The 56,332-nt window shown below is 65.6% G+C and carries 49 protein-coding genes and 4 tRNA genes (2 of these 53 running past the window's edge); 32 read left to right on the top strand and 21 right to left on the bottom strand.

Going from position 1 to position 56,332, the window contains the following annotated elements; genetic code table 11:
• The 4 genes in view from V9L20_RS18650 to V9L20_RS18635 are tightly spaced (each overlapping or abutting the next) and all read right to left on the bottom strand, a layout consistent with a single transcriptional unit that may run on beyond the window.
• Nucleotides 1–1,732: the 5' portion of an efflux RND transporter permease subunit gene (locus V9L20_RS18650; protein WP_337297701.1), read on the bottom strand. 1,379 nt of this gene lie to the left of the window's left edge; only the first 1,732 of its 3,111 coding nucleotides appear in the window; it begins with the start codon at nt 1,730–1,732; the stop codon falls past the left edge of the window.
• Nucleotides 1,729–2,964 (bottom strand): efflux RND transporter periplasmic adaptor subunit, encoded by a 1,236-nt coding sequence (locus V9L20_RS18645; RefSeq protein WP_337297700.1) that lies wholly within the window; start codon nt 2,962–2,964, stop codon nt 1,729–1,731. Before V9L20_RS18645 ends, V9L20_RS18650 begins: the two co-directional genes overlap by 4 nt.
• The gene (locus V9L20_RS18640) at nt 2,961–4,454 is read right to left on the bottom strand and encodes an efflux transporter outer membrane subunit (protein ID WP_337297699.1); all 1,494 of its coding nucleotides are present in this window, start codon (nt 4,452–4,454) and stop codon (nt 2,961–2,963) included. Before V9L20_RS18640 ends, V9L20_RS18645 begins: the two co-directional genes overlap by 4 nt.
• Complete coding sequence (locus tag V9L20_RS18635) at nt 4,451–5,173, bottom strand: CerR family C-terminal domain-containing protein (RefSeq protein ID WP_337297698.1); 723 nt, start codon at nt 5,171–5,173, stop codon at nt 4,451–4,453. Before V9L20_RS18635 ends, V9L20_RS18640 begins: the two co-directional genes overlap by 4 nt.
• 157 nt (nt 5,174–5,330) lie before the next feature.
• On the opposite strand from V9L20_RS18635, the gene V9L20_RS18630 reads away from it, so the two are divergent.
• From V9L20_RS18630 to V9L20_RS18590, 9 genes are all read left to right on the top strand, one after another.
• A complete protein-coding gene (locus V9L20_RS18630; RefSeq protein ID WP_337297697.1) occupies nt 5,331–6,875 on the top strand; it encodes a sigma-54 interaction domain-containing protein in 1,545 nt (514 codons plus the stop codon).
• 192 nt (nt 6,876–7,067) lie between these two features.
• Nucleotides 7,068–8,255, top strand: a complete 1,188-nt coding sequence (locus tag V9L20_RS18625; protein ID WP_337297696.1) for a substrate-binding domain-containing protein — start codon at nt 7,068–7,070, stop codon at nt 8,253–8,255.
• Between the two features lie 257 nt (nt 8,256–8,512).
• On the top strand, nt 8,513–9,970 hold the full coding sequence (locus V9L20_RS18620; protein ID WP_337297695.1) for an extracellular catalytic domain type 2 short-chain-length polyhydroxyalkanoate depolymerase: 1,458 nt from the start codon (nt 8,513–8,515) through the stop codon (nt 9,968–9,970).
• 40 nt (nt 9,971–10,010) lie between these two features.
• The gene (locus V9L20_RS18615; RefSeq protein WP_337297694.1) at nt 10,011–10,778 is read left to right on the top strand and encodes an ABC transporter ATP-binding protein; all 768 of its coding nucleotides are present in this window, start codon (nt 10,011–10,013) and stop codon (nt 10,776–10,778) included.
• A 136-nt stretch (nt 10,779–10,914) separates the two neighbouring features.
• Nucleotides 10,915–11,643: an ABC transporter ATP-binding protein gene (locus tag V9L20_RS18610; protein ID WP_337297693.1), complete on the top strand. Its 729-nt coding sequence runs from the start codon at nt 10,915–10,917 to the stop codon at nt 11,641–11,643.
• A 145-nt stretch (nt 11,644–11,788) separates the two neighbouring features.
• The gene (locus V9L20_RS18605; RefSeq protein WP_258506899.1) at nt 11,789–12,772 is read left to right on the top strand and encodes a branched-chain amino acid ABC transporter permease; all 984 of its coding nucleotides are present in this window, start codon (nt 11,789–11,791) and stop codon (nt 12,770–12,772) included.
• A 12-nt stretch (nt 12,773–12,784) separates the two neighbouring features.
• Nucleotides 12,785–13,852 carry a branched-chain amino acid ABC transporter permease gene (locus V9L20_RS18600; protein ID WP_337297692.1) on the top strand — a complete coding sequence of 356 codons (1,068 nt, stop codon included), beginning with the start codon at nt 12,785–12,787 and terminating at the stop codon, nt 13,850–13,852.
• Entirely contained in the window at nt 13,849–14,739 is an 891-nt protein-coding gene (locus V9L20_RS18595) for an alpha/beta fold hydrolase (RefSeq protein ID WP_337297691.1), read from the top strand. The genes V9L20_RS18600 and V9L20_RS18595 overlap by 4 nt, the downstream gene beginning before the upstream one ends.
• Nucleotides 14,740–14,791: 52 nt before the next feature.
• A complete protein-coding gene (locus V9L20_RS18590; RefSeq protein ID WP_258506893.1) occupies nt 14,792–15,298 on the top strand; it encodes a DUF1993 domain-containing protein in 507 nt (168 codons plus the stop codon).
• 28 nt (nt 15,299–15,326) lie between these two features.
• Here V9L20_RS18590 and hemH read toward each other — a convergent pair whose 3' ends face one another.
• Nucleotides 15,327–16,361, bottom strand: coding sequence for a ferrochelatase (gene hemH / locus V9L20_RS18585; protein ID WP_337297690.1), 1,035 nt, complete (start codon nt 16,359–16,361; stop codon nt 15,327–15,329).
• Between the two features lie 15 nt (nt 16,362–16,376).
• On the opposite strand from hemH, the gene V9L20_RS18580 reads away from it, so the two are divergent.
• Nucleotides 16,377–17,108 (top strand): HAD family hydrolase, encoded by a 732-nt coding sequence (locus V9L20_RS18580; protein WP_258506880.1) that lies wholly within the window; start codon nt 16,377–16,379, stop codon nt 17,106–17,108.
• A gap of 9 nt (nt 17,109–17,117) precedes the next feature.
• Here V9L20_RS18580 and V9L20_RS18575 read toward each other — a convergent pair whose 3' ends face one another.
• The 6 genes from V9L20_RS18575 to hpnC are packed head-to-tail and all read right to left on the bottom strand — an operon-like array spanning nt 17,118 to nt 21,599.
• On the bottom strand, nt 17,118–17,423 hold the full coding sequence (locus V9L20_RS18575) for an NIPSNAP family protein (RefSeq protein WP_337297689.1): 306 nt from the start codon (nt 17,421–17,423) through the stop codon (nt 17,118–17,120).
• A gap of 41 nt (nt 17,424–17,464) precedes the next feature.
• Nucleotides 17,465–17,767 (bottom strand): hypothetical protein, encoded by a 303-nt coding sequence (locus tag V9L20_RS18570; RefSeq protein WP_337297688.1) that lies wholly within the window; start codon nt 17,765–17,767, stop codon nt 17,465–17,467.
• Nucleotides 17,764–19,026, bottom strand: a complete 1,263-nt coding sequence (gene hpnE, locus V9L20_RS18565) for a hydroxysqualene dehydroxylase HpnE (RefSeq protein WP_337297687.1) — start codon at nt 19,024–19,026, stop codon at nt 17,764–17,766. Before hpnE ends, V9L20_RS18570 begins: the two co-directional genes overlap by 4 nt.
• Entirely contained in the window at nt 19,023–19,838 is an 816-nt protein-coding gene (locus tag V9L20_RS18560; RefSeq protein WP_337297686.1) for a hypothetical protein, read from the bottom strand. Before V9L20_RS18560 ends, hpnE begins: the two co-directional genes overlap by 4 nt.
• Before the next feature lie 13 nt (nt 19,839–19,851).
• Nucleotides 19,852–20,691: a presqualene diphosphate synthase HpnD gene (hpnD, locus tag V9L20_RS18555; protein WP_337297685.1), complete on the bottom strand. Its 840-nt coding sequence runs from the start codon at nt 20,689–20,691 to the stop codon at nt 19,852–19,854.
• Entirely contained in the window at nt 20,691–21,599 is a 909-nt protein-coding gene (hpnC, locus tag V9L20_RS18550) for a squalene synthase HpnC (RefSeq protein ID WP_443098602.1), read from the bottom strand. The genes hpnD and hpnC overlap by 1 nt, the downstream gene beginning before the upstream one ends.
• A 72-nt stretch (nt 21,600–21,671) precedes the next feature.
• Here hpnC and V9L20_RS18545 point away from each other — a divergent pair, with 72 nt between their 5' ends.
• The 13 genes from V9L20_RS18545 (at nt 21,672) to V9L20_RS18485 (ending at nt 36,763) form a co-directional block, all read left to right on the top strand.
• Nucleotides 21,672–23,594: a potassium transporter Kup gene (locus V9L20_RS18545; RefSeq protein ID WP_443098600.1), complete on the top strand. Its 1,923-nt coding sequence runs from the start codon at nt 21,672–21,674 to the stop codon at nt 23,592–23,594.
• 110 nt (nt 23,595–23,704) lie between these two features.
• Nucleotides 23,705–24,904, top strand: a complete 1,200-nt coding sequence (locus V9L20_RS18540) for an efflux RND transporter periplasmic adaptor subunit (RefSeq protein WP_337297684.1) — start codon at nt 23,705–23,707, stop codon at nt 24,902–24,904.
• Entirely contained in the window at nt 24,901–28,056 is a 3,156-nt protein-coding gene (locus tag V9L20_RS18535) for an efflux RND transporter permease subunit (RefSeq protein ID WP_337297683.1), read from the top strand. Before V9L20_RS18540 ends, V9L20_RS18535 begins: the two co-directional genes overlap by 4 nt.
• A gap of 122 nt (nt 28,057–28,178) precedes the next feature.
• Nucleotides 28,179–28,265, top strand: a tRNA-Leu gene (locus V9L20_RS18530).
• A 26-nt stretch (nt 28,266–28,291) separates the two neighbouring features.
• Entirely contained in the window at nt 28,292–29,608 is a 1,317-nt protein-coding gene (tig, locus tag V9L20_RS18525) for a trigger factor (protein WP_126749560.1), read from the top strand.
• 123 nt (nt 29,609–29,731) lie between these two features.
• Nucleotides 29,732–30,340, top strand: coding sequence for an ATP-dependent Clp endopeptidase proteolytic subunit ClpP (clpP, locus tag V9L20_RS18520; protein WP_126749561.1), 609 nt, complete (start codon nt 29,732–29,734; stop codon nt 30,338–30,340).
• A gap of 121 nt (nt 30,341–30,461) precedes the next feature.
• Entirely contained in the window at nt 30,462–31,727 is a 1,266-nt protein-coding gene (gene clpX, locus V9L20_RS18515) for an ATP-dependent Clp protease ATP-binding subunit ClpX (RefSeq protein ID WP_126749562.1), read from the top strand.
• A 130-nt stretch (nt 31,728–31,857) separates the two neighbouring features.
• Entirely contained in the window at nt 31,858–34,296 is a 2,439-nt protein-coding gene (gene lon / locus V9L20_RS18510) for an endopeptidase La (protein WP_258506861.1), read from the top strand.
• Between the two features lie 54 nt (nt 34,297–34,350).
• Nucleotides 34,351–34,426, top strand: a tRNA-Gly gene (locus tag V9L20_RS18505).
• Nucleotides 34,427–34,489: 63 nt separating this feature from the next.
• Nucleotides 34,490–34,563 (top strand) — tRNA-Cys (locus tag V9L20_RS18500).
• A 105-nt stretch (nt 34,564–34,668) separates the two neighbouring features.
• Nucleotides 34,669–34,760, top strand: a tRNA-Leu gene (locus V9L20_RS18495).
• A gap of 22 nt (nt 34,761–34,782) precedes the next feature.
• Entirely contained in the window at nt 34,783–35,415 is a 633-nt protein-coding gene (locus V9L20_RS18490; protein WP_157614307.1) for a DUF6806 family protein, read from the top strand.
• Nucleotides 35,416–35,461: 46 nt separating this feature from the next.
• A complete protein-coding gene (locus V9L20_RS18485; RefSeq protein ID WP_337297682.1) occupies nt 35,462–36,763 on the top strand; it encodes an MFS transporter in 1,302 nt (433 codons plus the stop codon).
• A gap of 10 nt (nt 36,764–36,773) precedes the next feature.
• On the opposite strand, the gene V9L20_RS18480 is transcribed toward V9L20_RS18485, so the two are convergent.
• Genes V9L20_RS18480 through proV form a run of 6 tightly spaced genes read right to left on the bottom strand, consistent with a single transcriptional unit; the run spans nt 36,774 to nt 43,464 of the window.
• Nucleotides 36,774–37,556: a hypothetical protein gene (locus tag V9L20_RS18480; protein WP_258506850.1), complete on the bottom strand. Its 783-nt coding sequence runs from the start codon at nt 37,554–37,556 to the stop codon at nt 36,774–36,776.
• Nucleotides 37,557–37,566: 10 nt separating this feature from the next.
• Complete coding sequence (murI, locus tag V9L20_RS18475) at nt 37,567–38,379, bottom strand: glutamate racemase (RefSeq protein WP_337297681.1); 813 nt, start codon at nt 38,377–38,379, stop codon at nt 37,567–37,569.
• Entirely contained in the window at nt 38,376–39,929 is a 1,554-nt protein-coding gene (locus V9L20_RS18470) for a fumarate hydratase (protein ID WP_258506846.1), read from the bottom strand. Before V9L20_RS18470 ends, murI begins: the two co-directional genes overlap by 4 nt.
• A gap of 58 nt (nt 39,930–39,987) precedes the next feature.
• Nucleotides 39,988–40,995 (bottom strand): glycine betaine/L-proline ABC transporter substrate-binding protein ProX, encoded by a 1,008-nt coding sequence (gene proX / locus V9L20_RS18465; protein ID WP_337297680.1) that lies wholly within the window; start codon nt 40,993–40,995, stop codon nt 39,988–39,990.
• A gap of 23 nt (nt 40,996–41,018) precedes the next feature.
• Nucleotides 41,019–42,188 (bottom strand): glycine betaine/L-proline ABC transporter permease ProW, encoded by a 1,170-nt coding sequence (gene proW, locus V9L20_RS18460; RefSeq protein ID WP_337297679.1) that lies wholly within the window; start codon nt 42,186–42,188, stop codon nt 41,019–41,021.
• A 22-nt stretch (nt 42,189–42,210) separates the two neighbouring features.
• Entirely contained in the window at nt 42,211–43,464 is a 1,254-nt protein-coding gene (gene proV / locus V9L20_RS18455; RefSeq protein WP_337297678.1) for a glycine betaine/L-proline ABC transporter ATP-binding protein ProV, read from the bottom strand.
• 503 nt (nt 43,465–43,967) lie between these two features.
• Between proV and fumC the strand changes: the two genes are divergently transcribed.
• Nucleotides 43,968–45,365: a class II fumarate hydratase gene (fumC, locus tag V9L20_RS18450; protein ID WP_126749691.1), complete on the top strand. Its 1,398-nt coding sequence runs from the start codon at nt 43,968–43,970 to the stop codon at nt 45,363–45,365.
• Nucleotides 45,366–45,431: 66 nt separating this feature from the next.
• On the opposite strand, the gene V9L20_RS18445 is transcribed toward fumC, so the two are convergent.
• Nucleotides 45,432–46,049: an NAD(P)-dependent oxidoreductase gene (locus V9L20_RS18445; RefSeq protein WP_337297677.1), complete on the bottom strand. Its 618-nt coding sequence runs from the start codon at nt 46,047–46,049 to the stop codon at nt 45,432–45,434.
• 101 nt (nt 46,050–46,150) lie between these two features.
• On the opposite strand from V9L20_RS18445, the gene V9L20_RS18440 reads away from it, so the two are divergent.
• The gene (locus V9L20_RS18440; protein WP_258506834.1) at nt 46,151–47,068 is read left to right on the top strand and encodes a LysR family transcriptional regulator; all 918 of its coding nucleotides are present in this window, start codon (nt 46,151–46,153) and stop codon (nt 47,066–47,068) included.
• A 25-nt stretch (nt 47,069–47,093) separates the two neighbouring features.
• Here V9L20_RS18440 and V9L20_RS18435 read toward each other — a convergent pair whose 3' ends face one another.
• A complete protein-coding gene (locus V9L20_RS18435) occupies nt 47,094–47,729 on the bottom strand; it encodes a YqhA family protein (RefSeq protein WP_258506833.1) in 636 nt (211 codons plus the stop codon).
• Between the two features lie 145 nt (nt 47,730–47,874).
• On the opposite strand from V9L20_RS18435, the gene acs reads away from it, so the two are divergent.
• A complete protein-coding gene (gene acs, locus V9L20_RS18430; RefSeq protein WP_258506831.1) occupies nt 47,875–49,875 on the top strand; it encodes an acetate--CoA ligase in 2,001 nt (666 codons plus the stop codon).
• Between the two features lie 140 nt (nt 49,876–50,015).
• Entirely contained in the window at nt 50,016–50,516 is a 501-nt protein-coding gene (locus V9L20_RS18425) for a LapA family protein (protein WP_126749686.1), read from the top strand.
• On the opposite strand, the gene V9L20_RS18420 is transcribed toward V9L20_RS18425, so the two are convergent.
• Nucleotides 50,517–50,822, bottom strand: a complete 306-nt coding sequence (locus V9L20_RS18420; protein WP_157614294.1) for a c-type cytochrome — start codon at nt 50,820–50,822, stop codon at nt 50,517–50,519.
• 106 nt (nt 50,823–50,928) lie between these two features.
• Between V9L20_RS18420 and V9L20_RS18415 the strand changes: the two genes are divergently transcribed.
• Nucleotides 50,929–51,177 (top strand): TIGR04438 family Trp-rich protein, encoded by a 249-nt coding sequence (locus V9L20_RS18415; RefSeq protein WP_126749684.1) that lies wholly within the window; start codon nt 50,929–50,931, stop codon nt 51,175–51,177.
• 49 nt (nt 51,178–51,226) lie between these two features.
• Complete coding sequence (locus V9L20_RS18410; RefSeq protein ID WP_337297676.1) at nt 51,227–52,051, top strand: DUF3592 domain-containing protein; 825 nt, start codon at nt 51,227–51,229, stop codon at nt 52,049–52,051.
• Nucleotides 52,052–52,058: 7 nt separating this feature from the next.
• Here V9L20_RS18410 and ilvD read toward each other — a convergent pair whose 3' ends face one another.
• Nucleotides 52,059–53,753 (bottom strand): dihydroxy-acid dehydratase, encoded by a 1,695-nt coding sequence (ilvD, locus tag V9L20_RS18405; protein ID WP_258506827.1) that lies wholly within the window; start codon nt 53,751–53,753, stop codon nt 52,059–52,061.
• Nucleotides 53,754–53,859: 106 nt separating this feature from the next.
• Between ilvD and V9L20_RS18400 the strand changes: the two genes are divergently transcribed.
• From V9L20_RS18400 to V9L20_RS18390, 3 genes are all read left to right on the top strand, one after another.
• Nucleotides 53,860–54,798 (top strand): LysR family transcriptional regulator, encoded by a 939-nt coding sequence (locus V9L20_RS18400; protein ID WP_337297675.1) that lies wholly within the window; start codon nt 53,860–53,862, stop codon nt 54,796–54,798.
• Nucleotides 54,799–54,846: 48 nt separating this feature from the next.
• Nucleotides 54,847–55,668, top strand: a complete 822-nt coding sequence (gene lgt, locus V9L20_RS18395) for a prolipoprotein diacylglyceryl transferase (RefSeq protein WP_337297674.1) — start codon at nt 54,847–54,849, stop codon at nt 55,666–55,668.
• A 141-nt stretch (nt 55,669–55,809) separates the two neighbouring features.
• A protein-coding gene (locus V9L20_RS18390; RefSeq protein WP_258506825.1) for a GntR family transcriptional regulator crosses the window boundary here: on the top strand, nt 55,810–56,332 show its 5' portion. Its footprint extends 146 nt past the window's final position; only the first 523 of its 669 coding nucleotides appear in the window; the start codon lies at nt 55,810–55,812; its stop codon lies beyond the right edge, outside the window.

The following is a 56,332-nucleotide window of genomic DNA, read 5'->3' as shown; positions in this document are numbered from 1 at the left end:
TCTTCATCACGCGGTTTCGCGTTTCTTCCGCGGCCGCGGTGGTCTGAGCGAGCGTGGAGCCGGGCGCCAGCGAGAGATAGATCTGCGTCTGCGAGTTGTCGTCCGGCGGAATGAAGCCGGTCTTCAGCAGCGGAATCATCGCCAGCGAGCCGAAGAAGAAGAGGGTGGCGAACACCATCGTCTTGAAGCGGTGGTGCGTGCTCCACTCCACCGCGCGCATGTAGACCGTGAGCCAGCGCGGCTCTTTCTCGGCGCCGACCACCGGCTTCAGGATGTAGGCTGCCATCATCGGCGTGAGCACCCGCGCCACCACCAGCGACGCAAACACCGCCAGCGAAGCCGTCCAGCCGAACTGCTTGAAGAACTTGCCCGCCACGCCACTCATGAAGGCCGTGGGCAGAAACACCGCAATCAGCGTGAAGGTGGTGGCAATCACCGCCAGGCCGATTTCGTCGGCCGCCTCCATGGCTGCTTCATACGGCGACTTGCCCATGCGCAAATGGCGCACGATGTTTTCCACCTCCACGATGGCGTCGTCCACCAATATGCCGACCACCAGCGAGAGCGCGAGCAGCGAGATCACGTTGACCGAAAAGCCCAGCAGATGCATGCCGATGAAGGCCGGAATCACGGACATTGGCAGTGCCACGGCCGAGACAAAAGTGGCGCGCCAGTCGCGCAGGAACAGCCACACCACGATCACGGCCAGGATGGCGCCCTCGTACAGCAGGTGCAGCGAGCCGTCGTACTCTTCCTCCACCGGGTCGACGAAGTTGAAGGCTTCGGTCAGTTCGATGTCGGGGCGCTGCACGCGCAGGTCGGCCAAGGCTTTCTGGATAGCTCGGCCCACTTCCACTTCGCTGGCGCCGCGGCTGCGAGCCACTTCGAAGCCGACCACCGGCTTGCCGTTGAGCAGCGCCGCGGCGCGCGGCTCGGCGATGGTGTCGCTGATGCGCGCCACCTGGTCGAGCCGGATGCGGCGGCCATCGGAAAGGGCGATCTGCATGTCCGCGAGCTGGTCGGCCGACTGCACGGTGGCCAGCGTGCGCACCGGCTGCTCGCTACCGCCCAGGTCGATGCGGCCGCCCGCGCTTTCGGTTTGCACTTGCCGCAACTGGCGCGAGATGTCGGCCGCCGAGGCGCCCAGCGCCTGCAGCTTGGCCGGATCGAGATCGACATGCACCTGGCGCGTGACGCCGCCCACGCGGTTGACCGCGCCCACGCCGGGCAGCGCCAGCAGCTTCTTGGTGATGTCGTTGTCGACGAACCAGCTCAACGCCTCGCTGTCCATGCGTGGCGAGGCGATGGTGAAGGCCAGCACCGGCTGGGCCGCGAAGTCGAGCTTGGTGACGACCGGGTCGCGCACGTCGGCCGGCAGGTCGGCGCGCACGCGCTGCACTGCGGAGCGAACGTCGTCCACGGCCTCTTGCACCGGCTTCTCGAGGCGGAACTCGACGATGAGCGTGGCGGCGCCGTCCTGCACCTTGGTGGTGATGTGCTTCAGGCCCTGCACCGTGGCAATGGAGTTCTCGAGCTTGCGCGCAACGTCGGTTTCCAGCTGCGAAGGCGCGGCGCCGGGCAGCGATGCCGAGACCGTCACGGTCGGCAGGTCGATGTCCGGAAAGTTCTGCACCTTCATCGCGTTGAACGACAGCAGCCCACCGAAGGTGAGCAGCACGAACAGCATCACCGCCGGAATCGGGTTGCGGATGGACCATGCGGAAACGTTCATGGGCGTGCCTTTGTTTCGTTGGCGCCGGGATTGCCCACGGGCGCCGATGCGGCGGATGCGGCAGGCTGGGCTCCGGCCGCCGCGGGTGCGGGTGCCGCCACAACGCGCACCAGGTCGCCATCATTCAGGAAGCCCGCGCCCTGCACCACGATCTGCGCGCCCTCCGGCAGCGCACTGGTGATTTCGACGCGCTCACCGACGCGGCGGCCGGTCTGCACCTTGAGCTGCGCCACGCGGTTGTCGGGCAGCAGCATGAAGACGTTGTTGAAGCCGTCGCGCGGAACGATGGAGCTCTGCGGCACGGTGGGCGCCGAGCTGCGGCCGAGTTCGAAGTCGCCGCGCGCGAACATGCCGGCCTTGATGCCGGTGTTCTGCTGCACGTTCGGCAGGTCGACATAGACCAGCGCCGCGCGCGTTTGCGGATCGACCGTGGGCGCGATGCTGCGCACCTTGCCGCGCACCTGCGCGCCGCTTGCGCTGACCACGAAGGCCGTGGTGCCCACTGCGATGCGGCTGAGCTCGGCCGAGGTCACCTCGGCGCGCCATTCGAGCCGGCCCTGGCGGATCAGCCGGAACAGCTCGGTGCCGGCGGCCACCACGCTGCCGACCGTGGCGGTGCGCGAAGAGATCACGCCGTCGTCGGGCGCCAGCACCTGCGTGTTGCGGCCGCGCACTTCCTGCGCGGCCAGCACGGCTTCGGCCGCTTCGACGCGTGCCTTGGCAGTTTGCTCGGCCGTCTGGTACTGGTTGATCTGCTGCTGGCTCAGCGCGCCCGTGGCTTGCAGCGTGCGGGCGCGCGCCGCGTTGCCCGCGGCATCGGCCGCCGTGGCCCTGGCTTCGGCGAGCGAGGCGCGCGATTGCGCGATGTCGGCACGCACCGTCTCTGGCGAGAACACGGCCAGCACCTGGCCCTTCTTCACCACATCGCCCACGTTCACGCGAACCTCTGCCAGCTTGAGGCCGCTCGATTCGGAGCCCACGCTGGCCTCTTGCCACGCGGCCACGTTGCCGTTGGCCGCCAGCGTGAGCGTGAGCTCGGTGGGCTCGGGTTTGGCGACGGTCACCGTCAACGTGGGCCGGGGCGGCGGTGCGCCGTCCTTGCCCTTGGCGGCCGCGGGCGCGGCGCCGGGCTCGCCCGCCGGCTTGCTGCGCGTCAGCCACAAGGCCGCGGCAACCACGATGACGAGCGCCAGCAGCGCGATGACGAGGGTAGAGCGTTTGATTCTTTTCATGGCGACGTCGCGACCTTGGCGGTCGGGTTGGAGGTCATAGAGGGCGATTCGGGGCGGGCCCATCCGCCGCCCATCGAGCGGTAGAGCGCAACCCAGGCTTCGGTGCGTTCGCGTTGCAGCGAGACGCGTGCGGTTTGCGCTGCATAGAGCGTGCGGCGCGAATCCTCGAGTTCGAACAGGCTGGCCAGGCCGCTCTGGTAGCGGGCCTGGGTGGCGTCGAACGAGGCCTGGTAGTTCTGCACGGCCGTGTCGGCATCGGTGGCGCGCGCGTTCGTGCTGTCGAGGTTGACCAGGGCTTCTTCCACCTCTCGCACGGCCTGGCGCACGTTGGCCCGGTAGAGCGAGACGGCTTCGGTGTAGCGCGCCTTCGCCGCTTCGGCGTTGGCGGCGCGCGTGCCGCCGTCGAACAGGGGCACGGTGAGCGACACAGGCCCCACGGTCCAGGTGTCGAGCGATTCGCGGAAGCCACTGGTGCGAATCTGCATGCGGCCGATGGAACCCGAAAGCGACAGGCGTGGATAGCGCGCGGCCTCGGCCGAACCCACGTCGGCGCTTGCTGCGGCAACGCCCAGTTCGGCGGAATACACGTCTGGCCGCTGCGAGATGGCCTGTGCCGGCACGCTGGCAATGCTGCCCACCGCCGGCAGGGCGCGCTGTGCCGGCGAGGCTGCGAGCTTTTGCTCCAGCGTTGTCTCGTCGATGCCGCTGAGCGCCACCAGCGCCTTGCGCTGCACTGCGCACAGTGCGCGTTGCTGGGTCAGGCGGCCGGAAGCATCGGATGCGCTGGCGCGTGCGAGCGCGGCATCTGCCGGCGCGGTAAATCCTGCGCGCGCCGAAAGGTCGGTAAGCCGCGCGGTTTCGCTGCGGGAGCGGGCATCGGATTCAGACACGCGCAACTGCTGCTGGCAGGCGCGCTCGGCGAAATAGGCGTTCGCGGTCTCGGCCGCTACGGCAACGCGTGCGTCATGCCACTTGGCATCGGCGCTTTCCTGACGGTTGCGCGCAGCGTCTCGGTCGGCACGCAGCCGGCCGAACAGGTCGATTTCCCATTGCGACTGAAGGCCCGCCTGCAGCGTGGTCACCGGCGCAAGTGCGGTGGCGCCGCCGCCGCCGGACGAGGCGCCTGAAGCGCCCGATCCGAGCGAAGAGCCCGAGACGCCGCGGCTGCCCGAAAGCGTGCCGTCCAGGTTGGGCAGCAGCGCCGCACCGGCCGCAATGCGCGTGGAGCGCGCCTCGGCCACGCGCGCCGCGGCGCTCGCAACGTTCGGGCTCGCGGCTTCGGCCGCGGCAATGAGCTCGACCAGCAGCGGGTCGTCGAGCTGGCGCCACCAGTCGGCCAGTGACGCGAGCGAGCCTCCGTGAGGCAGCGGCGCATGCCACCGCGCGGGCATCGGCGCTTCCACCGCAGCGGGCGGCCTCATGAAGCCGCAGCCAGTGAGGCCGAGCCCGAGCGGCAGGCATAGCGTGTAAATCAATCGAAGTCTTCTCATGTCTTCTTTCTCCCGGATCGGACTGGTGCGGCCGCGGGCTTGGCGGCGGCCTGGCGGCGCAAGGCTTCGGCCTCGACCAGCGCAAGCGCGTAGCTGGTGAGGCGCTGGGCCCAGGTGTCGACGCTGCGCGGCGTGTTCAGCAAAGAGGGGCGGATGGCTTCGACGAGGTCCTGGCTCACGAAGAGCTGCATGGCAAGGCCGGTGATGGCGAAGGTCAGGCGATGCACGTCGTCGTCGGGCCGCGAAAGGCCGAGCCGGCGGCACAGAATGCCCGCAATGGCCTTGTGCGGCGCCTTGATGTCGCGTTCCATTTCTTCGGCCCACTGGCTGGTGGGCTCGAGCATTTCGCGCAGATGCAGCTGGATGCACTGCCGCACGATCTCGCCTTGCTTGAGCGGCTCGATCATGTGGGTGAAGAAGATGCGCAGCGCCTCTTCGATCGGCATGTCGGGTGCGTCGTACAACTGCACGAAGTCTCCGGCATTGCCGCCCATGGGCTCGCCGAAGGTGGCGGCATACAAACCGGCCTTGTCGCCGAAGTAGTAGCTGATGGCAGAGATGTTCACGCCCGCGTTGCGCGCAATCTCGCGTGTGGAAGTCTTGGCGTAGCCGTTGGCGGCAAAGAGTGCGAGTGCGGCGTAGAGAAGGCGCTGGCGCGCTTCAACGCCGTCGCTTCGAGGCGCGCGGGCGGTAATGGCTTGAAGGGCGTAGGCGCTCATGCCCGCGATTAGACCATGCGAGTAATCAAACGTTTGATTTACTTAAGGCCGGATGAGGGCTTTAGTCGCACTCGTCGGTTGAATGTGAATTCTGGACAATTCCAGTGCCGCATTGATGTCCGATTTGTTGCGGATTGATGCACGCTACGATCCGCCCATGTCCGCCGCTCCGCCCGTCACCGCATCTTCCGCATTGCCCCTTGATGCCGAGGGCATCCTCGCGTTGGCCGCGCGCTCGATGTTCCATCTGTTCTCGAGCATCAGCCAGGGCATGTTCCTGGTCGACCGCAGCGGCCGCATCGTGTGGGTGAATGAAGGCTACCGGCGCTTCTTGCCTGCGCTGGGCTTTTCTTCGATCGACCAGTTCCTGGGGCACATGGTCGAAGACGTGATTCCCAACACGCAGATGCGGCGCGTGCTCGAGACCGGCGAGCCGATATTGGTCGACCTGCTCACCAACAAAGCGGGTACTTTCGTCGTCAGCCGCATCCCGCTACGCGCCGAGCACGACGGTCGCGAGGGTAGGGCGGGAGAGGTCATCGGCGCCATCGGCATCGTGCTGTTCGACCAGCCCGAAACCACGCTGCAGCCGCTCATCAGCAAGTTTGCGCTGCTGCAGCGCGACCTCGACGATGCGCGGCGCGAGCTGGCAACCCAGCGCAACAACCCGCTGTACCTGCATGCGGCCGACGGCCAGCGGCGCTCGAAATACACCTTTGCGAGCTTCATCGGCAGCAGCCCCGCGGCGGTAGAGGTAAAGCGCCATGCGCGACGCGCCGCGCAGTCGACCAGCCCGGTGCTGCTGCTCGGCGAAACCGGCACCGGCAAGGAACTGCTCGCGCATGCGATCCATGCGGCATCGGCACGAGCCAAGGGGCAGTTCGTCAGCGTCAACATCGCGGCCGTGCCCGACACGCTGCTCGAGGCCGAGTTCTTCGGCTTTGCGCCAGGCGCATTCACCGGCGCCGACAGGCGAGGGCGTGAAGGCAAGTTCAAGCTGGCCGATGGTGGCAGCCTGTTCCTCGACGAGATCGGCGACATGCCGCTCGGCCTGCAGGCCAAGCTGCTGCGCGCGCTGCAAGAGGGCGAGATAGAGCCGCTCGGCTCCAACAAGCTCGTGCCCTTCGATGCGCGCGTGATCGCCGCCACCTCGCGCGATCTGCCCGAGCTGGTGCGCCGCGGCCAGTTTCGCGAAGACCTGTACTACCGCCTCAACGTGCTGCCATTGCGCGTGCCGCCGCTACGCGAGCGGCGCAGCGACATACCGGCGTTGGTCGAAGCCCTGGGCGAGGACATGGCGCTGCGCAGCGGCGAGGCGCCGCCCGAGCTCACACCCGATGCGCTGGCGCTGCTCGCAGGCCAGCATTGGCGCGGCAACATCCGCGAGCTGCGCAATGTGCTGGAGCAGGTGACCATGCGCAGCGATTCGCAGCGCATCGACGCCGCGCAACTCGAACGCATCCTGCGCGAGGCGGGGCTGGAGCAGATCGAACTGCCGGCCACGCTGCAGAGTGCGCACGATGCCGACGAGCAGGCGGCGCTGCTCCGGCCGCTTGCGCAACAGGTGGCCGAACTGGAGCGCAAGGCAATTGCAGCGGCGCTGGCGACCACCGGCGGCAACAAGCTGGCGACCGCTCGCTTGCTCGGTATTTCGCGTGCAACCCTGTATGAGCGGATGACGAGCCAGGAGCGGCAGGCGTAAAGCGCACGCGACCTGGCCTGCTCCGCAAAAACCCTGACTGATTGGCAGACAAGTGATTGAAATTCAGACACATCAGTTGTTCTGAATTCAGTCGGACAGCGCTTCTTCCAAATGAAGAAGCGTTTGTTATCAATGGGTTAACCGCTGGCACGAAGTGTGCAATATTCAGTCACCTATCAAAGGAGACAAAGAATGAACCGTCGCCACCTCGTTGCCTTGGCCGCACTCGCCGCCTGCGCCGCCGCCGCACCCGCCTGGGCCCAGTCCAACGAAATCCGCATCGCGCACATCTACAGCAAGACCGGCCCGCTCGAGGCCTACGGCAAGCAGACGCAGACCGGCTTCACCATGGGCCTGGACTACGCCACCGGCGGCACGATGACCGTCAACGGCAAGAAGCTCGTGGTTATCGAGAAGGACGACCAGGGCAAGCCCGACCTCGGCAAGTCGCTTCTGGCGGCCGCCTACTCCGACGACAAGGCCGCGCTGGCGGTGGGCCCCACGGCTTCGGGCGTGGCACTGGCCATGTTGCCGGTGGCCGAGGAGTACAAGAAGATCCTCATCGTCGAGCCCGCGGTGGCCGATTCGATCACCGGCGACAAGTGGAACAAGTACATCTTCCGCACCGGCCGCAACTCGAGCCAAGACGCCATTTCCAATGCAGTGGCCATCGACAAGCAGGGCGTGACCGTTGCCACGCTCGCGCAGGACAACGCCTTCGGCCGCGATGGCGTCAAGGCCTTCGGTGCCGCGCTCAAGAAGGCGAAGCTGGTGCACGAGGAATACCTGCCGCCCGCCACCACGGATTTCACGGCCGGCGCACAGCGCCTGATCGACAAGCTCAAGGACCAGCCTGGCCGCAAGATCATCTGGATCGTGTGGGCTGGCGCGGGCAACCCGTTCAAGATTGTCGATCTGGACCTGAAGCGCTACGGCATCGAGATTGCCACCGGCGGCAACATCCTGCCGGCCATGGCGGCCTACAAGAACCTGCCGGGCATGGAAGGCGCGGCGTACTACTACTTCGGCATTCCGAAGAACCCGGTCAACGAGGCGCTGGTGTCGGCGCACTACAAGGAATTCAAGACGCCGCCGGACTTCTTCACGGCGGGCGGGTTCTCCGCTGCGATGGCGGTGGTCACGGCGCTCAAGAAGACGGGCGGCGACACCAACACCAACAAGCTCATCGGCGCCATGGAAGGCATGAGCTTCGACACGCCCAAGGGCAAGATGACCTTCCGCAAGGAAGACCACCAGGCGATGCAGTCGATGTACCACTTCAAGATCAAGGTCGATCCGGCGTTTGCCTGGGGCGTGCCCGAGCTGGTGCGCGAGATCAAGCCTGAAGAGATGGACATCCCCATCAAGAACAAGAGATAAGGGCTCGCCCCCAGTCTGCGCGCACTTCGTGTCGCTTCGCCAACCCCCTACCGGGGGCAACACCAGCGGCCCGGCAAAGCCGGTTCCGCGGTGTTCCTTGAATGTTCAGGGCCCAGGGACACGCCGCTAACTTTTCGCCCCGGGTGGCCGCCGGGCGAAGCGCCAGCTTGCGCCTTGCGGCGCGGGCGCGGCGTCACCAACGGCCGATTCGTCAGCAATCAAGCAAGCGTTCGACAAACCTACAAAAGGAGACAGCGATGGCAGCGATGCGATGGAACTGGAAGGGATTGGCCGCGGCTGCGGCAATGGCGTTTGGCGCGCATGCCTGTACGGCAACCGCGGCGGTGCCGCTGCCGTCGCTGGGCGCGAACCCGGCGGAGGTGAGCGTGTCCGGCCTCTCGGCGGGCGGCTTCATGGCGGTGCAATTGCACGTGGCCTATTCGGCCACCTTCAAGCGCGGTGCCGGCGTGGTGGCCGGCGGGCCGTACTACTGTGCCGAGGGCTCGGTGCTCAACGCCACCGGGCGCTGCATGACGCACAGCACCAGCATCCCGGTGTCGACGCTCGTCAGCACCACCAACAGCTGGGCCGCCAGCGGTGCGATCGACCCGGTGTCGAACATGACCGCTTCGAAGGTGTACCTTTTCTCCGGCACGTCGGACAACACCGTGAAGCCGGCGGTGATGAACGACCTGAAGACCTACTACCAGAGCTTTGTGCCCGCCGCCAACACGGTCTACAAGAACAACATCGGCGCCGGCCACGCCATGGTGACCGACGACTACGGCGGCGCCTGCAGCACTACCGCCGCGCCCTACATCAACAACTGCGGCTTCGATCTTGCGGGCGACATCCTGCAGCATCTCTACGGCCCGCTGAACCCGCGCAACAACGGCACGCTGGGCGGCACGTTCACCGAGTTCAACCAGTCCGAATTCATCACCGGCCACGGCGTGGCCGCGACGGGGTGGATCTACGTGCCGCAGGCCTGCACCACCGCTTCGTGCCGCGTGCACATGGTGCTGCACGGTTGCAAGCAGAACTACACCGACGTGGGCGACCAGTATGTGCGCAAGACCGGCTACAACCGCTGGGCCGACACGAACAACATTGTGCTGATCTATCCGCAGACCAGCACCGCGGCCACCAACAGCTGCTGGGACTGGTGGGGCTACGACAACGCGAACTACGCAAAGAAGTCGGGCCCGCAGATGGCGGCGCTCAAGGCGATGGTCGATCGCGTGACCGGCTCTGGCGGCGGCTCGTCTCTGCCGGCGCCCACCGGCGTGGGCACCTCGGGCGCGACCAGCAGCAGCATGGTGATCGGCTGGGCCGGCGTTTCGGGCGCGAGCGGCTACAACGTGTACCGCGGCGGCAGCAAGGTCAACGCCGCACCCGTGACGGGCACCAGCTACACGGACACCGGGCTGGCGGCATCTACCACCTACAGCTGGACCGTGGCGGCGCTGGACGCCAACAACGCACAGGGTGCGATGTCGGGCGCGGCCACTGGCACCACGCTGGCCGGCAGCGGCGGTGGCGGCACCTGCTACACCGCCAGCAACTATGCGCATACCGTGGCCGGGCGCGCCTATGCGCTGTGGGGCCTCACGTATGCCTATGGCTCGGCGCAAGCCATGGGGCTGTGGAACATCTACGTGACCACGACGCTGAAGCAGACCGGCCCCAACTACTACGTGATCGGCACCTGTTGAGACCGACCGGTCCCCGACTTTTATTTGCAATAGACCAACGATGCTTGAGACCCGAGACCTGACCATCCGCTTCGGCGGGCACGTGGCCGTCAATAACGTGAGCTGCGCCTTCGCGCCGGGCACGTTGACGGCCATCGTCGGCCCCAACGGCGCGGGCAAGACCACCTACTTCAACCTGATTTCGGGCCAGCTCAAGGCGAGCGCGGGCACGGTGTCGCTCGATGGGCAACTGCTCTCGGGGCTGTCGCCTTCGGCACGCACGCACGCGGGGTTGGGGCGGGCCTTTCAGCTCACCAACCTGTTCCCCAATCTCACGGTGCTGGAGAACGTGCGCCTTGCGGTGCAGGCCACGCGCGAAGGCGCGCACCGGCGCGGGCTCAACCTGTGGAGCATCTGGAGCGACCACAAGGCGCTGACTGAACGCGCGGACCAGATCCTGGCCGACGTGGCGCTGAAATCTCGCGAGCACGCCACCGTGGCGAGCCTGCCGCATGGCGACCAGCGCAAGCTGGAGGTGGCGCTCTTGATGGCGCTCGAGCCCAAGGTCTTCATGTTCGACGAGCCAACCGCCGGCATGAACGCGGCCGAGGCGCCGGTCATTCTCGACCTGATCCGCAAGCTGAAGCAGGACAAGAGCAAGACCATTCTTTTGGTCGAGCACAAGATGGACGTGGTGCGCGAGCTCGCGGACCGCATCATCGTGCTGCACAACGGCACGCTGGTGGCCGATGGAGAACCGGCCGAGGTGATTGCCTCGCCGGTGGTGCAAGAGGCCTACCTGGGCATTGCGAAGGAGGCGGTTGCATGAAGGCGTCGATGAATTTCTCCCTCCCCGGCTGGGGGAGGGCGGGGGTGGGGGCTCGCGGCCTTCGAACCGACGCGGCCTTTCAAGCGCCGCATGCCCCCATCCCAACCTTCCCCCGGAAGGGGAAGGAGCAAGACCGATGACAACTCAGAACCTGTTGACCCTCGAAGGCGTGCAAACGCACATCGGGGCTTATCACATCCTCCACGGTGTCGACCTGAAAGTGCCCAAAGGCCAGCTCACCATGCTGCTGGGCCGCAACGGCGCGGGCAAGACGACCACGCTGCGAACCATCATGGGCCTGTGGCATGCATCGGAGGGCAAGGTGCGCTTCGGTGACAAGGACATCACCGCCATGCACACGCCGCAGATCGCGGAGCTTGGCATTGCCTATGTGCCCGAGAACATGGGCATCTTTTCCGACCTCACGGTGAAGGAGAACATGCTGCTTGCCGCGCGCGGTGCCAAGAACGCCGAGCAGATGGACGACACGCGCCTGAAGTGGATCTTCAAGCTCTTTCCGGCGGTCGAGAAGTTCTGGAACCATCCGGCCGGCAAGCTCTCGGGCGGGCAGAAGCAGATGCTGGCCGTGTCGCGCGCCATCGTGGAACCGCGCGAACTGCTCATCGTCGACGAGCCCAGCAAGGGCCTGGCGCCGGCCATCATCAACAACATGATCGATGCCTTCGGCGAGCTCAAGCGCAGCGGCGTGACGATTCTGCTGGTGGAGCAGAACATCAACTTCGCCCAGCGCCTGGGCGACACCGTCGCGGTGATGGACAACGGCCGCGTGGTGCACAGCGGCGGCATGGCGGAGTTCTCCGCGGATGCGCAACTGCAGCAATCTTTGCTTGGACTGGCTCTATGAAGTACTCAACGTTTTTCTCCCTCCCCTTCCGGGGGAGGGTTGGGGTGGGGGCTCGCGGCCTTCGATACAGCGCGGCCTTGCAAGTGCCGTCTGCCCCCATCCCAACCTTCCCCCAGAGGGGGAAGGAGCAAGAGGAGGCGCGATCATGAAAGCACTCGACTTCGACTGGAAGCCGCTGCTTCTCGCGCCCATCCTCGCGCTGGCAGCGCTGCCGCTCACCGGCTCCTTCTCTACCTGGCTCACGCTCACCGTGGCGGGCCTGGCCATGGGCATGATCATCTTCATCATCGCCTCGGGCCTCACGCTGGTGTTCGGCCTGATGGACGTGCTCAACTTCGGCCACGGCGTGTTCATTGCGCTCGGCGCCTTCGTGGCGAGCAGCGTGCTCGGCCTGATGGGCGACTGGACCGGTTCGCAAGAGCTGTGGCGCAACCTCGTCGCGGTGTTCCCCGCGATGCTGGTGGCCATGGCGGTGGCCGGCGCGGTGGGGCTGGCGTTCGAGCGCTTCATCGTCCGGCCCGTGTACGGCCAGCATCTGAAGCAGATCCTCATCACCATGGGCGGCATGATCATCGGCGAGGAGCTGATCAAGGTGATCTGGGGCCCCGCGCAGGTGCCGCTGCCGCTGCCCGAAGCCCTGCGCGGCTCGCTGCTGATCGGCGATGCGGCCATCAGCAAATACCGGCTGCTCGCGGTGGCGGTGGGCGTGGTGGTGTTCGGCCTGCTCGCATGGACGCTCGGCCGCACCAAGATCGGCCTGTTGATCCGTGCCGGCGTGCAAGACCGCGAAATGGTCGAGTCGCTCGGCTACCGCATCGGCCGGCTGTTCGTCGGCGTGTTCGTGGTGGGCAGCGCGCTGGCCGGCCTGGGCGGCGTGATGTGGGGGCTGTTCCAGCAGAACCTGGTGCCGCAGATGGGCGCGCAGGTTAACGTCCTGATCTTCATCGTGATCATCATCGGCGGACTGGGCTCGACGGGCGGGGCGCTCATCGGCGCGCTGCTGGTGGGGCTCATGACCAACTACATCGGCTTCCTGCTGCCCACGCTCACGCAGTTTGCAAGCATCTTGCTGATGGTGGCCGTGCTGCTCTGGCGGCCGCAGGGGGTCTACCCCGTGGCCAATCGTTGAGGGGAAGGCGACATGTTCCTGAAACGACTTCTCTCCAACGACATGCCCCGAAGCCGCCTGCTGGCGCTGCTGCTGGTGGCGCTGTTCATTGCGCTGGCGTTCGCGCCTTTCATCTTCCCGGGCGTGAAGGCGCTCAGTGTCGCGGCCAAGATCCTGGTGTTCGTGGTGCTGGTGGCGAGCTTCGACTTGCTGCTGGGCTACACCGGCATCGTGAGCTTTGCGCACACCATGTTCTTCGGCATCGGTGCCTACGGCATCGCCATTTCGGCGTCGCGGCTCGGGCCCAGCTGGGGTGCGGTGCTGCTAGGGCTGGGGGCGGCGCTCGCGATCTCGCTGGTGCTCTCGTTTGCCATCGGGTTGTTCTCGCTCAGGGTGCGCGCCATCTTCTTCGCGATGATCACGCTGGCGGTGGCATCGGCTTTCCAGACGCTGGCTTCGCAGCTCTCGGACTTCACAGGCGGCGAGGACGGGCTGACCTTCAAGCTGCCCGAGCTGATTTCGCCGAGCTTCGAGTTCTCCGAAGAGCCCTTTCTCGGCGTTTCGCTCGATGGCCGGCTGCTGTGCTACTACCTGCTGTTCGTGGCCGCGGTGGTGCTGCTGTTGGCGTTGCTGCGCATCGTGAATTCGCCGTTCGGCCGTGTGCTGCAGGCCATCCGCGAGAATGAATTTCGTGCCGAAGCCATCGGCTACCGCGTGGTGGTGTACCGCACCACGGCGGCCGTTCTGTCGGCGCTCTTCGCCACGCTGGCCGGCGCCATGCTCGCGATCTGGCTGCGCTACAACGGGCCCGACACGTCGCTGAGCTTCGAGATCATGATCGACGTGCTGTTGATCGTGGTGATCGGCGGGATGGGCACCATGTATGGCGCGGCCATCGGCGCGGTGCTGTTCGTGCTGGCGCAAAGCTACCTGCAGGACCTGCTGCGTGTCGGCAGCGAGGCGGCGAGCGGAATGCCGTGGCTTGCGGCGCTGCTGTCGCCCGACCGATGGCTGCTGTGGCTGGGCGTGCTGTTCGTGCTCTCGGTGTATTACTTTCCGACCGGCATCGTCGGCAAGCTCAGGGCGAGGGCTGCGCGATGAGCAACGATCTTTCGGTTCCGGTCGTCTCCCGCTATGCGCAGCTCGCGGGCCGCGAGATTCATTGGCTCGATTGGGGCGCGCCCGATGCGCCGGTGATCATTGCGTGGCACGGCCTGGCACGCACCTGCCGCGACATGGACGAGCTGGCCCGGCACTTTGCCGCGCGCGGCTTCCGCGTGATCTGCCCCGACACCATCGGCCGGGGCCTGAGCCAATGGAGCCCGCTGCCGGACGAGGAATACCAGCTTTCGTTCTACGCGCGCCTTGCCGGCGCGCTGTGCGACGAGCTGCGCCTGGGCCGGGTGCACTGGGTCGGCACCTCCATGGGCGGCGCCATCGGCACGGTGTGCGCTTCAGGCCTGTTCGAGCCGCGGATGAGGGGGCGCATTGCGAGCCTGGTGCTCAACGACAACGCGCCTCAGCTGGCACAGGCGGCCATCGAGCGCATCCGTGCCTATGCCGGCGAGCCGCCCGCATTCGACACGGTGGCCGAGCTCGAGCTTTTCTTTCGCACCGTCTACAAGCCGTTCGGCTGGCTCAGCGATGCGCAGTGGCGCCGCCTTGCCGAGAGCTCTACTCGCCGCCTGCCCGACGGCCGCGTGACGCCGCACTACGACCCGGCCATGGTCCGGCAGTTCAGCGCGCATGACAACGACTACCTGATCTGGCCGCACTACGACGTCATCGACGTACCGGTGCTGTGCCTTCGCGGCGCCGAGTCGGACCTGGTGCTGCCCGAGGTCACGCAGCAGATGCAGCAAAGAGGGCCGGGCATTTCGGGCCGGCTGCAAGTGGTCGAAATCCAGGGGTGCGGCCACGCGCCCGCGCTCAACGTGCCGGAACAACTGGAGCTCATTGAAGGGTTTATTCGAGCCGCCGGTCGCTAGTGGCGAGTCGGCGAGACAATCGCCGCCGATTCCAACCACAAGGACTAACGCCATGGCGCTTTCGATGTACGACCTCTCCGTGCCGGTCTTCTCCCGCGGGCTCGGCCAGCTCACCCATCTGCTCGAAAAGAGCCTGGCGCATGCCAAGGCCAACGACATCGATCCCGCAACGCTGGTGGATGCCAGGCTCGCGCCGGACATGCTCACGCTGGCCGGCCAGATCCAGCGCGCGAGCGATGCCTCGAAGCTCGGCGTGGCCCGCATCGCCGGCATCACGGCACCGAGCTTTCCCGATGAGGAAAAGACTTACGACGAGCTGCTGGCGCGCATCGTGAAGACGCAGGACTTTCTCGCAAGCGTAGACCGCGCGCTGATCGACGGCCACGAAGAACGCCCCGTGACCATCAAGGCCCGCGAAGGCGAAGCGCATTTCACCGCTCAGCGCTACCTGCTCCAGTTCGCACTGCCCAACTTCTTCTTCCACGTGACCACGGCCTATGGCGTGCTGCGCCACACTGGCATGCCGATCGGCAAGATGGACTACCTGGGCAAGTTCTAGGCGCGGGCCTTCCTGAGTTCCAGCGTTCTCAGATGCCGGCGGGCCGCTGCGTCGGCCAGCCCGCCAGGTTGCGTTCGGCAATACCCGCCAGCGCGGTGATCCACGCGGGGCTGTCGTTCAGGCACGGGATGTAGCTGAAGGCCTCGCCGCCTGCATGCATGAAGGCTTCGCGGCCCTCCATGGCAATTTCTTCCAGCGTTTCGAGGCAGTCGGCCGGAAAGCCCGGGCACACCACGTCGACGCGCTTCACGCCGCTCGCGCCGAGCTCGCGCAACGTGGGCTCGGTGTAGGGCTCGAGCCATTTGGCGCGCCCGAAGCGCGACTGGAAGGTCACGCGATGCTGGGCCGCGGAGAGGCCGAGCCGTGCCGCAAGCAGGCGCGCGGTTTCGAGGCACTGCGCCTGGTAGGGGTCGCCGAGTTCGATGTTGCGCGCCGGAATGCCATGGAAGCTCATCAGCAAGACTTCGCCGCGGCCTTCTTTCTTCCAGTGCTGCTCGATACCCGACGCAAGCGCCTCGATGTAGGTCGGGTCGTCGTGGTACTGGTTGACGAAGCGGAACTCCGGAATGCGCCGCTGGCGGCGGCTCCAGTCGTTCACCGCATCGATCACGCTGGCCGTCGTGGTGGCCGAATACTGCGGGTAGGCCTGCAGCACCAGCACACGCGTGGCGCCTTCGGCCTGCAGCGCATCGAGACGCGAGGCGATAGACGGGCTGGCGTATCGCATGGCGTCGCGCACCGTCACACGGTGGCCGCGTTCACCGAGCCAGCCGGCCAGCAGCGTGGCCTGCCTTTGCGTCCACACCTTGAGCGGCGAGCCCTCCGGCATCCAGATGCTCGCGTACTTGGCGGCCGACTTGGCGGGCCGCACGCGAAGGATGATGCCGTGCAGGATCAACGCCCACACCAGCCTGGGAATCTCGACCACGCGCGGATCGCCGAGAAACTCCGCAAGGTAGGGCCGAACGGCGGCCGCGGTGGGCGCGTCGGGTGAGCCCAGGTTGCACCAGAGCACGGCGGTGCGCCCGGCGATGGAACTGTCGTTCGTGTTGTCTTGAGGCATGCGATATTCTCGGGCATGACCTCCGCTTCCACGGCGCTCGCGAACGCCGCGCCCCTCGATATCAAGCGCATCGCCGCGATCTCGCTCGACCTGGACGACACCCTGTGGCCGATCTGGCCGACCATCGAGCGTGCCGAGACCGTGCTGCAGGAGTGGCTGTTGCGCGAGGCACCCAAGACCGCCTCGCTGCTGCTGACGCCAGGCATCTTGCGCGAACTGCGCGAAGCCACCGCCAAGGAGCGTTCAGACCTGGCGCACGACCTGAGCGCGCTGCGCCGCGAATCGATTCGCACGGCGCTGAAGCGCTCGGGCGAAGACCCGGCGCTGGCCGACCCGGCCTTCGACGCCTTCTTTGCCGAAAGGCAGCGCGTGACGCTGTACGAAGACGCGCTGCCCGCCCTCAAGTGGCTGAGCGAACGCTACCCGCTGGTGGCGGTGTCGAACGGCAATGCCGACATCCATCTGACCGGTGTCGGCCGCTGGTTTCGCACCGCCTTCAACGCGCGCGCGTTCGGCAGCGGCAAGCCGCATGCTCCGATCTTCCGCGCCGCGGCCGCGTCGGTGGGCCTGCTGCCGAAAGACGTGCTTCATGTGGGCGACGACGCGGAGCTGGACGTGGTGGGCGCGCTCAACGCCGGCATGCAGGCGGCCTGGCTGGTGCGCGACGAGCGCCCGTGGGTGCACGGTGCACGGCCGCAGCTGATCGTGCCGAACCTGCACGCCTTGTGCGTGGCGCTCGGCGCCTGAACTCCCGCTTTACGAAAACACGGGCCGGAAGAAGCTGCGCTCGTAGCTCACGATGCAGCGCGTATCTTCGGCGTACCTGAATGCGGCCTGGCATTCGGGGTCTTGCATCGAATCGGCCCGGTACTGCTCGTAGGCCGCCAGACTCGGAAAGCTGAACATCGCCAGCGCCACATTGTTGGTGCCTTCCGACGGCAGGAAGTAGCCATGGTGCTGACCGCCGAACTTCTCGACCAGCGGAATCCACAGCTTGCCGTAGTGCTCGAATTCCTTGAGCTTGTAGGGATCGACGATGTAGCGGAGATAGCAGGTGACCATGGTTCTTTCCGTGAACTGGTTGGGGTCGGCGATCGGACTTTTCAGTCCAGCTTGAACTGTTCGCGCAGCGCGGCGCAGAAATCGGCCGTGCCGCTGAGCGAGAAGGTCACCGTATCGAGCTCCGGCGCTTCGCTCGTCTGCTGCAGGTCGAAGTCCCAGGCGGCTCCGTCTTCCAGCGCGCCTTGCGCATTGGGGAAGGTGGCGTTGGCCCAGGCCAGCACCTGCGCAACCTCCGCAAGCACCTCGCGCGTCTTGGCGGGCACCGTCGTGGCCATTGCATCGAAGGTGCCGTGGCCTTCGGTGTCTTCGCTGTAGTCGAAATCGAGATAACGCAGGTGGTTCATGGTGTGTTCAGGGCATTGGCGGCGGCGAGCCCGCTGAGTACCGCGCCTTCGAGCGTGGCGGGGTAGGGCCCCTCGGTGTAGTCGCCGCAGGCCTGTAGGCCGGGGGCGATTTTCGCAGGCGGCCGTACGAGCGCCGGCGTGCACGCGAAGGTGGCGCGTTTCTCGACGACGGTCTGCACGAGCTGCAGCGAGGTCTGTCCCAACTGTGCGGCTGCCTGGGCCATCACCTGATGCTCCAGCGCCTCGCGCGGAGTTTCATTCGCGCTCACGACCATGGCAAGCACGCTCTCCGGCCCGCCGAGTTGCGTGCGATCGAACACGAACTGCGCCGGTGCCGTGGCGGGATGGCTGCGCAGCGCAAGCATCGGCTCTGCAAGGGGTGTGGCGCCGCGCACATAAACGGTGGCAATGGCTTCGAAGCGCAAGGCCTCGGTGGTTTCGCACCAGCGCTCTGCCGGCAGGCCGGATGCGCGCACGAGCCGGGCCGCGTCCCACGGTGCGCAGGCGAGCACGACTTGGTCGAAGCCCTCATCGTCCACGCGCCATTGCTCGCCTTGGCGCGAGATGGCGCGCACGCGCGTGCCGATGCGCAGTGCGGCGCCGTGTTGTGCGAGCCACGTCAAGGCCGCGTCAGGAAAAAGCGCACCCAGATCCACACGCGGAATCAGCAGGTCGGCGCCGCCGCTGCCGCTGAAAAGTGCGTCGCGCAGCACTCGCAGGAACACTTCTCCGCTCGATTGATCGACCGGCGTGTTGAGGGCGGATACGCAAAGCGGCTCGATCAGCTCCTGCATCACGCGCGGCGTAAGGCCGGTGCAGAGCGCGCCAACGGTAGTGCCGGGCGCGCAGCGGAATCCGCCGAGGCGCCATTGCACGGCGGTGCGCAGCAAGGTGGATTTGTCGCGCCATGTCCAGCCGCGCGCGCTGAAGATGCCAGCCAGCAGGTCGAGCGGCGCTGGTAGCCGCGGCAGCTTCAAGCCGCCGCCGTCGGCAAAGCGCAGCGAAAGCGGCATGCGTAGCAGCGCACTGCTTGCATCGACGCCCACATCGCGCATCAGCTTCAGCGTGGCCGTGTAGGCGCCGATGAGAATGTGCTGCCCGTTGTCGAGCGCCATTCCGTGCATGTTGTCGACCCGCCGCGCCCGTCCGCCCGCCATGTGCGCGGCTTCGTAGAGCGTGACGGCATGGCCGAGGCGCGTGGCCTCGACGGCGCAGGCGAGGCCGGCCCAGCCGGCGCCGATGACGGCGATCGTCTTCATTGAAAGTCGCGCGGGAGCAGGACGCGGTCGTCGTAGGGAAACAGATCGTCGTCCGGTTTGATGCAATTGACGAAGCAGCCGTGTGTAAGCAGCTCGATGCGCTCGGACCTTGTCAGTTCATCCTCGAGTGGCTGCAAGGCGCGGTGGTTCAAATCGTACTTTCCATCCGCATTGAAGAGCAGCTTGTCTCCCACGATGTAGTCGCGCCTGAACTGCGTTCTCCATTGGGAATTGGAGCCCCAACCGTTCGCGAGGTCCGCCGTAGGGCGGAACTTGCGTCTATGCGTCCAATACAGGGTCGAAGAGGTTGCGATCTCGGGTTGCAACATGCCGGGGATGCACGATACGGCGACTCCTGCGCGCGAGAACATCATGGATCCAAGCATCAGCGCCGGCCAATCCACCCGGGCAAGATCGATGCAGTCCTTGCGAGGCAGCGTTCCGTCGGCGTCGACAACTTCGACGATTTCATGAAAGAAGGGCGAATAGGCGGCCTCTTCGACTACCTGGCACCCCATGCCGGTCATGAACGCCAGATAGTCCGATAGCGTGAGCGCCGGACCTTCCCAGCTGTCATGTGTTCCTTTCTGAAAAGCCAACAACAAGACCTGGTTGATTCTGGAGAGTGCATAGAGGCGCCAGGAGTCCTCTATAGCAATGGGGGCCGGCGAGGCCTGTTGTGCGAAAGCGGTCAGCCATTCGCGCTCTTCGTCGATCCACGGGCGAAGCAACTCCCGAAACAGGTCGGCTTCCGGGTCAAATTCGTGAATCGCCCTGAACAGGTCGACATGCGAATGTTGGGAGACGGGCATGAGCGCGTGGTTGCTAGATGCGCCCCAGCGCCTGAACCTTCCACGCCAGCCAGAACTTGCGCACCGGTGTCAGGCTCACGCGCTGGTTCAGCACCTGGAAGTTGTCGCGCTCGATCTCGCGCAGCAGCGTGCGGTAGATGCTGGCCATCATGAGGCCCGGTTTCTGGGCGCGGCGGTCGGCGGCGGGGAGGAGGGCGAGGGCTTCGTCATACGCCGCATGCGCGCGCTCGGCCTGGAACTTCATCAGCGCGACGAAGCGCTCCGAATGCACGCGGTTGAGAATTTCGTGCGCCTTCACGTCGAACTTCTGCAGTTCGTTCACGGGCAGGTAGATGCGCCCGCGCAAAGCGTCTTCTCCCACGTCGCGAATGATGTTGGTGAGCTGCAGCGCCAGGCCGAGCTTGTGCGCATAGGCGGTGGTCTGCGGATCGGTCTGGCCGAAGATGCGTGCGGCCACCTCGCCGACCACGCCGGCCACCAGGTGGCAGTAGCGCGCCAGGCCCGGAAAGTCGAGGTACCGGGTCTGGTCGAGGTCCATCTGGCAGCCGTCGATCACTTCGTTGAGCTGCCGCGGCTCGATGCCGTAGGCAGCGGCATGCGGCACCAGCGCCTGCATCACGGGGTGCCGCGGCGGGCTCGAGAAAGACTGCGCCACCTCGGTGCGCCACCAGGCGAGCTTGGTCGCGGCCACGCCGGGGTCGCTGACCTCGTCGACCACGTCGTCGATCTCGCGGCAGAAGGCGTAGAACGCCGTGATGGCTGCGCGGCGCGGCTTGGGCAGGAACAGGAAGGCGTAATAGAAACTGCTGCCCGAAGCGGCGGCCTTGTCTTGTACGTATTGCTCGGGAGTCATCAGGGGAGCGCTTTCATGGGCGGCAATTGTCTCCGCATCCGCAGGGCCCGCCACACCAGCAGCGGGGCGTCGGTCTTGCCGATCTTGGGGCGCTGCGAAAAGGTGTCGAAGCCCAGGTCTTCGATCTTGTCGAGAATGCGGAGGCCCCCCTGCACGACGAAGCGCAACTCCCAGCCGGTGCGGCCCGGCAGCCGGTGGACCAGCGATGCACCCTGTGTCATCAGTTCGCGCGCCCATGCGCTTTCGACGGCGATGAGGTTGACGGCTTCCTGAGGAGGTGGCGCATCGGCCAGGGGCGCGAAGACCTTGAAGCTCTCGCGCGTGAGGCCGCGCCGGGAGCAATCGGTGAGTGGAAAGTAGAAGCGGCGGCGTGGCAGGTCCACGCTCGGGTCCTGCCAGAAATTGATGAGTTGCAGCGCGCTGCAGATGGCGTCGCTCTGCGCCAGCGCCTGCGCATCGTTCACGCCATAAAGATGCAGCAGCAGGCGGCCGACGGGGTTGGCGGAGCGGCGGCAGTAGTCGAGCAGTTCGGCGCGGTCGGCGTAGGTTCCGCCGTCGCGGGTTTTCTCGATGTCCTGGATGAAGGCGCTCAGCAGGTCGGCCAGCAAGTCTTCGGGCAATGCGAACTGCGCAATGCTGTAGGCGAGCGGTCCGAACACCTCGGGCCAGCGCGAGGAGGGCGGCACGCTGCCCAGGGCGGCGGCACGGAGCTCGTCGCGGTAGGCGTGCAGGTCGGCCAGCCGCTCGCCGGGCGAGGCGTCGCCTTCGTCGGCGATGTCGTCGGCGGTCCGGGCGAAGTGGTAGATGGCGGCAATCGGCGCGCGCAGGTGTGGCGGGCACAGCCATGAGGCCACGGGAAAGTTTTCGTAGTGTGCCGGCGGGGCGGCAATATGGGATGGTGCGGACACGCGGCGATTGTCCGCGACGACCGAGGCCGCGGACTATGCTCATGATGTCGCCATCACCAAGTTCCTGCTTTCATGAATCCATCGGCACCGGCTCCCTCTGCCCCGACACCAGCGCCCGGCAAGGCGCCTCATCCGGCAGGGCCCGGCCTGATGATTGCCGCGCTGGGCGTGGTGTTCGGCGACATCGGCACTTCGCCGCTCTATGCCTTCAAGGAAACGCTGAACCCCGAGCACGGCGTGGCGTTCACGCCCGATGCGGTGCTGGGGCTGCTCTCGCTCATCTTCTGGGGGCTGATGTTCGTGGTGACGCTCAAGTACGTGGTGTTCGTGCTGCGCGCCGACCACGACGGCGAGGGCGGCATCCTCGCGCTGCAGGCGCTTGCGCGCAGCGCGACCGCGGGTCCCCGCGCCCGGCCGTGGGTGTGGAACACCATCGGGATCTTCGGCCTGCTGGGAGCGGCCATGTTCTATGGCGACACCCTGATCACACCGGCCATCTCGGTGCTGTCGGCGGTCGAGGGGCTGGACGTGCAGGCGCCGGTTCTGCAGCGGGCGGTGATTCCGATCACCATCGTCATCCTGGTCGGGCTCTTTGCGGTTCAGCGCAAAGGGACCGGCGTGGTGGGCAAGGTCTTCGGGCCCGTCATGCTGCTGTGGTTTCTGGTGCTCGCGCTCGCGGGGGGCTGGCAGGTGCTGCAGAACCCGCAGGTGCTGGCGGCGCTTCACCCGGGGCGCGCGGTGGGCTTTCTGGTCGAGCATCGCGTCCAGTCGCTGGCGGTTCTGGGCGCCGTGTTTCTTGCCTTCACAGGTGGCGAGGCGCTGTATGCGGACATGGGGCACTTCGGGGCCAGGCCGATCCGTCTCGCGTGGCTTTTCATCGCGCTGCCGGGCCTGGTGCTGAACTATTTCGGGCAGGGCGCGCTGGTGCTGGCAAACCCCGCGGCCGTCGACAACCCGTTCTTCCGGCTCTTTCCTTCGTGGGGCGTGGTGCCGATGGTGGTGCTTGCCGCGATGGCGACAGTGATTGCCTCCCAGGCCGTCATCTCGGGCGCCTTTTCCCTCACGGCGCACGCCATGCGCATGGGCTACCTGCCGCGCATGCGGGTGGTGCAGACCTCGGGCTCCGCCATCGGCCAGATCTATGTGCCGACGGTCAACTGGCTGCTGATGGTGGGGGTGCTGTTGCTGGTGCTGGGCTTTCGCAGTTCGGGCGCGTTGTCGGCGGCCTACGGCATTGCGGTGTCGATCACGATGGTGACCACCACGCTCTTGGCCGGGATCGTGGCCTGGGGGGTATGGCGCTGGAACCGGGTGGCGGTCGTGCTTGGCGTTGTGGCTTTTGCGGCGGTCGACCTGACCTTCGTGGTGGCCAACAGCCTCAAGGTGGCCGAGGGCGGCTGGCTCACGCTGGCGGTGGCGGCCGGGGTGATGGTGCTTTTCACCACCTGGGCCAAGGGGCGCCGTCTGGGGCTGGAAGCCGCAGCGGCCGAAAGCCTGCCGCTCAAGCCGTTCTTCGAGTCGCTCGCGCTGCACATGCCGCACCGAGTGAGCGGCACGGCGGTGTTCCTGAATGCCGATGCGGCTTCGGTGCCGCACGCCTTGCTTCACAACCTCAAGCACAACCAGGTGCTGCACGAGCAGGTGATCGTGCTGCGGGTGCTGGCCTGCGACACGCCCCGCGTGGAGGCTCGCATGCGTATCGAGGCCGAGTCCTTGATGACGGGCATCTGGGTGGTTACCGCGCGCCACGGCTTCATGGAGCGGCCCGACGTGCCCGAATTCATCCGCATCCTGGCCTACCAGAAGGCATTGGCCATCGACTCGATGAAGACCTCGTATTTCGTTTCGCGCGCCTCGGTCGGAGAAGAAAACCTGCCGGGCTTGAACCCGGTGCGGCGCGCGCTTTTCGGTTGGCTGCAGCGCAACGCGGGTCGCGCGTCCGACTATTTCGAGATTCCGGGCAACCGGCTGGTGGAAATGGGGCAGCGAACCTAGGGCGAAGCTGGCCGGACTGTCACGCCGCGATTGACAGTGCTTGAGGTTTACCCTAGATTACTAACCGGTGGGTCAGTAATTGGCCCGGTTCGACCTTTCTAGGGTGTCTCATGACCGCCTCTTCCGGCCTCTCTCCTCTTGCCCGCGGTGCCGCCTGGCTACTGCTTCCCGCCTTGTTCCTGGCCGGCTGTTCGCAGTCGAAGCCGGCCGAGGAACCTGTGCGCGCGGTCAAGCTGGTGACCGTCGGCACCAGCGACTTCGACGCCCAGCCCGAATTCTCGGCCGAGGTGCGGGCGCGTGTCGAATCGCGCTTGGGGTTTCGCGTGGCGGGCAAGATCATCAAGCGCCAGGCGGAACTGGGCCAGCACGTGCAGGCGGGGCAAGTGCTCGCGCAACTCGATCCGCAGGACTACAGGCTCGCAGCCGAAGCGGCGCGCGCCCAGTTGGCCGCGGCGCAGACCAACCGCGATCTTGCGGCGGCCGATCTCAAGCGCTACACCGAGTTGAGGTCGCAAAACTTCATCAGCGGCGCCGAGCTCGAGCGCCGCGAGTCCACCTGGAAAGCCGCGCAGGCGCAGCTGGAACAGGCACAGGCGCAGCTTTCGTCTCAAGGTAACCAGGCGAGCTACACGACCCTGGTGGCCGACGTGGCCGGCGTCATTACCGCGATCGAAGCCGAGCCGGGCCAGGTGGTGCAGGCCGGTACGCCCGTCGTTCGCATCGCGCAGGACGGCGCCCGCGACGTGGTGTTTGCGGTGCCCGAAGACCGGGCCGCGCTGATCAAGCCTGGCTCGCCGGTCATGGTGCGCGGCTGGTCGGGCGGCAACGAGCTGCAGGGCCAGGTGCGTGAAGTGGCGGCCAGCGCCGACGCGGTGACGCGCACCTACTCGGTCAAGGTATCGATCGATGCGGCAACCTCGCCGGCGCTCGGCGCCACGGTCTATGCGCGTCCGCAGGCGCTGGCGCGTGCGGGCGGCGCGGTCATCAAGCTGCCGACCAGCGCGTTGCGCCAGGAGGGCAAGGGCACCGCGGTGTGGGTGCTGGACAAGGCAACGATGACGGTGCGCTCGCAGCCGGTGCAGGTTGCCACGGCCGACGGCAATGAGGCCGTGATCGGCGGCGGACTTGCTCCCGGCATGATGGTCGTCGCCGCGGGCGTGCATGTGCTTTCGCCTGGGCAGAAGGTCACCATCTACCAGTCGAAGGAGGCTGCAGCCGCGGCCGCCAACGCCAATACCAACGAGTCGGCGAAGCCCGTCGAACCGGTTGCGGCCACGAAGAAGGAGATCGCTGCAGGTGCTTCCAAATGACGGAAGGCGCAGCAACCACCGACAAGCCCGCGGGCTTCAATCTCTCCAAATGGGCGCTGGACCACGCGCCGCTCACGCGCTACCTCATGGTGGTGCTGATGGTGCTGGGGGCCTTTGCCTACTTTGAGCTCGGACAGGACGAAGACCCGCCGTTCACCTTCCGTGCCATGGTGGTGCGCACCTACTGGCCCGGCGCCACAGCGCAGCAGGTGGCCGAGCAGGTCACCGACAAGCTCGAGCGCACGCTGCAGGAGGCACCCTACGCCGACAAGATCCGCAGCTACTCGAAGCCTGGCGAGTCCCAGATCATTTTCCAGATCAAGGATTCGTCCAAAGCCGCCGACGTGGCCAACGTCTGGTACACGGTGCGCAAGAAGATCGGCGACATGCGCAACACGCTGCCGCCGGGCGTGCAGGGCCCGTTCTTCAATGACGACTTCGGCGATGTGTATGGCGTGATCTACGCGCTGGAGAGCGAAGGCTTCAGCTACGCCGAACTCAAGACCCTGGCCGACGAAGTGCGCCAGCAATTGCTGCGCGTGAAAGACGTTGCCAAGGTCGACCAGTTCGGCGTGCAAGACGAAAAGGTGTACGTCGAGATTTCGCAGAAGCGCGTGGCGCAGCTGGGGCTCGACTTCAACGCCGTGCTCGCGCAGCTCGGTTCGCAAAACGCGGTGGAAAGCGCGGGCACGATCCAGTCGCCGCTCGACGTGGTGCAGGTGCGCGTGGCGGGGCAGTTCACCAGCGTGGAGCAACTGCGCGAGATGCCGATCCGCGGCAGTTCGGGCAACCAGCTGAAGCTCGGCGACATCGCCGAAATTCGCCGCGGTTATGTCGACCCGCCGGCCGTGAAGGTGCATCACCAGGGCAAGGAAGTCATTGCGCTGGGCGTCTCGATGACCAAGGGCGGCGACATCATCGCGCTGGGCGAGGCGTTGCGCGCCACCACCAAGCAGATCGACCAGCGCCTGCCGGCCGGCGTGAAGCTGGCGCAGGTGCAGGACCAGCCGGTGTCGGTGGCCAGCTCGGTCAATGAATTCGTCGGCGTGCTGATCGAGGCCGTGGCCATCGTGCTGGCCGTGAGCATCATCTCGCTCGGCCTGCACAAGGGCGGGCGCCTGGGCTGGTACATCGACATCCGCCCGGGGCTGGTGGTGGCCATCACCATTCCGCTGGTGCTGGCCGTCACGTTCCTGGCCATGAACTACTTCGGCATCGGGCTGCACAAGATATCGCTGGGGTCGCTGATCATTGCGCTCGGCCTCCTGGTGGACGATGCGATCATCGCGGTCGAAATGATGGTGCGGAAGATGGAAGAGGGCTACGACAAGGTGCGCGCCGCCACCTTTGCCTACGACGTCACCGCCAAGCCCATGCTCACCGGCACGCTCATCACCGCCGCGGGCTTCCTGCCCATCGGCATTGCCAAGTCGGTGACGGGTGAATACACCTTCGCCATCTTCGCGGTGACCGTCATTGCGCTGGTGCTGTCGTGGATCGTGTCGGTGTACTTCGTGCCTTACCTGGGCACGCTGCTGCTCAAGGTCAAGCCGCACGACCCGGACGCGCCGCCGCATGAGCTGTTCGACACCCGGTTCTACAACAGCTTTCGCCGCACGGTGAACTGGTGCGTGCAGCACCGCTGGCTGACCATCGGCGCTACCGTGCTGATTTTTGCGCTGGGCATCGTCGGCATGGGCAAGGTGCAGCAGCAGTTCTTCCCGGATTCGAGCCGGCCCGAGATCATGGTGGACATCTGGTTCCCGGAGGGCACCTCGTTCCCCGCGAACGAAGAGGTTGCCAAGCGCGTCGAGCAGCGCATCATGAAGGAAGAGGGCGTGAAGACGGTCAGCACCTGGATCGGCTCCGGCGTGCCGCGCTTCTACCTGCCGCTGGACCAGGTGTTTCCGCAGACCAACGTGTCGCAGCTCATCGTGCTGGCCAAGGACCTGAAGGTGCGTGAAAGCCTGCGCATCAAGCTGCCTGCGCTGCTGGCGGAGGAGTTTCCGGAAGTGCGCGGCCGCGTGAAGCTGCTGCCCAATGGGCCGCCGGTGCCGTATCCGGTGCAGTTCCGCGTGATCGGCACCGACCCCGCCCAGCTGCGCGCGCATGCCGATGAGGTGAAGGCCGTGTTGCGCGAGAACGCCAACATGCGCGGCGTGAACGACAACTGGAACGAGTCGGTCAAGGTGATCCGGCTCGAGGTCGACCAGGCCAAGGCGCGCGCGCTCGGCGTGACCAGCCAGGCGATTGCCCAGGCTTCCAAGACGATGTTCTCCGGCACCACGGTGGGCCAGTACCGCGAGAACGATCTGCTGATCGACATCGTGCTGCGCCAGTCGGCCGACGAGCGCGAGGCCATTTCGGACATCGGCAACGCCTACCTGCCGACGACCTCCGGGCGTTCGATTCCGCTCACGCAGATCGCGCGGCCGGTCTTCACCTGGGAGCCGGGCGTGATGTGGCGCGAGAACCGCGACTACGCCATTACGGTGCAGGGCGACGTGGTCGAAGGGCTGCAGGGCGCCACGGTCACCGAGCAGTTGCTCCCGCAGCTGCGCAAGCTCGAAGCCGGCTGGCATGCAGCGGGCGAGGGCGCCTACCGCATCGAGGTGGCGGGCGCCGTGGAGGAAAGCAGCAAGGGTTCGGCTTCCATCGTGGCGGGCGTGCCGATCATGCTGTTCCTGGTGTTCACGCTGCTGATGCTGCAGCTGCACAGCTTCAGCCGCTCTCTGTTGGTGTTCATTACCGGCCCCATGGGCATTGCCGGCGTTGCCGGGGCACTGCTGCTGCTGAACCGGCCGTTCGGCTTCGTCGCACTGCTGGGTGTGATTGCGCTCATGGGCATGATCCAGCGCAACGCGGTGATCCTGATCGACCAGATCGAGAGCGACCGCGCGGCGGGCGTGCCCGCCTGGGACGCCATCGTCGAGTCGGCGGTGCGGCGCCTGCGCCCCATCGTGCTGACCGCGGCGGCGGCGGTGCTGGCGATGATTCCGCTCTCGCGAAGCGTGTTCTGGGGGCCGATGGCGGTTGCCATCATGGGCGGGCTGATCGTGGCCACCGTATTGACCCTGCTGGCGCTGCCGGCAATGTACGCCGCTGCATTCCGCGTCAAGCGGGAGCCGCAAGAGGGTCTGATTAGCGCTTAAAATACGCGGTTGACCGATTTCAGGCGGACGGTCTTTGGGCGGCGGGTATTCGATATCGACGATATCGATGCCTGTGGCACCAGGGCCGTCCGCCTTTGCATTCACCTGAAAAAATTTGGCAAGCGCGGGTGGCGAAATTGGTAGACGCACCAGGTTTAGGTCCTGACGTTCGCAAGAACGTGCCGGTTCGAGTCCGGCCCCGCGCACCAGCCACACCCCTCACAAGGAAGACACCATGACCGTGACCGTTGAAACTCTCGAGAAGCTCGAACGCAAGATCACGCTGACCCTGCCGGTCGGCACCATCCAGTCCGAAGTCGATTCGCGCCTCAAGAAGCTCGCGCGCACCGTCAAGATGGATGGCTTCCGTCCGGGCAAGGTGCCAATGAATGTCGTGGCCCAGCGCTACGGTTACTCGGTGCACTACGAAGTCATGAACGACAAGGTCGGTGAAGCCTTCTCGCAAGCCGCCAACGAGGCCAAGCTACGCGTGGCCGGCCAGCCCCGCATCACCGAGAAGGAAGAGTCGCCCGAAGGCCAACTCGCCTTCGACGCGGTGTTCGAAGTGTTCCCCGAAGTCAAGATCAAGGACCTGTCGGGTGCCGAAGTCGAGAAGCTCTCGGCCGAAGTGGGCGACGACGCCATCGACAAGACGCTCGACATCCTGCGCAAGCAGCGCCGCACCTTCGCCCAGCGCGCACAAGACGCCGTTGCGCAAGACAACGACCGCGTGACGGTCGACTTCGAAGGCAAGATCGACGGCGAGACCTTCCAGGGCGGCAAGGCCGAAGACTTCCAGTTCATCGTCGGCGAAGGCCAGATGCTGAAGGAATTCGAAGACGCCGTGCGCGGCATGAAGTCCGGCGACAGCCGCACCTTCCCGCTGTCGTTCCCGGCGGACTACCACGGCAAGGACGTGGCCGGCAAACAAGCCGACTTCATGGTCACCGTGAAGAAGATCGAGGCTTCGCACCTGCCTGAAGTCAACGAACAGCTCGCCAAGTCGCTCGGCATTGCCGAAGCCACGGTGGAGGGCCTGCGCGCCGACATCAAGAAGAACCTCGAGCGCGAAGTGAAATTCCGCCTGCTGGCCCGCAACAAGAACGCCGTGATGGACGCGCTGGTGGCCAACGCCGAGCTCGACCTGCCCAACGCCAGCGTGCAGTCCGAAGTGAACCGCATGATCGAAGGCGCCCGCGCCGAGCTCAAGCAGCGCGGCATCAAGGATGCCGACAAGGCGCCGATTCCCGAGGAAGTGTTCCGCCCGCAAGCCGAGCGCCGCGTGCGCCTGGGCCTGGTAGTGGCCGAACTGGTGCGTGCCAACAACCTGCAGGCCAAGCCCGAGCAGATCAAGGCCCACATCGACGAGCTGGCTGCCAGCTACGAAAAGCCGGCTGACGTCGTGCGCTGGTATTTCAGCGACAACAACCGCCTGGCCGAGGTCGAGGCAGTCGTCATCGAGAACAACGTGACCGAATTCGTGCTCAGCAAGGCCAAGGTCAACGAAAAGTCGGTGTCGTTCGACGAGTTGATGGCTCAGCAGCAAGGCTGAGCGCCGGGCCTGCCCGCCGCCCGCAACGCCAATGGGGCTTGTGCTTTACGGCACGAGCCCCATTTCACTCAGGCGTACAGTTAAATTCGAACAGCGAACGAACCTTTTCCGGAGAGCAAATCAATGAGCGCACAGGATATTAAGGCCCTCGGCATGATCCCGATGGTCATCGAGCAGTCGGGTCGCGGCGAGCGGTCTTACGACATTTATTCGCGTCTCCTCAAGGAGCGCATCATTTTCCTGGTGGGCGAAGTGAACGACCAGACCGCCAACCTCGTGGTGGCGCAGCTGCTGTTCCTCGAGAGCGAGAATCCGGACAAGGACATTTCGTTCTATATCAATTCTCCGGGCGGCAGCGTGAGCGCCGGCATGGCCATTTACGACACCATGCAGTTCATCAAGCCCGACGTTTCCACGATGTGCATCGGCTTTGCGGCCAGCATGGGCGCCTTCTTGCTGGCGGCCGGCGAAAAGGGCAAGCGCTTCTCGCTGCCCAATTCGAAGATCATGATCCACCAGGTGCTCGGCGGCGCTCGCGGCCAGGCTACGGACATCGAAATTCATGCCCGCGACATCCTGCGCACCAAGGACCAGATGAACCGCATCCTGGCCGAGCGCACGGGCCAGCCGCTGGAAAAAGTCAAGTCGGACACCGAACGCGACTATTTCCTGACCGCCGACGAAGCCAAGGAATACGGCCTGGTCGACCAGGTCATTGCAAAGCGCAGCTGATCAAGTCAGCCCGCGCCGCGGCGCCGGTGGCGCCAAAAAGGCAAAGACGGCGTTTTCCCCACGGGAAACGCCGTTTTTGTTTAGTTATCATTGTCCTACCCCGTTAACGAGGCACCTGTCCATGGCCGAAAAAAAAGGCTCTTCCAGCGAAAAAACGCTTTATTGCTCGTTCTGCGGCAAGAGCCAGCATGAGGTCAAAAAGCTGATCGCGGGCCCTTCGGTCTTCATTTGCGACGAGTGCATCGACCTTTGCAACGAAATCATCCGCGACGAGCTCCCGGCCGGTGAAGAGGCGCGCGAGGCGCGCAGCGACCTTCCCACGCCGCTGGAGATCAAGACCAACCTCGACAACTACGTGATCGGCCAAGAGCCGGCCAAGCGCATGCTGTCGGTGGCGGTCTACAACCACTACAAGCGCCTGCGCCACAAGGAAAAGGCCAAGGGCGAGGACGTCGAGCTCAGCAAGAGCAACATCCTGTTGATTGGCCCCACGGGCTCGGGCAAGACCCTGCTTGCGCAAACACTGGCGCGCATGCTCGACGTGCCCTTTGTCATGGCCGACGCCACCACGCTCACGGAAGCGGGCTATGTGGGCGAAGACGTCGAGAACATCATCCAGAAGCTGCTGCAAAGCTGCAACTACGAGGTCGAGCGCGCCCAGCGCGGCATTGTCTACATCGACGAAATCGACAAGATCTCGCGCAAGTCTGACAACCCTTCGATCACGCGCGACGTGTCGGGCGAGGGCGTGCAGCAGGCGCTGCTGAAGCTCATCGAAGGCACCATGGCCAGCGTGCCGCCCCAGGGCGGGCGCAAGCACCCGAACCAGGACTTCCTGCAGATCGACACGACTAACATCCTGTTCATCTGCGGCGGCGCGTTTGCAGGCCTCGAAAAGGTCATCGAAAACCGCACCGAAGCCTCGGGCATCGGCTTCGGCGCTTCCGTCAAGAGCAAGGCGCAGCGCAGCATCACCGAGGTGTTCCGCGAAGTCGAGCCCGAAGACCTGATCAAGTTCGGCCTGATTCCCGAGCTCGTCGGCCGTATGCCTGTGGTGGCGTCGCTTGCCGAGCTCAGCGAAGACGCGCTGGTGCAGATCCTGACGGAGCCCAAGAACGCGGTGGTCAAGCAGTTCACCAAGCTGCTGCAAATGGAAGGTGTCGACCTCGAGATCCGCCCCGCGGCGCTCAAGGCCATCGCCCGCAAGGCGCTGGCGCGCAAGACCGGGGCACGGGGCTTGCGTTCGATCCTCGAACAGTCGCTCATCGACACCATGTTCGAGCTCCCGAATGCCACCAACGTCGACAAGGTTGTGGTCGAAGAATCCACAATTGATGAAAACAAGCCGCCGCTGCTCGTGTACCGAGAAGCGGCCAAGAAGGCTTGAGCGAGGCTTGAATGAACGCGGCGCCGGCTCTTTTCACCAAAGCTTCCGGCGCCTTCGACAAAGACCGGGTGCGCGGGCTTGAAATGCCCCAACACCCATCCATCTTTGCCTGATCAATCAAAGGATATTCATGTCCGGTCATACCCCCCTGCCTGCCGACGCGATCGACCTGCCGCTGCTGCCGCTGCGCGATGTCGTCGTGTTCCCCCACATGGTGATTCCGCTGTTCGTGGGTCGCCCCAAGAGCATCAAGGCGCTCGAACTGGCCATGGAGGCCGAACGCCGCATCATGCTGGTGGCGCAGAAAGCCGCCGCCAAGGACGAGCCCTCGGTCGAGGACATGTTCGAGGTGGGCTGCGTCTCCACCATTTTGCAGATGCTCAAGCTGCCCGATGGCACCGTGAAGGTGCTGGTCGAGGGCCAGCAGCGTGCGCGCGTGAACCGCATCGACGACGGTGAAACCCACTTCACGGCCAACGTGACGCCCGTCGAGGCACCCGAGGGCGGCGAAAAGGGCACCGAGGTCGAGGCGCTGCGCCGTGCCGTGATGCAGCAGTTCGACCAGTACGTCAAGCTGAACAAGAAGATTCCGCCCGAGATCCTCACTTCGATCTCGAGCATCGACGATCCGGGCCGCCTGGCCGACACCATTGCGGCGCACCTGCCGCTCAAGCTTGACAACAAGCAGGCCGTGCTCGACCTGGACGACGTGAAGTCGCGCCTCGAAAACCTGTTCGGCCAACTCGAACGCGAGGTCGACATCCTCAATGTCGACAAGAAGATCCGCGGGCGCGTGAAGCGCCAGATGGAAAAGAACCAGCGCGACTTCTACCTCAACGAGCAGGTCAAGGCGATCCAGAAGGAGCTCGGCGAAGGCGAAGAGGGCGCGGACATCGAGGAGATCGAGAAAAAGATCAAGCTCGCCAAGATGCCCAAGGACGCGCTGAAGAAGGCCGAGGGCGAGCTCAAGAAGCTCAAGCTCATGTCGCCCATGTCGGCCGAAGCGACCGTGGTGCGCAACTACATCGACGTGCTGGTGGGCTTGCCGTGGAGCAAGAAGACCAAGATCAAGCACGACCTGGCCAATGCCGAGGCGGTGCTCAATGCCGACCACTACGGCCTCGAAAAGGTCAAGGACCGCATCCTTGAATATCTCGCGGTGCAGCAGCGTGTCGACAAGGTCAAGGCGCCCATCCTGTGCCTGGTGGGCCCTCCGGGTGTGGGCAAGACCTCGCTCGGGCAGTCGATCGCCAAGGCGACCGGCCGCAAGTACACCCGCATGGCGCTCGGCGGCATGCGCGACGAAGCCGAGATTCGCGGCCACCGCCGCACCTACATCGGCGCGCTGCCGGGCAAGGTGCTGCAGGGGCTGAGCAAGATCGGCACGCGCAATCCGCTGTTCCTGCTCGACGAGATCGACAAGCTGGGGACCGACTTCCGCGGCGACCCGTCGAGCGCGCTGCTTGAAGTGCTCGACCCGGAGCAGAACCACACCTTCGGCGACCACTACGTCGAGGTCGATTTCGACCTGTCCGACGTGATGTTCGTGGCTACGTCGAACTCGATGAACATCCCGCCGGCGCTGCTCGACCGGATGGAAGTCATTCGCCTCTCGGGCTACACCGAGGACGAGAAGACCAACATCGCGATCAAGTACCTGCTGCCCAAGCAGATGAAGAACAACGGCGTGAAGGAAGACGAGCTGCTCGTCACCGAAGAGGCCGTGCGCGACATCGTGCGCTACTACACGCGTGAAGCCGGTGTGCGTTCGCTCGAGCGCGAGCTCTCCAAGATCTGCCGCAAGGTGGTGAAGGGCCTCCTGCTCAAGCAGCTCACGCCCAAGGTCACGGTCGACGGTGCCAACCTCAACGACTTCCTTGGTGTGCGCAAGTACAGCTTCGGCCTGGCCGAGAAGCAGAACCAGGTCGGGCAGGTGGTCGGCCTCGCGTGGACCGAAGTCGGCGGCGACCTGCTCACCATTGAAGCCGTCACCATGCCGGGCAAGGGCGTGATCAGCCGCACGGGTTCGCTCGGCGACGTGATGAAGGAATCGGTCGAGGCCGCGCGCACCGTGGTGCGCAGCCGCTCGCGCCGCCTGGGCATCAAGGACGAGATCTTCGAGAAGCGCGACATCCACATCCACGTGCCCGACGGCGCAACGCCCAAGGACGGGCCGAGTGCGGGTGCCGCAATGACGACGGCCTTCGTGTCGGCGCTCACGGGCATTCCCGTGCGTGCGGACGTTGCCATGACCGGCGAGATCACGCTGCGAGGCGAGGTTACGGCCATCGGCGGGTTGAAGGAAAAGCTGCTGGCGGCATTGCGCGGCGGCATCAAGACCGTGCTCATTCCCGAAGAGAACGCGAAAGACCTGCAGGACATTCCCGAGAACGTGAAGAACGGCCTCGAGATCGTGCCAGTGAAGTGGATCGACAAGGTCCTGGAAATCGCGCTCGAGAAAATGCCGGAGCCGCTGTCCGACGAAGAAGTTGCGGCCTCCGCCGCTGCCGTGGCCGAGCTGGCCAAGCAGCGCGAAGCGCGGGCTTCAGAAGGTTCTGTCAAACATTGATTGGCAAAACTTGCCGGGCCCCGAAAAAGTGTTCTATAATTCGAGGCTCGAAACGCGGGAATAGCTCAGTTGGTAGAGCGCAACCTTGCCAAGGTTGAGGTCGAGAGTTCGAGACTCTTTTCCCGCTCCAGTTTTTGAAAAAGGGAAGCAATGCTTCCCTTTTTTTCGCGAGTTCGATTTCGTTTTTCAGCGTGGCGCGATAGCAAAGCGGTTATGCAACGGATTGCAAATCCGTCTAGCCCGGTTCGACTCCGGGTCGCGCCTCCACCTCTCTCTGATCAAGTTCGATCCACCCTCCACTGAAAATGAGCCCCGCCAACCTGCGTTGCCGGGGCTCGTTTTGTTTGGGTTATCGTCGATGTTCAACCCGAGGCCCGGATGGTGAAATTGGTAGACACATCGGACTTAAAATCCGCCGCTTCCTTAATCGGGGCATACGGGTTCGACCCCCGTTCCGGGCACCACATCTAGACAAGGGAGCACACAATGCCTCGTTACAACGCTCCATTTGAAATTCATGTGCACGGCGACGTGCCGCTGCGGTCCGACGTCAGCTTCGACCAGATCCAGGAAGCTCTCAAGCCGCTGTGGGCCTATGCGGGCGCCAAGTCGCTGGCAGACGGTGCCACCAGCACCTACGAGGAAGAACCCGGCATCCGTTTCGAGCAGAAGGACCACATGCTCCAGATGTGCTGGACGGTGCCGGGCGACGAAGACTTTCGCCAGGCGCTCGACGAGATGTGCATGGCGCTGAACGAGCTCTCGGAGCGCGGCGCGGCCATCGAGGTCACGTTCTACGACACCGACTTCGACGAAGAAGAGGGCGACCCCGAGGAAGAGTCTCGCGACGATTTCCTGATGCTGTTCGTCGGCCCCAATCCGGCCGCAATCATGCAGGTGCAGCGCGACCTGCTGGTCGAAGACGTCGTCAACCTCATGGAGCGCCACTTCGACGGCGCCGAGCTGGGCGGCGTGGTTTCCGAAATCGACCGTCTCTTCAGCGACCGCTTCGATGCGCTCGTGAACTCGCTCGAAATCGGCAAACGCCCACGCGGCACCGGCGGCAGTGGCAGCGGCGGTGGACATGGCGGCGGCCGCCGTCCGCGCCACCTGCACTGACTGACGCCGTCCGCGAAACGCCCGGCGCCCTGATCGACAACGCCTCATGGCGCTGTTTCCGTCCTCAGCCCTGAACCCCGGCGTGCGCAAGCGCGAGGTGTTCGGCTGGGCGATGTACGACTTTGCGAACTCGGGCTACACCACGGTCGTCATTACTGCCGTGTTCGCCGCTTACTTCGTGGGTGGCATCGCCAAGGGCGCGCCTTGGGCGGCCTTCGCATGGACGGCTGCGCTCAGCATCTCCTATGCCATCGTCATGCTCTCGATGCCTGCCATCGGTGCCTGGGCCGACCGGCGAGCAGCCAAGAAGCGCGTGCTTGCCGTGGCAACACTGGGCTGCGTGGTTGCGACCGCAGCGCTCGCGCTCACACCCGGGTTTTCGGGGACCCAGGGCGTTGCCATTGCCATGGCGCTGGTGATCGTCTCGAACACCTTTTATTCGTACGGCGAATCGCTGACCGGCGCTTTCCTGCCTGAACTCGCGACAGCCGAGGGAATGGGCAAGGTCAGCGGATGGGGCTGGGGCTTCGGCTACATCGGCGGCATGCTCGCGCTCGGCCTGTGCCTGGCTTATGTGCTGTCGGCCCAGGCGAAAGGCCTGCCCGCGTCGCACTTCGTTCCGGTCACCATGCTGATCACGGCGGCCATCTACGGCGCGGCAGCTTCGGCCACCTTTGCGTTACTGCCCGAACGCGCGCAGCCCCAGGCGGCGACCAGGGCAGTTGGCACGTGGCAGCAACTGCGCGCAACCTTTCGCGAGGCTCGCGCGTACCGCGACTTCATGCAGCTGCTGATCTGCACGGTCTTCTACCAAGGCGGCGTGGCGGTGGCCATCACGCTGGCCGCCATCTACGCAGAGCAGGTCATCGGCTTTGTTGCGAGCGAGACCATGGTGCTGATTTTCGTGCTCAACCTGGCGGCCGCGCTGGGTGCCTTCAGCTTCGGCTACGTGCAGGACCGCGTGGGCCACAAGATCTCGCTGGCCGCCACGCTGGTGGCGTGGATTGCCGTGTGCGTGATAGCGGCCATGGCGACCACCAAGGGCGCCTTCTGGTGGGCCGCGGCCATCGCGGGGCTCGCCATGGGCTCGAGCCAGTCGGCCGGGCGCGCGATGACCGGCTACCTCGCGCCGCCTCAGCAGCTTGCCGAGTTCTTCGGGCTCTGGACCTTTGCCACGCGGCTGGCGAGCATCATCGGTCCGCTCATGTTCGGCGCCATTACGTGGGCCGCGGGCGGCAACCAGCGCATTGCCATTCTCTCGACCGCGGTGTTGTTCGTGGCGGGCTTGCTGCTGTTGCTGCCCATCGACATGGCGCGTGGCCGCACAGCCGCTCTGCGCAGCCGGTAGAGCCCGCGGGTCAGGGCATCTGCTGTTGCTGCAGTGACTTGGGTACCCGGTAGCGCTCGCCGTCGTAGCGCAGCGTTACGTTGCTGAACCGCGCGGGCAGGGCCTTCTCGGTGCAGCCCTGGTCTTCCTGCATTTGTGCGTGGCTCTGAACCAGCGTGCGCGAGAGTTGCAGGTCGGCGTAGCCGTTGCTTGCAGACTTGCCCACCGAAAGCATGGTGCGCAGCTTCTCGAAGCGGCCGGTGCAGGTACTGTCCCATTCGCCGCTGTCGTGGTCGAGCTCGACCTCCTGCAGCACCTGCCGCAGCTTGCTGCCGTGGTGCACGTAGAGGCGAATGGTTTCGCTCGCGGCCGAGCTGCCGGGCGCCGTGCTCCTGTAGCGCACGCGCAGGCCGAATGCGCGCGTGTCGGAAGACAGCACATAGCGCGAGGTGTCGATGCGGATGTCCTGGATGGCGGTCGCGCTGTCTTCGTCGAGCGCCTCCGGCTGGAAGATGCGGCCGATGACCGTGTCCCGCTCAGTGTTGCCGTTGTCGGGCCGCTGAATGAGCAGCAGTTCGAGATCGAACACCTTGGCGCCCGTGCTGCTGGTCTCGCGCGGCACTGGCAGCACCACGATGCTGCGCCCCGGAAACGCCGGCCAAGGCTTGCATGCGGCCAGCCGCTCGTCGAGCGCTCGATTCGGATACAGCTTGGCATGCATGCGCTCGGCCAGCCCGCTCTCGCAGGCTGCATGGCTCAGGCCGGCGGCCGAGAGGCACAGCAGAAGCAGGGTGCGGCGTAGAAACAGGCGCATGCCGAACGCTTCAGACGGAGTTCGCGGCAGGTGCTGCGGCACTTTGTTGTCGGGGCTTTTGCAGCCAGTGCGCGACGGCCGCTTCGAGCACGGCCAGGTCGCCGCTGCCCTGCAAGACCAGTCCGCCCTCGCCGCTATCCGCAAGCCCGCCGAGCGAAGCCAGTACGCGCCGCGTTTGCTGAGCAACCGGTGCGCCGGTGTCGATGAAGCGCAGCGCAGGCGGTGCATGGCGCTGCAGCTCGCTCTTCACGAGTGGGTAATGCGTGCAGCCGAGCACCACGGTGTCGACTTCGCCGGAGGCATGGCCGAAAGGCCCGGCCTCGGTCATGTAGCGTTCGCACAGTGCGGCAATGGCCGCGGTGTCGAAGCCTTCGATGGCCTTCACGAGCCCGTCGCAAGGCACGGCCCGCACGGTCGCCGATCCTGCGAAAGACTCCCGCAGCGCCGCGTACTTGGCACTGGCCAGCGTCCCGCGCGTGGCCATCACCGAGATGTGGCCCGTGCGGCTGGTTGCCACGGCCGGCTTGAGCGCGGGCTCCAGGCCCACAATGGGCAGTGCCGGGTGTTCGGCGCGCAGCAGGTGGATGGCCGCCGTCGTGGCCGTGTTGCAGGCCACGACCAGCGCCTTGATCCCGTGCTCGGCGATCAGTTGTTCAGTCACCTTGCGCGAACGCTCGATCACATAGGTGTCGCCGCGCTCGCCGTACGGCGCGTAGGCCGTATCCGCAAAATAGACGAAGCGTTCGTGCGGCAGTTCGGCGCGCAGCGCGGCGAGCACGCTGAGCCCGCCGACACCGCTGTCGAAGACGCCAATCAGGCTCAAGCTTCTTCCATCATGATGGTCTTGAACTCGCCGCTGGCAATGCGCTTCTGCCACTCGGCCGGGCCAGTGATGTGCGCGCTGGTGCCGCCCGCGTCGACCGCCACCGTCACGGGCATGTCGACCACGTCGAATTCATAGATCGCTTCCATGCCCAGGTCTTCGAAGCCCACCACCTTGGCGGTCTTGATGGCCTTGCTCACCAGGTAGGCGGCGCCGCCCACGGCCATGAGGTAGGCGCTCTTGTGCTTCTTGATGGCTTCGATGGCAACAGGGCCGCGCTCGGCCTTGCCGATCATCGCGATGAGGCCGGTCTTGGCCAGCATCATCTCGGTGAAGCCGTCCATGCGCGTGGCGGTGGTCGGGCCGGCGGGGCCCACGGCTTCGCCCTTCACCGGATCGACCGGGCCTACGTAGTAGATGACGCGATTGGTGAAGTCCACCGGCAGCTTCTCGCCCTTGGCCAGCATGTCCTGGATGCGCTTGTGCGCGGCGTCGCGGCCGGTGAGCATCTTGCCGTTGAGCAGCAGCGTGTCGCCCGGCTTCCAGCTCGCCACTTCGGCGGGCGTGAGCTTGTCGAGGTCGACGCGCTTGCTCTTCTTTTCGTCGGGTGCCCAGTTCACATCGGGCCAGAGGTCGAGCGAAGGCGGGTCGAGGTACACCGCGCCGCTGCCGTCCATCACGAAGTGCGCATGGCGGGTCGCCGCGCAGTTGGGAATCATCGCCACGGGCTTGCTGGCCGCGTGCGTCGGGTACATCTTGATCTTGATGTCGAGCACGGTGGCCAGGCCGCCCAGGCCCTGCGCGCCGATGCCCAGCGCGTTGACCTTCTCGTACAGCTCGATGCGCAGCGCCTCGACCTTGCTCAGTTCCGCGCCCGAGGCCTTCTTGGCCTGCAGCTCGTGCATGTCCAGGTCGTCCATCAGGCTTTCCTTGGCCATCAGCGCGGCTTTCTCGGCCGTGCCGCCAATGCCGATGCCCAGCATGCCGGGCGGGCACCAGCCGGCGCCCATGGTGGGCACCGTCTTCAGCACCCAGTCGACCACGCTGTCGCCGGGGTTCAGCATGACCAGCTTGCTCTTGTTCTCGCTGCCGCCGCCCTTGGCCGCCACCGTCACTTCGACGGTGTTGCCCGGAACGATCTCGGTGAAGATCACCGCGGGCGTGTTGTCCTTGGTGTTCTTGCGGTCGAACTGCGGATCGGCCACGACCGAGGCGCGCAGCGTGTTGTCGGGGTGGTTGTAGCCGCGGCGCACGCCTTCGTTGACGGCGTCTTCCAGGCTGCCCGTGAAGCCGCCCCAGCGAACGTCCATGCCCACCTTGAGGAACACGTTGACGATGCCGGTGTCCTGGCAGATCGGGCGGTGCCCGGTCGCGCTCATCTTGCTGTTGGTCAGGATCTGCGCAATGGCGTCCTTGGCGGCGGGGCTCTGCTCGCGCTCGTAGGCCTTGGCCAGGTGGGCGATGTAGTCGGCGGGGTGGTAGTAGCTGATGTACTGCAGCGCGGCGCTGATCGATTCGATCAGGTCGGCCTGCTGGATCGTGGTCGTCATGGTGGGGGGTGGTTTTTGGAGTGTGGAAACGCCCCCCGATTATCTCAGCCGCCGCGTTCTACCTGGCGGCGGCCCGGGCTTCCTCGAGCCAGCCGTCGAATAGCGGCCGGTGCGCCCGGATCCAGCCGTCCGTGTGGCGCTCCAGGTCTTGCTGCGTATTGGCACCCTGGCTCATGCGCAGGTTCTGGGCGTTGATGTCGCCGATCGGCAGTTTCATCACCTCGAACAGCCTGCCGGCGGCCGGATTCTTCTCGACGAAAGCCCGGTTGGCGACGATCTGCTCCTGGTTGGCCTGGAAGCCGTAGTTCTTGCCGTTGGGAAGCTGCGTGTCCGCACCGCCGCCCTGGGCGGAAGAGAACGGCACCTGCAGCCACACCACGTCCGCACCCGGGCGCAGCACGGCGCTGACCCAGTAGGGCGTCCAGGTGTAGTACAGCACCGGCTTGTCCTGCTTGAAGCGGGCAATGGTGTCGGCCATCAGTGCGGCGTAGCTGCCCTGCTTGTGGGTGACGGTGTCGCGCAGCTGGTAGGCAGTGAGGTGGTTCTCGATGGCCAGTTCGCACCCCCAGCCGGGGTTGCAGCCCGTGAGGTCGGCCTTGCCGTCGCCGTCTGCGTCGAACAGCTTGGCGATGGCCGGGTCCTTCAGCTGCGCGATATTGGTGATGTTGTATTGCTCGGCCGTCTTGCGGTCGATCAGGTAGCCCTGCACCGCGCCGTCGGAGTACACGCCGGTGCGCGAGAGCTTCGCATCGCCGCCGCTGTTCTTGTAGAAGTCCGCGTGCAGCAGGCTCCAGTGGTTGGCCATGAAAGTGGCGTCTCCGTTGGCGATGGCCAGGTGCTCGGTGGCGGGCTCGAGGTCCTTCATGGGTTCCACCGTGTAGCCGAGCTTTTCGAGCGCGCGCATCACGAGCAGCGTCTGGAAAGCCTCTTCGGCAAGCGAACTCTTGAGCGGCTGCACGGTGACGCCTTTTCCGGGCAGGTCGTTGGCGGCCTGTGCGGTTGCGCCCATGGCGATGAAGCCGAGCGCGAGCAGGCCGCGGGCGATGAGAAGACGGGTTTTCTTCATGCGTTGATTTCCTCCATGGCCTGTCATTGCGTGGAAAGCGCGGGAACGGGCGCGCCCGCATCGCGCGAAGGCGTGCCCACGAGGCGCTGCAGCACGCGCAGCGCAAGACCGGCAGGACCCGTGTGCCACCAGCGTCGCCCCGCGCTGCGGCGCGACTTGCCCATCGCCTGCGTCAGGCGGTCGAGCGAAATCGCCAGCAGCACAATGCCCAGGCCGCCGACGGTCGCCAGGCCCATGTCGAGCCGGCCGATGCCGCGCAGCACCATCTGGCCGAGGCCGCCCACCGCGATCATCGAAGCGATCACCACCATCGACAGCGACAGCATCAGCGCCTGGTTGATGCCCGCCATGATCGACGGCATGGCCAGCGGCAGCTGCACCTTCACCAGCATCTGCCAGGGCGAGGCGCCGTAGGCCCGCGCAGCCTCGATCAGGTCTGGCCGCACCTGGCGCAGGCCCAGGTTGGTCAGGCGCACCAACGGTGCCAGCGCGAAGATGATCGTCACGATCACGCCCGGCACATTGCCGATGCCGAACAGCATCACGACAGGCACGAGGTACACGAAGGCCGGCGTGGTCTGCATCGCGTCGAGCACGGGCCGCATGATCCGCTGGGCGCGGTCGCTGCTGGCCAGCAGCACCCCGAGCGGCAGGCCGATGATCATGCAGAAGACCAGCGAGGTCAGCACCAGCGACAGCGTGACCATCGCCTCGGGCCAGATGCCCAGCATGGCCACGAGCAGCAGCGCCGCCGTGGTGCCGATGGCGAGCGCGCGGCCCGCGAACTGCCAGGCGAAAAGGCCGATGAGCGCGATCATCGCGAGCGTCGGCAGGCCGGTCAGCAGGCCCTGCACCCAGTTCAGCGTGCTGTCGATGGGCAGGCGCACCGTCTGGAAAAAGGGGCGGAAATGCTCGACCACCCAGCCCAGGCCCTGGTTGATCCAGGATTCGACGGGCAGGGAGCCGTCCCAGAGCCGGTGCAGTTGAAAACCGCTGGTGGCGCTGTCGGCTTGGCCGGCGAGCTGATGGGCCGCGTTCACCGGCGCATCGAGCCAGGCGCTCGTGGCCGAGGCGTCGGGCGCGGCCGAGAGCGCCTCCCACGGATCGACGAATGCCGCGGGCTCCGGGGCCGTGTTCAACGCGGCGCCGAGGCCCGGCGCGTTCAGGTCGGAAGGCAATGTGGTGTCATTCATCGTTCGGTTGTCCTTCGTGAATTCAGTGGGGCTCGGCGGCGAGTGCGGGCGCTGCATGCGGCGAGACCGGCTCGATCGGCGGCGTGTCGCGGTCCAGGAACTTGAGCAGCGTCGTCTTGCTGATCGCGCCGCAGAAGCGGCCGTCGCCCGCCACCACCGGCAGCGCGCACGGCGCCTGCGCAAGCTGGCCGATCAGGCCGGCCACCGGCGCCTCGGCGTCGATGCGCGGCAGGTCGGCCAGGAACGCGTGCTGCAGCCCGAGCGGACCCGAATGCCCGTCGAGCGCGCCGCGCAGCGTGTCGGCCGACACCACGCCGAGGAAGCGCTTGTTCGGGCTGGTCACGAAGGCGAAGTCGCGGTCCTGGTCTTCCAGCAGCTTGAGCGCCGCGCGCGCACCGCGCTCGGGGTGCTCGCACACCACGGTGAGCGACTTGCGCGCGATGTCCGCCGCCTTGAAGACGGCCGCCGCGTCCACGCCCCGCACAAAGCTGCGCACGTAGTCGTCGGCTGGGCTGCGCAGGATCTCGTCGGGCGTGCCGACCTGGATCACCTGACCGTCTTTCATGATCGCGATGCGGTCGCCGATGCGCATGGCTTCGTCCAGGTCATGCGAGATGAAGACGATGGTGCGGCGCTGCTCCTGCTGCAGGCGCAGCAGCTCCGACTGCATCTCGGTACGGATGATCGGGTCGAGCGCGGAGAAGGCCTCGTCCATCAACAGGATCGAAGGGTCCGAAGCCAGCGCGCGCGCCAGGCCCACGCGCTGCTGCATGCCGCCGGAGAGTTCGTCGGGGTAGCTGTCGCCCCAGCCCGCAAGGCCCACCTGCGCGAGCGCCTTGTCGGCTTGCGCAAGGCGCTCCTTCTTGTTCGTGCCCGAGAGTTCCAGGCCGAACGCGGTGTTCTCGCGCACCGTCATGTGCGGCATCAGCGCAAACGACTGGAACACCATGCTGATGTCCTTGCGGCGCAGCGCGCGCAGCTGGGTGTCGGAGTGCCCGTTGATGTCGGCGCCGTCGATCACGATGCGCCCGGCGGTCGGCTCGATCAGCCGGTTCAAGAGGCGCACCAGCGTCGACTTGCCAGAGCCCGAAAGGCCCATGATCACGAAGATCTCGCCGGCCTGGATCTCGAAGGTGGCATCGAACACGCCGATCGACTGGCCCGTTTGCGCAAGGATTTCCTTCTTCGAAAAACCTTGCCGGACCAGCTCGAGCGCCTGCTCGGGCGAATCGCCGAACACCTTGAAGACATGGTCGATGAGAATTCCTTTGGCCATACGCCGGGGGCTCCTTGTGTGATGTTTGGACACAGCGCCGCCCCTGAAGCAGGAGGCGGCAACGGTCACGCCATCAGCCGAGGGGCAGGCTGAACACAGAGCGCGAGAAAACGCGTGCAATGGCCCGGCGAACCTCTGGGGCTGCCGACAGGCACTGAAGACGACGTGGCGACGAACCAGTGCCCGCCGAATGTTGGCGTGGCAGTGGGGCCGGAAACAATCCGGCCGGTTTTGCCGGGCAGGGCCCGGCGGGAGAACCTTGCACCGCGACGGGATTCGGAGATCCGCGAGTAGTGCAGGGCCGATCAACATGACTTGTTGGTCGTCTGGAGCCCAAGATCATAACTTTTTGACATGACGCGAGTCAACCCAACGGGCGTAACGTGATGTTTGGCGCCAGGCTGAATGGCCCCGCCAAATGCGAGCCATTCTTATTGGCCGATACTGGAGCCCGCGCCCGATCAGGCGGCGCGACCATCCAAGATTGCGGAGCTTTTTTCACCATGACGACTTCCCCCAAGACCCGTGCCGAGCGCGACACCTTCGGACCGATCGACGTGCCGGCCGACAAGCTGTGGGGCGCTCAAACGCAGCGCTCGCTGCAGAACTTCGACATTTCCGGCGAGCAGCAGCCGCGCGAGATCATCAAGGCGCTGGCGCAGGTCAAACGCGCGTCGGCCGTGGTCAATCACGCGCTGGGCCTGCAGGACGAAAAGAAAACCAAAGCCATCGTGGCCGCGGCCGATGAAGTCATCGCCGGCAAGCACCCCGGTGAGTTTCCGCTCGTGGTGTGGCAGACCGGCTCGGGCACGCAGACCAACATGAACGTGAACGAGGTGCTGGCCAACCGCGCGAGCGAATTGCTCGGCGGCGAGCGCGGGGAAGGGCGCCTGGTGCACCCGAACGACGACGTGAACCGCAGCCAATCGAGCAACGACGTGTTTCCCACCGCGATGCACGTGGCCGCCGTGGAGGCCATCACGCACAAGCTGCTGCCGGCCATTGCCAAGCTGCGCGGCACGCTCGAGCAAAAGTCGAAGGACTTTGCAGACATCGTGAAGATCGGCCGCACCCATCTGCAAGACGCCACCCCGCTCACGCTGGGCCAGGAGTTCTCGGGCTACGTGGCGCAGCTGGCGCACGGCGAAGCGCATGTGCGCGCCGCGTTGCCGCACCTGTGCGAACTGGCGCTCGGCGGTACGGCCGTGGGCACCGGGCTCAATGCGCCCAAGGGCTATGCCGAGCAGGTGGCGGCCGAACTCGCAAAGCTCACGGGCCTGCCTTTCGTGACGGCGCCGAACAAGTTCGAGGCCATGGCCAGCGTCGACGCGCTGGTGCATGCGCACGGCGCACTCAAGACGCTCGCAGCCAGCATGAACAAGATTGCCAACGACGTGCGCTGGCTCGCGAGCGGGCCGCGCAGCGGCATCGGCGAACTCAGCATTCCCGAGAACGAACCCGGCTCGTCGATCATGCCGGGCAAGGTCAACCCGACGCAGAGCGAGGCGGTCACGATGCTGGCCGCGCAGGTGTTCGGCAACGACGTGGCCATCAACATTGGCGGCGCTTCAGGCAACTTCGAACTGAACGTGTTCCGCCCGATGGTGGCGCACAACTTCCTGCAGAGCGTGCGCCTCCTGGCCGACGGCATGGTGAGCTTCAACGACCACTGCGCGGTGGGCATCGAGCCGAACCGCGAGCGCATCACCGAGCTGGTGCAGCGCTCGCTGATGCTGGTGACGGCGCTCAACACGCACATCGGCTACGACAAGTCGGCCTACATCGCGAAGAAGGCGCACAAGGAAGGCACGAGCCTGCGCGAGGCGGCGATTGCCTCGGGGCACCTCACGGCCGAGCAGTTCGACCAGTGGGTGGTGCCTGAAAACATGACCGGCCGGTAAGACCGTCTCGCCCATGGAAAAAGGACCCGCGGGTCCTTTTTTGTTTGCCGGCCGATCAGTGGTCGATCAATAGCCGATGGTGTAGCGCTGGCGCGAGTGCGCTGGTTTCTCGAGCTCGTCGATGAACGCGATCGCGTAGTCCTCGAAAGTGATCCAGCTGCGGCCCTCGGCGCTCACCAGCAGGTCGTCCTTGCCGAGGCGGAACTTGCCGGTGCGCTCGCCTTCGACGAATTCGGCGGAGGGCGAGAGAAAGGTCCAGTCGAGTTCCTTCTCGGTGCGCAGCGCGTCGAGAAACACGCCACCGGCCGTGGCTTCGGCCCTGTAGGCGTCAGGGAAGTTCGGCGTGTCGATCACCTTCAGGCCCGGTGCCGCGAACAGGCTGCCCGCGCCGCCGACCACCAGCAGCCGCTTCACGCCCGCGCGCTTCACCGGCTCGATGATGGCCGCTGGCGGCACTGTGGAGAAGTGCGCGGCGCTGAACACCGCGTCGTGGCCGGCCACCGCCTTTTCGAGTGCGGCACCGTCGAGCACGTCGAGGTCCACCGCCTTCACGTTGGCGCGGCCGGAGAGCTTGTCGCTGGCCTTGCGTGCAATGGCCGTGACGGTGTGGCCGCGGCGCAGGGCCTCTTCGAGAAGGCGGCCGCCGGCGCGACCGGTGGCGCCGATGATGGCAATGTGGCTCATGAATGCTCCAGAAAAGTTGATTCGATGAAACGCATCTTAGGTTTCTGGTTTCGAAAGAAATACCTCGATTTACGCGTTTCTTTATTCCTAAAATCGTTCGAATGGATCGTTTGAACGCAATGCGGGTCTTCGTGACCGTGGTGGATTCGGGCAGCCTCTCGGCCGCAGCCGACAAGCTCGACCTTTCGCGGCCGGTGGTCACGCGCTATGTGGCCGAGTTGGAGCAATGGACCGGCGCGCGCCTCTTGCACCGCACCACGCGCCGCCTGAGCCTTACGGCGGCGGGCGAAGAACTGCTGCCGCGTTGCCGCCAGGTGCTCGAGCTCGCGGGCGACATGCAGGCCGCGGTGCGGCACCCGGCGGAGGCGCCGCGCGGGCAGTTGCGCATCACGGCCAGCACCTCGTTTGCGCAGGCCCAGCTGGCCGACGCCGTGGCCGACTATGTGCGGCTCTATCCCGGCGTCGCGGTCGACCTGGTGCTGCTCGACCGGGCAGTGAACCTGGTGGACGAGCGCATCGATCTCGCGATTCGGGTGGCGGTGGAGATCGACCCCAACCTGATCGCGCGCAGGCTCACGGATTGCCGATCGGTGGTGTGCGCTTCGCCCGGGTACCTGAAGGAGCACGGCGAGCCGCTGCGCGTGGAAGAACTGGCCCAGCGCAACTGCCTCACGCACTCTTACTTCGGACGCAGCCTCTGGAACTTCACGCGCAAGGACGACGGCACGCCCGTCTCGGTGGCTGTGGGCGGCAACGTGTCGACCAACGATGCCGCGAGCCTGATGCAGCTTGCGCGGTCCGGGGCCGGCATCACGATGCTGCCGACCTACCTGACCTCATGCCTTTTGAAGTCGGGCGAACTGGTGCGGCTGTTTCCGGAATTCGAGCCGCAGGTGGTGGGCATGTATGCGGTGTACGCCTCTCGCAAGCACATGCCGGCCACGCTGCGCACGATGCTCGACTTTCTGGCCGCGCGTTTCACCGAGGTACCGGCCTGGGACTTGCCCCGCGCCGGCTGAGCCCCCTGAGCCGGATCGGCTCGTGTCAGTGCCCGTTGCCGCGCGGCGCGTTCGACGCCATGAGCTTGTCGGTGTAGGCAATGGCCATGGCCGAGAACAGGAAGGCGATGTGAATCACCGTCTGCGCAATCAACACGCGATCGGTGTAGTTGTCGGCGTTGATGAAGGTCTTCAGCAGGTGGATCGAGCTGATGCCGATGATGGCTGTGGCCAGCTTGACCTTGAGCACCGAGGCGTTCACGTGGCTCAGCCACTCGGGCTGGTCGCGGTGGCCTTCCAGGTCCATGCGGCTCACAAAGGTTTCGTAGCCTCCCACAATCACCATGATGAGCAGGTTGGAGATCATCACCACGTCGATCAGCGCCAGCACCACCAGCATGATCACCGTTTCGTTGAGCGTGCCCACCGGTGCGGTGGTCTTGTAGCCGATGCTGGTGATCAGCGCCTGCAGCGCGTCCTTGTTGCCGAAGGCGGCTTCGACAAGGTGCAGCAGTTCGACGAGGAAGTGCACCACGTACACCGCCTGCGCCACGATCAGGCCCAGGTACAGCGGCAGCTGGAGCCAGCGGCTGGCAAAAATCAGCTTGGGCAGCGGCCGAAGCGGGGAGCCACGGGCTGGTACGGGCGGGTTCCGGGTATCGAAAGGGTCGGGAGCGGACATCGGGAGGAAGGTTGGGAACGACTGGCGATTCTAGGGGTGCCCTCGTGTCGGGCCCGTGATAACCCTGCGAACTAATATCGGACCGTCAGTGACCCGTAAGTGGGTCCGCCGACATTACGGCCGCACCTACCCAGGAGACAAGAGAATGAGCAGCAGCGCATCGAAGAACATCGAATCCGTTCTGGTCGAGAACCGCGTGTTCCCGCCCGACACCCGCGCCACCCAAGGTGCCCGCATTGCCGGCATGGCCGCCTACGAGGCGCTGTGCAAGGAAGCCGAGCAGGACTTCGAAGGTTTCTGGACCCGCCAGGCCCAGGCCAACCTGAACTGGACCAAGCCGTTCACCCGCACGCTCGACGAATCGAAGGCGCCGTTCTACGAATGGTTCGGCGATGGCGAGCTCAATGCCAGTGCCAATTGCCTCGACAAGCACATGGGCACGCCGGTCGAGAACAAGACGGCCATCGTCTTCGAGGCCGACGACGGCACCGTCACCAACGTCACCTACAAGGAACTGCTCGGCCGCGTGAGCCAGTTTGCCAATGCGCTCAAGGCCGCCGGCATCCAGAAGGGCGACCGCGTCATCATCTACATGCCGATGACGGTCGAAGGCGTGATCGCCATGCAGGCCTGCGCGCGCATCGGCGCCACGCACAGCGTGGTGTTCGGCGGCTTCTCGGCCAAGGCGCTGCAGGAGCGAATCATCGACGCCGGCGCCGTGGCTGTCATTACCGCCAACTACCAGCTGCGCGGCGGCAAGGAACTGCCGCTCAAGGCCATCGTCGACGACGGCATTGCAATGGGCGGCTGCGAGTCGATCAAGACGGTGTTCGTCTACGAGCGCACGCCCTCCGCGTGGAACCGCGTCGAAGGCCGGGACAAGACATTCGACGAGGCACTGAAGGGCCAGAGCACCGATTGCCCGCCCGTGGCGGTGAACGCCGAGCATCCGCTCTTCATCCTCTACACGTCGGGCTCCACCGGCAAGCCCAAGGGCGTGCAGCACGCCACCGGCGGCTACCTGCTGTGGGCCAAGCTCACGATGGACTGGACCTTCGACATCAAGCCCGAAGACGTGTTCTGGTGCACGGCCGACATCGGCTGGATCACCGGCCACACCTATGTGGCCTACGGTCCGCTCGCGGCCGGCGCCACGCAGGTGGTGTTCGAGGGCATTCCCACGTTCCCGCACGCGGGCCGCTTCTGGCAGATGATCGAGAAGCACAAGGTGTCGGTGTTCTACACCGCGCCCACCGCCATCCGCTCGCTCATCAAGGCAGCCGAGGGCGACGAGAAGGTGCACCCGAAGAACTGGGACCTGACCAGCCTGCGCATCCTCGGCTCGGTGGGCGAGCCCATCAACCCCGAGGCATGGATGTGGTACCACCGCAATATCGGCGGCGAGCGTTGCCCCATCGTCGACACCTTCTGGCAGACCGAAACCGGCGGCCACGTGATCACGCCGCTGCCGGGGGCCACGCCGCTGGTGCCGGGCTCGTGCACCTTGCCGCTGCCGGGCATCATGGCCGCCATCGTCGACGAAACCGGCAAGGACCTGCCCAACGGCGCGGGCGGCATGCTGGTCATCAAGCGGCCCTGGCCCTCGATGATCCGCACCATCTGGAATGACCCCGAGCGCTTCAAGAAGAGCTACTTTCCCGAAGAGATGGGCGGCACCATTTACCTCGCGGGCGACGGTGCCGTGCGCAGCGCAGACCGCGGCTATTTCCGGATCACCGGGCGCATCGACGACGTGCTCAACGTGTCGGGCCACCGTCTCGGCACGATGGAAATCGAATCGGCGCTCGTGTCCAAGACCGACCTCGTGGCCGAAGCCGCCGTGGTCGGCCGCCCCGACGACGTGACGGGCGAGGCCGTGTGCGCCTTCGTCGTGCTCAAGCGCAGCCGTCCGACCGGCGAAGAGGCCAAGCAGATCGCCAACGAACTGCGCGCTTGGGTGGCCAAGGAAATCGGGCCCATCGCCAAGCCGAAGGACATCCGCTTCGGCGACAACCTGCCCAAGACACGCAGCGGCAAGATCATGCGGCGCCTGCTGCGAAGCATTGCCAAGGGCGAGGCCATCACGCAGGACACCTCCACGCTCGAAAATCCTGCAATTCTGGAACAGTTGTCACAGACCAATTGATTCGGTCTGTAGGACATGGCCGTTAGTGGGAAGCAGGGGCCGTTGCGGCCCGCGGCCTGAGGTACAACCAGCGAAGTTGCCGTGCGCCGGGGCGCGCATGGCAGGTTTCGTTGTGTTCGACCCGTCCGAAGGAGGCCCCCATGGGTGTGAGATCTGCTTTCCTGTTTGCCATTCTGCTGCTGATCGCGGCCCTTGCCGCGCTCAACTGGGGCACGCTGTCTTCGCCCGTGCCGGTTTCGCTGGGGTTCATGACCGTTTCCGCGCCGCTGGGCTTGATGATGCTGGGGCTCACCGTGGCCCTGGGCGTGTTCTTCCTGGTCTACGTGCTTTACCTGCACAGTTCGGTGCTGCTGGACGCCAAGCGCCACAACAAGGAAATGCAGGTGCAGCGCGACCTTGCCGACAAGGCCGAGGCTTCGCGCTTTACCGAGCTGCGCAACTTCCTGGAAGCACAAGAGAACAAGCACATGGCGGAGAACGCCGAGCGCCATGCCGCATTGATTGCGAGGCTGGGGCAGGTCGAGAGCGTGATCCGTCAGCGCTCGGAGCAGTCGGACAACACCGTGGCTGCGCACATCGGCCAGCTCGAAGACCGCATCGAGCGCCGGCCGTTGCCCACGGACATCGATCCGCGGGTCTGATCAGCGCGTCGACAGCACCCAGGCAGCGAGCTTCTTTGCGTCGGCTTCGCTGACCTGGTTGTTGGCCGGCATCGGCACCGGCCCCCACACGCCCGAACCACCCTTGATGATCTTGGTTGCGAGCATGTCGGCGGCGCCGGCGTTGCCCTTGTACTTGGCGGCCACGTCCTTGAACGAGGGGCCGAGCACCTTGCGCTCCACCGCATGGCAGCTCATGCAGTTTTTCGAGGTGGCCAGCGCCAAGTCGGCGAAAGCAGGGGCGGCCAGGCCAAGGCCCAAAACGGCGAACGACAGGAGTCTTTTCATGGGGCTTATTTCGTAATGGCTGGGTTACATTCGATCTAACGCGATTGTAGGTAGCGCCGTGTACCGGCGCCCGGAAGCGTTTCCAACAAAACCCGAAAGATTCGCGATGCTTTTTCTGTTGTTGGGCCTGCTGGGCATAGGCCTGAAATACTTCGAAGTGGGCATGGTCGCCGGCTGGAGCTGGTGGATCGTGCTGTCGCCGTTTGCGCTGGCCGTGGCGTGGTGGGCCTGGGCCGATTCGTCGGGCTATACCAAGCGCAAGGTCATCGAGCGCGAAGAGCGCCGCAAGCAGGCGCGCATCGACCGCCAGCGCAGCAACATGGGCCTGCCGCCCAACAACCGCCCGAAGCGCTGACACGCGGGCGCACGCGGCATCGTAAATTGCACGTGTTGCGGCCCACGCCATGGACGAGGAAACCATCCAGCAAGCGATGCTGGTTTTCGGGCTCTCGCTCCTGGTCGGGCCCGCCATCGGCGGATTGGCCGGATGGCTCAAGAACTTTTTCTGGGGCGTGGGCGTCGGGGCGCTGCTGATCGGCTGCGCCGGGCTTTATGCCGCGGCAACCATCGGCTGGCAGCGCTACCAGTCGATTGAAGGTACCGCCAGCGTACAGGGCAGCCTGGTCGAGTTTGTCGAAGAGCGCAGCAAGGACAGCAACGGCCGCACGACTGTTTCGCGCGCTCCGGTGGTCGAATACGTCGCGGCCGACGGCCAGAAACGCCTGGTCAAGGGGCTCGGCGGCGGCTTGTCGGAGAAGGAGTGGGGCGACGCCGTCGAGGTGCGCTACAGCATCGCCGACCCGGCGCAGGCGCTGATCGCCGACTTCCAGAACATGTGGGGCCCCGTGTGGGGGTTCGGCATCTTCGGGCTGTTCCCGACGATGTTCGGCCTGTTCTTCACCGGCATGGCCATCAAGGAAGGCGGCCTCGCCAGCAAGCGGCCTGTGGAGCGCGCGGCCACGCCGGCGCAGCAGCGCTGGCGCACGCGCGGCACCGTGCTTGCCAACCTCGTTTTCGTGGCCGGCTTCGCCGTGTGTTTTCTCTACCCGGGCGAGAGCCTGGGAAAAGCGCTCGGCGCCGGGTTCATGACCATCGGCGCCGGCGCGTTGCTGCACTTCGTGGTGCAGAGTTTCCCTCCGGCCATGGCGTTCGAATCCCGCAGCATCCTTGCGATCGTCGGCCTCGGGTTTCTGGCCTTCGGCTACGGCGCTTGGATGATGATGGCCTGAGGCTTTCTCAGAACTTGTCGAGCACCGCGCCCGAGCTGGCGCTCGAGGCATTGAATGCGAACTTGGCCTGCACGCCGCGCGTGTAGCGCGGAGCCGGCGGCTTCCAGCCTTCGCGGCGCTTGGCAAGCTCGGCTTCGGGCACGTTGAGTTCGAGCACCAGCTTGTGCGCATCAATGGTGATCGAGTCGCCTTCGTTCACGAACGCAATGGTGCCGCCGGCCGCCGCTTCGGGCGCCACGTGGCCGACCACCATGCCCCAGGTGCCGCCCGAGAAGCGGCCATCGGTGATCAGGCCCACGCTTTCGCCCAGGCCCGCGCCGATGAGCGCGCCCGTCGGCGCCAGCATTTCGGGCATGCCCGGGCCGCCCTTGGGGCCCAGGTAGCGCAGCACCATCACGTCGCCGGCCTTGATCTTGCCGTCGAGAATGGCCTTGAGCGCCGACTGCTCGTCGTCGAAGACGCGCGCAGGGCCGGTGATGACGGGGTTCTTCAGGCCGGTGATCTTGGCGACGGCGCCTTCGGGCGACAGGTTGCCCTTCAGGATGGCCAGGTGGCCTTCCTCGTACATCGGGTTGTTGATGGGGCGGATCACGTCCTGGTCGGCGCGCGGCACGTCGGGCACGTCCTTCAGCACCTCCGCAATCGTCTGGCCGCTGATGGTGATGCAGTCGCCGTGCAGCAGGCCCGCGTTCAGCAGCACCTTCATCACCTGCGGAATGCCGCCGGCCTGGTGGAGGTCGACCGCAAGATACTTGCCGCTCGGCTTCAGGTCGCAGATCACCGGCACCTTCTTGCGCATGCGCTCGAAGTCGTCGATGGTCCATTCGACCTCTGCCGCATGCGCAATCGCCAGGAAGTGCAGCACCGCGTTGGTCGAGCCGCCCGTGGCCATGATGACGGCCACTGCGTTCTCGATGGCCTTCTTGGTCACGATGTCGCGGGGCTTCAGGTCTTTCTTGATCGCCTCGATCAGCACCTTGGCCGATTCCTTGGCCGAGTTGGCCTTTTCGTCGTGCGGGTTGGCCATGGTCGACGAGTAGGGCAGCGAAATGCCCAGCGCCTCGAATGCGCTGGACATGGTGTTGGCCGTGTACATGCCGCCGCAGGAGCCGGTGCCCGGAATGGCGCGCTTCTCGATCTCCAGCAGGTCTTCGTCGCTCATGTTGCCGGCGGCGTTCTGGCCCACGGCTTCGAACACGCTCACGATGTTGAGGTCTTGCCCCTTGTACTTGCCCGGCAGGATGGTGCCGCCATACACATATATGGCCGGCACGTTGGCGCGCAGCATGCCCATGAGGCCCCCGGGCATGTTCTTGTCGCAGCCGCCGACCACCAGCACGCCGTCCATCCACTGGCCGCCGACACAGGTCTCGATGCAGTCGGAGATGACCTCGCGGCTCACCAGCGAGTACTTCATGCCTTCGGTGCCCATGGCCATGCCGTCGGAAATGGTGGGGGTGCCGAACACCTGCGCGTTGCCGCCGGCTTCCTCGATGCCCGCAATGGCCGCGTCGGCCAGCTTCTGCAGGCCCGAGTTGCAGGGCGTGATGGTGCTGTGGCCGTTGGCCACGCCGACCATCGGCTTCTTGAAGTCGCTCTCTTCGTAGCCCATGGCGTAGAACATCGAGCGGTTGGGGGCGCGGCTCTTGCCTTCGACGATGTTCGCGCTGCGGCGGTTGATCTGGATTGGCTTGGTGTCCATGGTCGGTGTCTCTTCTCGTGGGGAAATTCTCGGGGAGGGTCAAGTATCGGACTTCTCATTGATTCATTCCAATCCCTTTTTGTATGTGGATTGATATGCTCGGCATATGAAGGAAGCCTTGATCGACCTGCGTGCATGGCGCCAGTTCGTGGCCGTGGCCGAAGAGCTGCATTTCGGCCGCGCCGCCGAGCGCCTGCACATGACCCAGCCGCCCGTCACGCAGGCCATTGCCCAGCTCGAGAAGACGCTGGGCGTGGCGCTGTTCGACCGCACGCGCCGGCGCGTGGCGCTCACCCCGGCCGGCGAAGCCTTGCTGCCCGACGTGCGCGAGCTGCTGGCCCGCGCGCAGGCCCTTCCGGAGAGGGCCCGCGCCGCAGCGGCGGGGCAGGTGGGCCGGGTGCGCATTGCCTTTGTTTCGACCATCGGCTTCGAGAAGCTGCCGGCCTGGGTGCGCGAATTCCGCGTGCTGTGCCCCGAGGTGGCGCTGGAACTGGTCGAGGCCACCGGCGACGTGCAGCTCGAAGCCTTTGCGCGCGGCGAGATCGACGCCGGCCTGATGCTCCATTCGCCGGGCGCCGCGCCGCCGGGGCTCGCGCGGCTGCCGGTGGAGCAGGAGCCGCTGGTGCTGGCCATGCCGGCGCAGCACGCGCTGGCGAGCGCAACGCCCGTGCCGCTGGCGCAGGTGCTGGCAGAACCGCTGGTGATCTTTCCGCGCCGCATCGTGCCGTCGCTGCACGACGCGATCCATGGCCTCTACCATTCGGCGGGCCGCACGCCCACCGTGGCGCAAGAAGCCATCCAGATGCAGACCATCGTCAACCTGGTTTCAGGCGGCATCGGCATGGCCTGGGTGCCGCAGAGCGTCATGCAGTTCAGGCGCGCCGGCGTGGTCTACCGCCAGGCCCAGGAGTTCAAAGGGCCGGGCCGCGCGCGGGTGGCGCTGCCCGCATGCGAAACCAGCCTGGTGTGGCCGGCGCATGCGGTGCATCCGGCGCTGGCGCGATTCGTGGAGTTCGTGCGCGAGCGGACGCACAAGGGCGGTTGACCACCACGGCGCCAGGGAACGCCACATGGCCGGGGCACAATCTGCGCCATGCTCATGTATCCGCAGATCAATCCCGTCGCCCTGCAGTTGGGGCCCGTCGCCATTCACTGGTACGGCCTTACCTACCTGGCCGCGTTCGCGCTGTTCTACTTTCTTGGCACGCGCCGCCTGCGGCATGAGCCGTATCGCTCGCTCGTCGGCACCGGCGCCTGGCAGCGCAAGGACATCGAGGACATTCTTTTTCTTGGCGTGATGGGCGTCATCGTGGGCGGGCGGCTCGGCTACTGCCTGTTCTACAAGCCCGAGTTCTATCTCGCGCATCCGCTCGAAATTCTTTACGTGTGGCAGGGCGGCATGAGCTTTCATGGCGGTCTGCTGGGCGTGATCGGCGCAATGATCTGGTTCGCGCGCTCGCGCGCCCGGCCGTTCTGGCAGGTGATGGACTTTGTTTCGCCCTGCGTGCCCACCGGGCTGGCGGCGGGCCGGGTGGGTAACTTCATCAACGGTGAGCTCTGGGGCCGCTTCAGCAGCCCCGACCTGCCCTGGGGCATGGTGTTTCCGCAAAGCGGCTCGATGCTGCCGCGCCACCCTTCGCAGGTGTACCAGTTCCTGCTCGAGGGACTTCTGCTGTTCGTCATCATGTGGCTCTACGCGCGCAAGGAGCGCAAAGAAGGGCAGGTGGCCGCGGTGTTCCTCATCGGCTACGGCGTGCTGCGCTTCATTGCCGAATACTTCCGCGAGCCCGACGACTTTCTGGGCCTGCGTGCGCTGAACCTGAGCCAGGGGCAATGGCTCAGTGTGCCGATGGTGCTCTTCGGCATCGGCCTGTGGCTCTGGGCCGCGCGTCGCCCACGGCCCGCCACTGCCTGAGCGGCAAGCCCTCAGGGTAAGCCCGGGCTGCGCATTGGGCGCGCAGCCCTTGCGCTGCGCGGATTGCGGCCCCACAATTTTGCGTAATTACAGAAAATTACGATTCAAACTCTCAGCCCGCCTTGTAGCTGTCCGCCTTCCATGCGCCTTGTTCCCAATTCCCTGCACGACGAAGTCGCCGCCACGCTGCGCGAGCAGATCTTCGCGGGCGAGCTGGCGCCCGGCAGTTTCCTGGACGAGGCGGCACTGTGCGAAAGGCTGGCGATTTCCCGCACTCCCTTGCGCGAGGCACTGAAGGTGCTCACGGCCGAAGGCCTGCTGCGGCACGAGCCGCGGCGCGGCTGCTTCGTGCGCGAGGTGACGGAGCGCGATCTCGACGAGATATTTCCGGTCATTGCGCTGCTCGAAGGCCGCTGCGCCTACGAGGCCGCGCGCAATGCCAGCGATTCCGAGCTGCATGACCTCGATGGCTTGCATGAACGGCTGGTGCGCCACGCCAAGGCCAAGCGCATCAACGACTACTACGCCACCAACCACCTCATCCACGAGGCAATCATCCAGTTGGCCGACAACAAGTGGCTGGCCCAGGTGATCGGCGATCTGCGCAAGATTCTCAAGCTCGCACGGCTGCAGCAGTTGCATGCGCCGGGCCGTCTCGAGCAAA

Origin of the sequence: Variovorax sp. CCNWLW225, from assembly GCF_037204045.1 — a bacterium.
Lineage (GTDB): Bacteria > Pseudomonadota > Gammaproteobacteria > Burkholderiales > Burkholderiaceae_C > Variovorax.
The sequence above is the reverse complement of the archived record's forward strand: the minus strand, read 5'-3'. Positions and strand labels throughout refer to the sequence as shown.

What these genes read in the sequence shown, in the direction of transcription:
- V9L20_RS18645 (WP_337297700.1), bottom strand. Translation starts at nt 2,964, where the DNA reads ATGAAAAGAATCAAACGCTCTACCCTCGTCATCGCGCTGCTGGCGCTC.
- V9L20_RS18640 (WP_337297699.1), bottom strand. Translation starts at nt 4,454, where the DNA reads ATGAGAAGACTTCGATTGATTTACACGCTATGCCTGCCGCTCGGGCTC.
- V9L20_RS18635 (WP_337297698.1), bottom strand. Translation starts at nt 5,173, where the DNA reads ATGAGCGCCTACGCCCTTCAAGCCATTACCGCCCGCGCGCCTCGAAGC.
- V9L20_RS18630 (WP_337297697.1), top strand. Translation starts at nt 5,331, where the DNA reads ATGTCCGCCGCTCCGCCCGTCACCGCATCTTCCGCATTGCCCCTTGAT.
- V9L20_RS18625 (WP_337297696.1), top strand. Translation starts at nt 7,068, where the DNA reads ATGAACCGTCGCCACCTCGTTGCCTTGGCCGCACTCGCCGCCTGCGCC.
- V9L20_RS18620 (WP_337297695.1), top strand. Translation starts at nt 8,513, where the DNA reads ATGGCAGCGATGCGATGGAACTGGAAGGGATTGGCCGCGGCTGCGGCA.
- V9L20_RS18615 (WP_337297694.1), top strand. Translation starts at nt 10,011, where the DNA reads ATGCTTGAGACCCGAGACCTGACCATCCGCTTCGGCGGGCACGTGGCC.
- V9L20_RS18610 (WP_337297693.1), top strand. Translation starts at nt 10,915, where the DNA reads ATGACAACTCAGAACCTGTTGACCCTCGAAGGCGTGCAAACGCACATC.
- V9L20_RS18605 (WP_258506899.1), top strand. Translation starts at nt 11,789, where the DNA reads ATGAAAGCACTCGACTTCGACTGGAAGCCGCTGCTTCTCGCGCCCATC.
- V9L20_RS18600 (WP_337297692.1), top strand. Translation starts at nt 12,785, where the DNA reads ATGTTCCTGAAACGACTTCTCTCCAACGACATGCCCCGAAGCCGCCTG.
- V9L20_RS18595 (WP_337297691.1), top strand. Translation starts at nt 13,849, where the DNA reads ATGAGCAACGATCTTTCGGTTCCGGTCGTCTCCCGCTATGCGCAGCTC.
- V9L20_RS18590 (WP_258506893.1), top strand. Translation starts at nt 14,792, where the DNA reads ATGGCGCTTTCGATGTACGACCTCTCCGTGCCGGTCTTCTCCCGCGGG.
- hemH (WP_337297690.1), bottom strand. Translation starts at nt 16,361, where the DNA reads ATGCCTCAAGACAACACGAACGACAGTTCCATCGCCGGGCGCACCGCC.
- V9L20_RS18580 (WP_258506880.1), top strand. Translation starts at nt 16,377, where the DNA reads ATGACCTCCGCTTCCACGGCGCTCGCGAACGCCGCGCCCCTCGATATC.
- V9L20_RS18575 (WP_337297689.1), bottom strand. Translation starts at nt 17,423, where the DNA reads ATGGTCACCTGCTATCTCCGCTACATCGTCGATCCCTACAAGCTCAAG.
- V9L20_RS18570 (WP_337297688.1), bottom strand. Translation starts at nt 17,767, where the DNA reads ATGAACCACCTGCGTTATCTCGATTTCGACTACAGCGAAGACACCGAA.
- hpnE (WP_337297687.1), bottom strand. Translation starts at nt 19,026, where the DNA reads ATGAAGACGATCGCCGTCATCGGCGCCGGCTGGGCCGGCCTCGCCTGC.
- V9L20_RS18560 (WP_337297686.1), bottom strand. Translation starts at nt 19,838, where the DNA reads ATGCCCGTCTCCCAACATTCGCATGTCGACCTGTTCAGGGCGATTCAC.
- hpnD (WP_337297685.1), bottom strand. Translation starts at nt 20,691, where the DNA reads ATGACTCCCGAGCAATACGTACAAGACAAGGCCGCCGCTTCGGGCAGC.
- V9L20_RS18545 (WP_443098600.1), top strand. Translation starts at nt 21,672, where the DNA reads ATGAATCCATCGGCACCGGCTCCCTCTGCCCCGACACCAGCGCCCGGC.
- V9L20_RS18540 (WP_337297684.1), top strand. Translation starts at nt 23,705, where the DNA reads ATGACCGCCTCTTCCGGCCTCTCTCCTCTTGCCCGCGGTGCCGCCTGG.
- V9L20_RS18535 (WP_337297683.1), top strand. Translation starts at nt 24,901, where the DNA reads ATGACGGAAGGCGCAGCAACCACCGACAAGCCCGCGGGCTTCAATCTC.
- tig (WP_126749560.1), top strand. Translation starts at nt 28,292, where the DNA reads ATGACCGTGACCGTTGAAACTCTCGAGAAGCTCGAACGCAAGATCACG.
- clpP (WP_126749561.1), top strand. Translation starts at nt 29,732, where the DNA reads ATGAGCGCACAGGATATTAAGGCCCTCGGCATGATCCCGATGGTCATC.
- clpX (WP_126749562.1), top strand. Translation starts at nt 30,462, where the DNA reads ATGGCCGAAAAAAAAGGCTCTTCCAGCGAAAAAACGCTTTATTGCTCG.
- lon (WP_258506861.1), top strand. Translation starts at nt 31,858, where the DNA reads ATGTCCGGTCATACCCCCCTGCCTGCCGACGCGATCGACCTGCCGCTG.
- V9L20_RS18490 (WP_157614307.1), top strand. Translation starts at nt 34,783, where the DNA reads ATGCCTCGTTACAACGCTCCATTTGAAATTCATGTGCACGGCGACGTG.
- V9L20_RS18485 (WP_337297682.1), top strand. Translation starts at nt 35,462, where the DNA reads ATGGCGCTGTTTCCGTCCTCAGCCCTGAACCCCGGCGTGCGCAAGCGC.
- V9L20_RS18480 (WP_258506850.1), bottom strand. Translation starts at nt 37,556, where the DNA reads ATGCGCCTGTTTCTACGCCGCACCCTGCTTCTGCTGTGCCTCTCGGCC.
- V9L20_RS18470 (WP_258506846.1), bottom strand. Translation starts at nt 39,929, where the DNA reads ATGACGACCACGATCCAGCAGGCCGACCTGATCGAATCGATCAGCGCC.
- proX (WP_337297680.1), bottom strand. Translation starts at nt 40,995, where the DNA reads ATGAAGAAAACCCGTCTTCTCATCGCCCGCGGCCTGCTCGCGCTCGGC.
- proW (WP_337297679.1), bottom strand. Translation starts at nt 42,188, where the DNA reads ATGAATGACACCACATTGCCTTCCGACCTGAACGCGCCGGGCCTCGGC.
- proV (WP_337297678.1), bottom strand. Translation starts at nt 43,464, where the DNA reads ATGGCCAAAGGAATTCTCATCGACCATGTCTTCAAGGTGTTCGGCGAT.
- fumC (WP_126749691.1), top strand. Translation starts at nt 43,968, where the DNA reads ATGACGACTTCCCCCAAGACCCGTGCCGAGCGCGACACCTTCGGACCG.
- V9L20_RS18445 (WP_337297677.1), bottom strand. Translation starts at nt 46,049, where the DNA reads ATGAGCCACATTGCCATCATCGGCGCCACCGGTCGCGCCGGCGGCCGC.
- V9L20_RS18440 (WP_258506834.1), top strand. Translation starts at nt 46,151, where the DNA reads ATGGATCGTTTGAACGCAATGCGGGTCTTCGTGACCGTGGTGGATTCG.
- V9L20_RS18435 (WP_258506833.1), bottom strand. Translation starts at nt 47,729, where the DNA reads ATGTCCGCTCCCGACCCTTTCGATACCCGGAACCCGCCCGTACCAGCC.
- acs (WP_258506831.1), top strand. Translation starts at nt 47,875, where the DNA reads ATGAGCAGCAGCGCATCGAAGAACATCGAATCCGTTCTGGTCGAGAAC.
- V9L20_RS18425 (WP_126749686.1), top strand. Translation starts at nt 50,016, where the DNA reads ATGGGTGTGAGATCTGCTTTCCTGTTTGCCATTCTGCTGCTGATCGCG.
- V9L20_RS18420 (WP_157614294.1), bottom strand. Translation starts at nt 50,822, where the DNA reads ATGAAAAGACTCCTGTCGTTCGCCGTTTTGGGCCTTGGCCTGGCCGCC.
- V9L20_RS18415 (WP_126749684.1), top strand. Translation starts at nt 50,929, where the DNA reads ATGCTTTTTCTGTTGTTGGGCCTGCTGGGCATAGGCCTGAAATACTTC.
- V9L20_RS18410 (WP_337297676.1), top strand. Translation starts at nt 51,227, where the DNA reads ATGGACGAGGAAACCATCCAGCAAGCGATGCTGGTTTTCGGGCTCTCG.
- ilvD (WP_258506827.1), bottom strand. Translation starts at nt 53,753, where the DNA reads ATGGACACCAAGCCAATCCAGATCAACCGCCGCAGCGCGAACATCGTC.
- V9L20_RS18400 (WP_337297675.1), top strand. Translation starts at nt 53,860, where the DNA reads ATGAAGGAAGCCTTGATCGACCTGCGTGCATGGCGCCAGTTCGTGGCC.
- lgt (WP_337297674.1), top strand. Translation starts at nt 54,847, where the DNA reads ATGCTCATGTATCCGCAGATCAATCCCGTCGCCCTGCAGTTGGGGCCC.